The sequence below is a fragment of the Mycobacteriales bacterium genome (assembly GCA_036497565.1).
In the GTDB taxonomy this organism is placed as follows: Bacteria; Actinomycetota; Actinomycetes; order Mycobacteriales; family QHCD01; genus DASXJE01.
On sequence record DASXJE010000106.1, the window covers coordinates 1 to 45964 of the forward strand.

The window sequence follows — 45964 nt, forward strand, 5'->3', positions numbered from 1 at the left end:
TGGCGGCTGCAGGTAGTCGTCGAGCTCCGGCACGATCGCGACGAGCGGCTTGCCCGAGGTCGCCCACTGCGCGAGGTCGTCGGCCGTCGAGTAGCGCAGCGGTGGCGAGATGAGCACGGCACCGACAACGCTCGGGTCACAGCCATATCGCAGCGCGAGGTCGGTGCCGAAGGACCAGCCGACCAGCCACGGCGACGGCAGGTCGCGCGACTCGACGACGTCCAGCGCCGCCGCCACATCGAGCCGCTCGGTCTCGCCGTTGCCGAACTCGCCCTCGCTGGTGCCGGCCTCGCTCGTCGTACCGCGGGTGTTGAACCGAAGCACCGCAAGCCCTGCCAGGGCCGGCAGCCGGTACGCCGCCTTGCGGAACAGGTGGCTGTCCATCATCCCGCCCTGCGTCGGCAGCGGGTGCAGACATACGACGGTGGCGACCGGCGGACGACCTTCAGGCAGGGCCAGCTCGCCGACCAGCTCCAGGCCGTCGGAAGTGTGCAGGGTGACCGCACGACGATCGGCGGGCAGCACCGTGTTGCCGCGGATGTCCGGCATCGTCGTCACGCACGCCGGCGGACCGGAGCGATACGTTCCCGCGCCCGCCAACAAGCGGTGTGCCAGTGCCTTCGGTGATCGGCGTCGATGTCGGCGACCGCCCAGACCACCACGTGGGGGGTCGCGGGGCGGATCTCGTGGTCACAACCCGGGCACCGGTAGAGCCGGGTGCTCGCGCTCCCGGTCAGCGGGCGGACGACGTAGTCCTCGTCGCTCCAGGTCTCCTGCCGATCGGAACCGAACACCGGCCGGTGCCTGTCGGGGCGGGGCGGTCGGCGTCGGCTCACCCCGTCACTGTAGTCAGCGGCACCGATTCCCGGCTCCGGGCCGAGGACGGAAGCGGCCCATCGGCTGAAATCGTGGCATCGCGACCCGCAACCGTTCATGATGAAGGTCGGTCCGAGGAGCCGCTGATGGATCCAGACACACCGGTGGGGGCTTCACGCCGATCGGTTGTCGATGTCGGCGGCCTCGTGCTCGGCGCCGCCTCCCTGACGGTCGGCCTCCTCCGGCAGGCCCGCCCGGGCGACCCGGCGGACACCGGCGGATCCGTCCAGCCGGCACCGCGGATCGTCGACGCGGCGATCGGTCTCGGTATCGAGACGACGGAACTCGCCTGGCGCGGCGTCGGTGCCATGGGCCGGGCGGCCCGGCCACTCGTCTCGCACATGCCACACCCGACCCTGCCCGCGGCCGCGGGGCTCCCCCTGGCCGGGCTGAGCCGGGCGGCGGACCGGGGCCGGCGGGCCCGGATCGCGGCCGAGCAGAACACCGCCCGGCTGGCCGGGGCGCTCATCCCCCGGGTCGTGACGGCGGTGCTCGACCAGCTCGACCTGACCGGGATCGTGCTCGACCACGTCGACCTCGACGGCGTGGTCGAGGAGGTCGACATCGATGCCGCCGTGGCCAGGGTCGACATCGATCGCATCGTGCGTCGGGTGGACATCGACGCCATCGCCGCGTCGATCGACGTCGATCGCATCGTGCGTCGGGTGGACATCGACGCGATCATCGACCGGGTCGACATCGACGCGATCGTCAGCCGGGTCGACATCGACGCCGTGGCGGCCCGGATCAGCATCGATGCGATCGTCGACCGGGTGGATATCGACGCGATCGTCGATCGGGTGGACGTCGACGCCGTGGCGGCCAAGCTCGACATGGACGCGGTCATCGACCGGATCGACATCGTCGGCATCGCCCGTTACGTCGTCGACGCCCTCGATCTCCCGGAGATCATCCGGCAGTCCACCGGCGTCATGACCTCCGATGCGGTGCGTGAGGTGCGGCTGCAGGGCATCCAGGCCGACGAGATGGTGGGCCGCGCCGTCGACCGGCTGCTGCTGCGGCGGCGGGCCCGGCGTACCGATGTCGCGGGCTTCACGATCGAGGACCAGAACGGCGACGGCGCGCACCCGCCCGAGGATCTGCTGGCGACGAGGGTGGATGACCCCGATGACGACCGGTAGCGCGCGGCGGCGGGTCCCTAAGCAGGTGTCGGTGCTGCCCTCGGCGGCGGTGCCCTACCAGGGCCTGCGGGCCGGTGTGGTCAGCCGGGTCCTGGCCAACACCGTCGACTTCCTCGTTCTGCTCGCCGCGCTGGGCATCATCTATCTCGCCGCCTGCGCTGTCTTCCTGCTGTTCAACCCGACGTCGTTCCACTTCCCCACCGTGTCCTGGGGTGTGGTGGTCGTCATCTCCGGTGGACTGTCGATCGGTTATCTGACCGTGTGCTGGGCGACCGCCGAGCGCACCTACGGCGACCACGTCCTCGGGTTACGGGTCGTGAGCTTCCGCGGGCACCGGATGCGGTGGGCCGGCGCGGCGTTGCGGGCGCTCCTGTGCGTCGTCTTCCCGATCGGCGTGCTGTGGTGCGCGGTCAACTCCAGGAACCGGTCGGTGCAGGACATCATCGTGCGCAGCTCGGTCGTCTACGACTGGGGATCCGGCGGCGGTCACCGACCGTAGATCCGCTGCACCGTGTTCACCAGCCGCGACACCGCCCGCTCGCTCCGGCGGAAGGTCATCACCGCGAGCGGCGACGGGAACCGCGCGCGGGATACCGACCGGACCCGGCTGAACTCCCGCAGGCCGTCGGCACCGTGGATCCGGCCGAACCCCGAACTCCCGACCCCGCCGAAGGGCAGCGCGGGGACGGCCGCGAACGTCACGACCGAGTTGACCGAGACCATTCCGGTGCGCAGCCGGTGGGCCAGTTCCTCCCCGCGCTCGCGGGAGTAGACGGTCGCGCCGAGGCCGTAACCGGTGCCGTTGGCGCGGGTCACCGCGGCGTCGAGGCTGCCCACCCGGCTCACGGTCAGCACCGGCCCGAACGTCTCCTCCTGCTCCGCAGCGGCATCGGGCGGTACGTCGACCAGGATCACCGGGTCCACGTAGGGCGGGCGCACCGACTCCGGGCCGCCGACGACCGCGCGGGCACCGCGGGCGAGCGCGTCGTCGATGTGCCGGCGGATCACGTCGACCTGGTCGGGGACGGTGATCGGCCCGTAGCTCGCCCACCGGTCCGAGCCCGGGCGGAGCGCCTGCGCACGACTCGCCAGCCGCGCGACGAAGTCGTCGTAGACCGGGTCGACGGCGTAGACCCGCTCGACTCCGACGCAGGTCTGCCCGCCGTTGGTGAAGCCGCCCCACAGCGCCCCGTCCACGGCGGCGTCCAGGTCGGCGTCCTCGGCCACGATCAGCGGGTCCTTCCCGCCACACTCGATGACGACCGGCGTCAGCGACTCGGCCGCCGCCGCCATCACCTGCTTGGCCGTCCGGGTCGAGCCGGTGAAGGCGATCTTGTCGACCCGGGCGGCGCTCAACGCGGCGCCGGTGTCGCGCAGTCCGGTGACGACCTGGAACACCGGCCGCTCCGGGACCACCTCGGCGAACGCCTCCGCGAGCCACCGGCCGACCATCGGGGTGTGCTCGCTGGGCTTGAACACCACGGCGTTGCCGGCGGCGAGGGCGTATCCGATCGAGCCCATCGGGGTGAAGACGGGGTAGTTCCAGGGCCCGATCACGCCGACCACGCCATAAGGCAGGTATTCGACCGACGCGGCGACGTTGGGCATGAGCAGACCCGGCGGCACCTGCCGTCGGCGCAGCACCCGTTCGGCGTGCCCGGCCGCCCACCGCAGATGGTCGACCGTGAGGACCAGTTCGAGCAGGGCGTCGTCGACCGGCTTGCCGCCCTCCCGGTGGATCAGCTCCGCCAGCTCGCGCATCCGCCGGGCGAGGACGGCGGCGTAGGCGCGCAGCCGCTCACCCCGCCCCGAGAAGCCGATGCCGGCCCACCACGCCGCGGCGTCCCGGGCCCGGTCGACGGCGGCGTCGACCGCGGCCCGGTCATAGACCGGGAATGATCCGACGACGTCGCCGGTGGCCGGGTCGGACGAGGTGAAGGTGCCTGCGGGAGCAGCGCCGCCGGCGCAGTCGGTCATGGCGCCAACGGTACTGATCGAGGGTCAGGTGCTGTGCTGGTCCGGGCTGTCCCAGTAGAAGCTCTCGGGGTCGTAGATCGCCGGGCACGGGACCTGCCACGGGTTGGTGATGCCCCCGGTGGCGAGGTTTTCGTGAGTGGGGACGTTGCGCAGAGCCGTCTTCGTGATCACGACGTTGGGGAAGTCGGCGACACACCCCATGAAGAACGGGCCGTCCTTGACGTGGATCTTCATCATTTCCCACACCAGCTGGGTGCGCTTCATGACGTCCGGCTCGCGCTTCGTCTTCGCGTAGAGCTTCCACAGCGCGGCGATCGGACCGCCGGCCTCGGGCTCCAACCGCGGAGGATGGCGCTTCCACGGGTTGACGTTCTTCTCGGTGTGCTCCTCCGGCGTACCGATCACCGAGTAGTAGGAGCCCTCCAGCGGGGCCCACCGCGAGCTCTCGATCGGCACCAGCCACATCGGCGAGATCAGACAGGTCGCGCCGTTGCTCACCTCCCAGTTGGTGTGGGACATGAGCTGTCCGGCCGACCACTGGTCGCTGTAGGACTCCGGCGGGATCGGGCGTCGGACCATCTTGACGCCGATCTCCTTGGCGTTCTGCACCAGCTGGTCGTCCTTCGCCCCTTCGTTCTGGGCGATGTCGGCCGAGTAGTCGATGTCGATGCTCAGCTTGCTGCCGTCGGGAAACTCGACGTAACCGTCGTTGTCGGTGTCCTTGAGGCCGAGCTCGGCGAGCAGCGCCTTCGCCTTGCTCACGTCGTGCTTGATGTAGGAGTTCGCCCAGGTCTTGAAGGCCTGCTGACCGTCCGCGCCCTGGAATTCGAGCGACTTCACGCCGAGCGTGCCGGTCGTCTTCTGGCCCTGCTGGAAGTAGAGGGTCTTGCGGGCCCAGTCCCGGTCGAAGGCGTAGGAGAGCGCCCGCCGGAAACGCGCGTCGCGGAATAGCTTTCGCAGCTTCGCGTCGGGATAGTCATAGTTGAGGAAGAACATCGAACCGGTGCCGGATCCGCTGTCCCACAGGTTGATCTCGATGCCGGCCTTCTCCTTCGCCTGGCTCAAAGCAGACACGTCGGAGAGGTCGATCTGGTTGAACGGGCCGTGGCAGTAGTCGATCTTGCCCTGCTGCACCTGCAGTTTGCCCACCTGGGCGTCCTGCACGTTGTTGATGACGATCTCGTCAATGTAGGGCAGCTGGTCGCCGTCCTTGCTGACGACATAGTAGTAAGGGTTGCGCTCGAGTACGACGCCCTTGTTGTTGTCGAACGACTTGCACTTGTAGCCGATCATCGTGGGGCACTCGGGGTTGCGCATCCAGTCGGTCTTCTGCTCCCAGAGGCCACCGACGGAGTCCCAGTTCTTCGGGACACTCTTGTTGTACTTGGGGTGGAACTGCTTCGCGTAGTGCTTGGGCAGCACCCAGATCGCCCCGTTGAGGCCGATGGCGCCCTTCGCGTAGGACGCGAGGTGGCCGTCGACGATCGGCTGGGGTGCGTCGTAGCTCAGCTTCAGGGTCAGGTTGTCGACCTTCGACATCTTGCACAGCGTGCCGTTGGCCGACCGGCATGCGTCCGGGGGTGTCTGCGCGTAGTGGCCGGGGATGATGATGTCCTCCCACCAGAACAGCACATCGTCGACGCTGAAGAGCGTGCCGTCCGACCACTTCAGGCCCTTACGGAAGTGCAGGGTCCACTCGGAGGCGTCGGCGTTGGACGACCAGGACTGCACGAGTCCCGGCGCGACATCGAGGCCGTCGTTGAGCCATCTCAGCGGGGAATGGCCGTAGAAGAACTCGCGGTTGGAGTCGGCCTTCGCGGTGCCCTGGCTCGAGAACACCATCATGTTGAGCGTGCCGCCGTACTTGCCCTGCTGGACCCAGTTGTGCGGGACGACAAGCGGAGTCTCCGGTAGCCGCTTCGCGACGGCCGGCATCTTGCCGGCCTTCGTCTGGCTGGCGAGCGTGGGTGCCTCATTGAAGCTCTTCGGAACGGAGAGCGGCTTCTTCGCCGAGCCTTTGGCGGTGCTCTCGGCGGAGTTGCTTCCCCCGCTCGAACTCGGGCTGGAGCTGCTGGTGCACGCGGTCAACATGGCGGAACCCGCCACCGCCGCCGATCCATACAAGAACCTTCGCCGGGAAAGGCCTGCACCGATACTCACTGAATTCATCCCTTCTCTGCCTACCTCTGGCACGACGGCATTAGCCGCGGCCGCTACATACCCGCTGGAGGTGGCGGGAAAACGCTTGCCGACGACCCTCGCACCGCGGGCCGGGCATGTCAAGGCGGCAGATCCGGGCCTGCAGGGCCTGCTTAAAGGTGGCGTTCGGGCCCGTTATCTCGACGAATCTCATCTTCAGGTCAATCAGAACAATCGTTGAGTTGGGTCGTCGACGCCGCGCAGCGCGTCGTAGTCGAGCGTCAGACATCCGATGGCTCGGTCGGCGGCGAGGACCCGCGCCTGCGGCTTGATCTCCTGTGCCGCGAACACCCCGCGCACCGGAGCCAGAAGCGGGTCGCGGTTGAGCAGATCCAGATAACGGGTGAGCTGCTCGACCCCGTCGATCTCGCCGCGCCGCTTGATCTCGATTGCGACCGCGCCACCGTCCGGATCGCGGGCGAGAATGTCGACCGGGCCGATCGCGGTGGGGTACTCCCGTCGTACCAGCCGGTAGCCGGCGCCGAGCGTCTCGATGTGCTCGGCCAGCAATTCCTGCAGATGCGCCTCGACGCCGTCCTTGACCAGTCCCGGGTCGACGCCGAGCTCGTGGCTCGAGTCGTGCAGCACCTCGTCGACCGTGATCACCAGCTGGTCGCCGGTGCGGTTGGCCACCGTCCAGACGCCATCGGCCTCGTGCAGCGTGCAGGGCGGACTCATCCAGTTCAACGGCTTGTAGGCCCGATCGTCGGCATGGATGGCGACCGAACCGTCCGCCTTGACCAGGATCAGCCGCGCCGCCATGGGCAGATGAGCGGTCAGTCGCCCGACGTAGTCGACCGAACACCGCGCAATGACGAGCCGCACACCGGCGGAGGCTACTGGATCCGCAGCAGCCCGCCAGCCGAGCACCCCACCCGGCTCCGCCCGTGGCACCGGTCGCCCCTGCCCAAAACCCACTACTAGTGGGTTTTGGACATCCGGTACGGCGTGTCGTGGACCAAAACCCACTACTAGTGGGTTTTGTCCACCCGGCAGCGGTTCGTGTCGCCGTACCGCGCGCCGGCCCCTGCCCAAAACGCACTCCTAGTGCGTTTTGGTCTGCGACACGCCGTACGGCGCCCCCATAACGCACTAGGAGTGCGTTTTGGGCAGAGGGCATAGCGCAGGGGGCGTTTTCGGGGCGCGGGGGCGGTCAGGCGGGCCAGGTGGGGGGACGTTTGGCCAGGAAGGCGGCCATGCCCTCCCGGGCCTCCGGTGTCTGGCTCGCGGCGGCCATGACCTCGACGGCGTAGGTGTAGGCATCCCGCTCGGGCCGGTCCAGCTGGGCGTAGAGCGCATGCTTGCCCAGACCCTTCGACCGGGCGCTCCCCCGGGTCGCCCGGTCGAGCAGGTCGAGGGTCGCCTTCTCCAGCTCGGCGTCGGCCACGACGCGGTTGACCAGGCCCCAGTCGTACGCCGTCCGCGCGTCGATGACATCTCCGGTGAGCGCCATCTCGAATGCTCTTTTTCGTCCGACGTTTCGCGCGATCGGCACCATCGGGGTATGGCAGAACCAGCCACCCTTGCCCCCGGGCGCGGCGAACCCTGCGGACTCCCCGGCGACGGCGAGGTCGCACGAGGCGACCAGCTGGCAACCCGCGGCGGTGGCCAGCGCGTGCACCCGGGCCACGACGACCTGCGGGATGGTCTGAATGGTCTGCATCAGATCGGTGCACACGGCCAGCAGCCGCCGTACGTCGGCCAGGTCGGCCTCGGCGACGTCGGCGAAGTCGTGCCCGGCCGAGAAGACCCGACCGGAACCGGCGAGGACCACGCCCCTCGCATCGCTCTCCCCGACCGCGGCGAAGGCGGACTGCAGCTCGCGCAGGTGCTCCAGCGACAGCGCGTTGCGCCGCTCGGGACGGTTCATGGTTACGGTGACGAACTCGCCCTCACGCTCCACCAGCACATGCCGGAAAGTCACCATGCCCGCACGCTACGCCGAACCCCGACCTGAGGGAGACATGTGATGACCGGAGCGCTGATCATCGGCGCCGGCCCCGGGCTCGGCGGGGCGATCGCCCACCGGTTCGCCCGCGCGGGCCTGCCGATCACCCTCATCGCCCGCAGCCGCACCACGGTGGAGGCCGTCGCCCGCACGCTCGAACCGCTCGACGTGCGGGTGCTGGCGCTCACTGCGGACACCGCCGACGAGGCTGGACTGCGGTCGGCGCTCGACACCGCCCGGAGCGAGTACGGCGCCCCCGACGCACTCATCTACAACGCCGGCCTGATCCGACGGGACGCTCCCGGCGAGCTCTCCACGCCGGATCACCTGCACGCATGGAGCGTGAACGTTCTCGGTGCCCTGACCGCCGCCACGCATCTCGCGCCGGCGATGGCCGAGAGCGGCGGCGGAAGCATCCTCATCACCGGCGGAATGCCCGCGCCCGACGCGCGCTACACCAGCCTCTCCCTCGGCAAGGCCGGCGTCCGCGCACTCACCGAAATCCTTCACCAGCAATACGAACCGAGCGGCGTCCACGCGGCGACCGTGACGGTGTACGGCGACATCGCGCCGGGCACCGCCTTCGATCCGGATGAGATCGCCGAGCATTATTGGCGGCTGCACGCGCAACCGCGCGACGAGTGGCAGGTCGAGGTCGCCTACCGGGGCTGAGCCGCTACGGGCTGGTCTCGTCCGCCGCGAGCGCCTCGAGGATGGGAAGAGCGGTCACCAGTTGGGCGCGCTCGCTCTCGGTCAACGTCGCGACCCGGTTGGCGAGGTAGGCGGTCCGGTCGCGGCGCAGGGTCTCGAGCAGATCCCGTCCGGCGGCACTGATGCCGACCTGCGAGGACCGGCGGTCGTCGGGATCCGCCTTGCGCTCGAGGTAACCGAGTTGGTCGAGCGCCGCGACGACGCGAGTCATCGTCGGCGCGGCAACGCCCTCGCGGTAGGCGAGATCACCGATGCGGAGCGGACCGTACTTTTCGACCGTGGCGAGCGCGGACACCTGACTGGAGGTCGGTCCCACTCCCCCGTGCACCCGCATCCGGCGGCCGATCCGGCTGATCGCCAGTCTCAGCCGGGCGATCGTCTCGAGATCGAGACCTTGCTCATACGAGGAACGGACCGTCGAACTCGGCACGGGTCTGTCCTCCTGCTGGCTGGTGTCTACGGCGACACGGTGATCAAACGATAGCAAGCAGACTAGTGTCGGCGAGCCTCAATGGAGTCGTCGTCACCCAAGCCGCACCTACGGTCACCGAGCGGAGACTGCGGTGCGCTCGAGCACGAGAATCCGGTCGAGCCGGGTGAGCATCAGAATCCGCGCCACGCGGGCCGGCGGATCGCGCAGCACCAGTCGGCGGCCGATCAGCCCGGCCCGTCTGTGGCTGCCGACGAGCACACCGAGTCCGGTCGCATCGATGAGCTCGAGATCGCGCAGGTCGATGACCAGTTCGTCCTCGCCGTCGGCCAGAGCACGATGCAGCGCATCGCGGGCGGTCGCGGCTCCGGTCCCATCCAGCCGACCGGCCAACTCGACCAGTCGACCCGGACGTACGGTCGTGGCTCGCATTCGGACTCCCACCTCATCCGTCCCGCAGTGCGCTCCTTCTTCTCGGAGAGACGTATGAGACGCCTGATACGTTGCGTCGTGCGCAAAATAGGGCGCAGTGCGACACTCCCCCTGTGCTGATTGCGGTGACCGGCAGCCCGGCTGCGCTCGATCCGGTCATTGCGCTCGTGGCGGTGGGACTACTCGCGATCCTGCTCCGGTGGACCTTCCGGCCCCGGCGGACCAGCTGGGTCGGCCGGGCGCGCGGTGACACCGGGTTGCTCCGGCCGGTGGCAGTGGTGGACACGAGGGCGGACGCGAACGCGCTCCGCGCCCTGCTCTCCGACGCGAACGTCCGGTCGACGATCGACGCCGGGCCGGACGGCCGGATCCGGCTGCTCGTCTTCGCCGAGGACACCGAGCGGGCTCAGGCGGTCGTCCCGCCCACGACCTGATCCGCGAGCCGCATCAGAGTTGGTCGTCGCGCAGGTCGATCCGCTCGACGTCGGCGCCGAGCGCACACAGGTGGCCGGCGAAGCCGGCGTAACCGCGGTCGATGTGCTTGGCCTCGGCCACGGTGGTCACGCCGTCGGCGACCAGACCGGCCAGCACCAGCGCGGCGCCGGCCCGGATGTCGGTGGCCCGTACCGGCGCGCCGGAAAGCCGCGGACGACCGCGGATCACGGCATGGTGCCCGTCGGTGCGCACGTCCGCCCCGAGCCGGGAGAGTTCGTCGACGAACATGAACCGACCCTCGAAGATGTTCTCGGTGACCATCGCCGCGCCCTCCGACACCGCTGCCAGGGCGATGATGGCCGGCTGCAGGTCGGTGGGGAAACCCGGGTAGGGCAGCGTGACGACGTCGATCGCCGTCGGCCGACGGTCCATGCGGACGCGGAATCCGTCCGGGACGACGTCGATGGACGCGCCCGCCGTCGTCAGCTTGTCCAGCGTGATCTCGAGGTGCTCGGCCACGGCCCGGCGGACGAGCACGTCGCCCTGGGTCATGACGGCCGCGATCGCCCAGGTTCCGGCGACGATGCGGTCCGGCACGGTGTGATGCACCACCGGACTGAGCGAGTCGACCCCGTCGATGACCAGGGTCGACGTACCCGCGCCGGAGATCTGCGCGCCCATCGCCTGCAGCATGATCGCGATGTCGACGATCTCGGGTTCCCGGGCGGCGTTGTCGATCACCGTCGTGCCCTTGGCCAGTACGGCGGCCATCAGCAGGTTTTCGGTGGCGCCGACGCTCGGGAAGTCCAGCCAGATGGTGGCGCCGGTGAGCTGGCCCGCCGACGCAACCAGGAAGCCGTGCTCGTTGGTGACGACCGCGCCGAGCCGTTCCAGGCCGGCGATGTGCATGTCGAGCCCGCGGGAACCGATGTTGTCACCGCCGGGCAGTGCCACCTTCGCCTCGCCGCAACGGGCGACCAGCGGACCGAGCACGCAGATCGAGGCCCGCAGCCGGCGCACCAGGTCGTAGTCGGCCTCGCTGTTCGGCCGGGCCGGCACGGTGATCGCGAGCTGGTCGGTCTTCGGCTCGATGTCGGTGATGTCGCATCCGAGCCGCCGCAGCACCTGCTTCATGATCGCGACGTCGACGATGTCCGGTACGGCGGTCAGGGTGGTGGTGCCCTCGGCGAGCAGCGCGGCAGCCATCAGCTTCAGCACGCTGTTCTTCGCGCCGGTCACCGGCACCTCGCCGGCCAGCCGCGCTCCACCGGACACTCGGAACTGGGGCACCGAGACATCGTACGGACCGGCCGGGCCGGGCTCGGCACGGCCACGCCGCGGACGGCCCGATCGGGCCGTAGGGTGGCGCCATGGCCGTCCATCTGACCCGTATCTACACCAAGACCGGCGACGACGGCACCACGGCGCTGGGCGACTTCAGCCGGGTCGCCAAGACCGACCCCCGCCTGGTCGCCTACGCCGACGTCGACGAGGCCAACGCCGCGCTGGGTGTGGCCATCGCGCTCGGCGACCTGACCCACGAGGTCGCGACCGTGCTGCAGCGGGTCCAGAACGACCTCTTCGACGTCGGGGCCGACCTGTGCGCCCCGCTCGACCCGGAGTCGACGCAGGCCCGATTGCGGATCACGTCGGGCTACGTCGAGCGCCTGGAGGCGGCCTGCGACGACTTCAACGCCCGGTTGGAGCCGCTGAACAGCTTCATCCTGCCCGGCGGCACCCCCGGCGCGGCCCTCCTGCACGTGGCCAGGACCGTCGCCCGGCGGGCCGAGCGCAGCGCGTGGGCGTTGGTGGAGGCCGACCCGGAGCACACCAACCCGCTGACCGCCCGCTACCTCAACCGGCTGTCGGACCTGCTGTTCGTGCTGGGCCGGGTCGCCAACCCCGACGGCGACGTGCTCTGGGCGCCGGGCGGCGACCACTGACCGTCGGGCCGCCGGAGCGTCAGCCCCGTTGATCAGCGCAGCGCGAACCCGGGCAGCGTGAAGCCCGGCGGAGAGGACTCCAGCCAGGACAGAAACCCCGTCACGGCCTCCTCGCTCATCGCGAGCTGGACCGGGTCGGGGCCGGTATGGCACTCGATGATCACCGCCCCGGACTGCACCGCCCACGACTCGGCTCCGGCCGGGATCCGCTGCCGGGAAACCTGCAGGGCCGAGCGGGAGAGCACCCGCGCGGGGCGTGGCGAGAAGGTGAAGACCCGGAACCATTGCAGCTCGTCGCCGGCGTAGCGGCCCACGCCCAGCGCCCAGCCGCGACCGACCGTTCCGGTGCGCAGGCGCAGGCTCATGTCGACCGCGCCGCCACCCCGCAGCAGGAATCTGCGGCGCAGCACGATGCCGGCGAGCGTGCAGGCGGCGAGGGCGAGCACGAGGGCGACGATCTCGATCAGCTCCACGCCGCTCTCGCCCCTCCGTTCCTCGCTGGGGAGTGCGTCTTAGACGTCTTGTCCCGCAGCGCGCAGGCGGGAGAGCGCGCGCTCCTCGGCGTCCTTCGCGTCCCTGTCGTCCTCGGAGTGGTCTCCGGACCGGGCACGCTCCAGCGCCGCCTCGGCCCGCGATACGTCGATCTCGTCGGCGAGCTCGGCCATCTCGGCGAGGATCGACACCCCGTCGGCGGTCACGGAGAGGAACCCGCCGTGCGCGGCGACGACCAGCTCCTGGTCGTCCTCCTGCCGGATCCGCACCACGCCTCCGGCGGCCAGCTCGCCGAGCAGCGGGATGTGGCCGGGCAGTACTCCGAGTTCACCCTCGGTGGTGCGGGCCAGCACCATCGTGGCCTCGCCCGACCAGACCGGCCGTTCGACGGCGACAAGCTCGACGTGCAGTGTGGCCACCAACGCTCCTTCGACATGCAAGTGGTTTCCGCAGTGTATCCATCCGGCGGCGTGCTACTGATCCGGCCTCGCCGGGGCTGCCGGGCTACCCGTGGTGGGCGGCCCAGATCGCCAGTACGACGATCGCGGCGACCGTACCGACGAAGCCGACCACGACCAGCCAGCCCTGCCCGCTCTGCCCCGGGCGCTGCGGATCGATCGGCACCCACCGAGCGTACGTCGGGCCCCGCGCCGCTCAGCGCCCGCGGTAGCCGATCCCGAAGCCGCGCGGGAAGAGCGTGCCGGAGCCGTCCGCGCGCGGCACCGTGACCGGGAGCCGACCGGTCGGGCCGACCCCCACCAGGGTGTCGACCAGCGCGGTCAGCGACGGCGGCTGGTAGTCGTAGGCGGCGAGGGAGGTCGACACACCCGGGAGATAGGCGACGTCGTACGGGCCCCCGAGTGCGGCGACCACGACCGGCGTACCGGAGCCGAGCAGCGCGGCGACAAGACGTTGCTGGCCGACGTCACCCCAGGCGTTGTCGGTGGTCACCACCACGACGTCGTTCTGCTTCGCGGCCGCCACCGCCGCGTCGATGGCCGCCTGACTGGGGTTCGCACCGAGGTACGCCGAGTTGTAGTAGGCCTGGGCGGTCAACCCCTTCGCGGTCAGGTCGGCGGCGACGGTTTGGGTCGACGTCGCCCCCCAACCGGTGACGAGCACGTGCTTGCCCGACGCCGGAGCGATCGGGACGACCCGGTCGGCGTTGTCGAGCAGGGTGACCGAGCGCCGGGCGATCCCGGCCATCGTCTTCAGGTGGGCCGGCGTTCCGACGGTGGAGTCGACCGCCGCCGACGTCGTGTAGGGGTTGTCGAAGAGACCGAGCTGGAACTTCATCCGCAGGATCCGGTGCACCGACCGGTCGATCCGGGCGGTGCTGATCGTGCCGTCCCGCACGGCGCCGATGACCGCCTGCACCGCGCTGGGCAACTTCGGCGGCATGAGCAGTTCGTCGTCGCCGGCGTTGACCGCGTCGAGGGCGACCTCCTCCGGCGGGATGTCCGCGAGCGCGCCGGCGCCGAGCGAGTCGGTCACCACCACGCCGTCGTAGCCGAGGGTGTTGCGGAGCAGGCCGGTGACGATCGGCTCGGACAGGCTGGCGGGCATGCCGGACGGGTCGAGCGTCGGGGCCACGATGTGCGCGGCCATGATCGACTTCACGCCGGCCTTGATCGCCGCGCGGAACGGCGGGATGTCGGTCGCCATGATCTGCGCCCGGGTCTCGTTGGTGATCGCGACGCCGTTGTCGGTGTTGACGGTGGTGTCACCGAGACCGGGGAAGTGCTTGGCCTGCGCCGCCACTCCCGCGTGCTGATATCCGTCGACCGCGGCGGCGGCGAAGCGGGACACCGTTGCAGGGTCGTCGCCGAAGGAGCGCGGCCCGTCGGCGGCGTTCTGCGGGTTGGTGTTGACGTCGACGACCGGGGCGTCGTCGACGGAGATGCCCTGCGCCCGCAACTCGGCGCCGGTGACCGACGCCGCAGCCCGGGCGTTGTCCGGGTCGAACGTCGCCCCGATCGCCATGTTTCCGGGCGACACCGCGCCGGGCGAGCCGATGCGCGTGACGATGCCGCCTTCCTGGTCGGTGCTGATCTGCAGCGGGATCGCCGGCGACCCCGACGTTGCGGCGCTCTGCAGACCGTTGGACAGTGCAGCGGTCTGCTGCGGGCTCTTCAGGCTGTCGGTCCAGGCGAAGTAGATGACGCCGCCGAGGTGGTACTTGGCGATCAGGTCGGCGCCGTTGTCGACGTCGTCGCCGTAGAGCGCGTGATTGGCCGCGACGTAGGACGGCGCCTCGGTCGTCGCGGTGTCGCCGTAGACGTTGGAGACGAACATCTGGCCGACCTTCTCGGCCAGCGTCATCCGGCTCATCACCGCCTGGATCTTCGCCTCGATGCCTGCCGGTCCGGCCGAGCCGCCCGCCGCCGGCGCGGCACCGGCCGGGGGTCATTCCCGCGACGGCGCAGGCCGTCGCGGCGGCGGTGACGAGCAGAGCGGACCGGGACGGACGACGAGCGGGCACGGGCACTCCCAGCGCTGGTGTGGGTAAGTAACCGATCCGAGCCGAAGATCGGAAAGGATTCCACCCCAGCGCCGGCGTCCTGTCAACGCCCGAGCTGCCCGCCTAGCGGCGCAGTTTCTCCGCGTTGGCCTTCACGTCGTCGATACCGCCGCAGTTGAGGAACGCCTGCTCGGGCAGGTCGTCGTACTCGCCGTCGCAGAGCGCCTTGAACGACGACACGGTCTCCTCGCGCGAGGTGAACACGCCGGGGATGCCGGTGAACTGCTCGGCGACGTAGAACGGCTGGGACAGGTAGCGCTGGATGCGCCGGGCCCGGCCGACGACGATCTTGTCCTCCTCGGAAAGCTCGTCGATACCCAGGATCGCGATGATCTGCTGGAGCTCCTGGTTGCGTTGCAGGATCTGCTTGACCCGCTGGGCGACGTCGTAGTGCTCCTGGCCGACGTACTGCGCGTCGAGGATCCGCGAGCTCGACGTCAGCGGGTCGACCGCCGGGAAGATGCCCAGCTGGAAGATCTGCCGGGACAGCGTCGTGGTCGCGTCGAGGTGGGCGAAGGTCGTAGCCGGCGCGGGGTCGGTGTAGTCGTCGGCGGGGACGAACACCGCCTGCATCGATGTGATCGAGTGGCCTCGGGTCGAGGTGATCCGCTCCTGCAGCTGGCCCATCTCGTCGGCGAGGGTCGGCTGGTATCCCACCGCGGACGGCATCCGGCCGAGCAGCGTGGAGACCTCCGAGCCGGCCTGGGTGAACCGGAAGATGTTGTCGATGAACAGCAGCACGTCCTGGTTCATGACGTCGCGGAAGTACTCGGCCATGGTCAGGGCCGAGAGCCCCACCCGCAGCCGGGTGCCCGGCGGCTCGTCCATCTGCCCGAAGACGAGCGCGGCGTCGTTGATGACGCCGTCCTCGGACATCTCCAGGAAGAGGTCGTTGCCCTCACGGGTGCGCTCACCGACGCCACCGAAGACCGAGGTGCCGCCGAAGTTGCGCGCGACCCGGGTGATCATCTCCTTGATCAGCACGGTCTTGCCCACACCGGCGCCGCCGAACAGGCCGATCTTGCCGCCCTGCACGTAGGGGGTGAGCAGGTCGATGACCTTGATGCCGGTCTCCAGCATCTCGGTCTTGCCCTCGATCTGGTCGAACGGCGGCGGCTGGCGGTGGATGCTCCAGCGCTCGCCGTCCAGCTTGAGGTCGGGCTCGTCGAGGCAGCGACCCAGCGCGTTGAAGACGTGGCCCTTGACCTGGTCGCCGACCGGCACGGTGATCGGGCCGCCGGTGTCGCTGACGGCGGCGCCGCGCACGAGGCCGTCGGTGGGCTGCATGGAGATCGCCCGGACCATGTTGTCGCCGATGTGCTGGGCGACCTCGAGGTTGATGGTGTGGGTCTCCCCTTCGAGCTCGAGGTCGACCAGCAGCTCGTTGTTGAGCATCGGCATCGAGTCGCGGGGGAACTCCACGTCGACGACCGGGCCGGTCACCCGCACTGCCCGGCCGGTCGCGGCGCCCTGCGAAGTCTCGGCGTGCTCGGCGGTTGCCGTCATGCTGCTCTCTCTCCCTCGGCCGGTGGGCCGCTTATCGGTGACGCGTCAGCCGGATGCGGCGAGCGCGTCGGCGCCGCCCACGATCTCGCTGATCTCTTGGGTGATCTGGGACTGGCGGGCCTGGTTGGCCTCACGGGTCAGGTTTTCGACCAGCTCGTCGGCGTTGTCGCTGGCCGACTTCATCGCCCGCTGCCGGGCGGCCGACTCCGACGCCGCGGACTCGAGCAGGGCCGAGTAGAGCCGGGTGGTGATGTACTTCGGCAGCATCGCGTCGAGCAGCGCCTCGGGCTCCGGCTCGAACTCGTACTGCGGCAGTGCCCCTTCCGGCGGCGGCTCGTCGGATTCCTCGACCACCATCGGCGCGATCCGCTTGGCCACCGGCTCCTGGGTCACCATGGAACGGAACTCGGTGTAGACGATGTGGACCTCGTCGACGCCCTCGATCTGGTCGTCGCCGGGGCCTTCGGCAGTGTCGTCCCCGCCGGCCTCGAAGGCCCGGATCAGGGTCTGGCCGGCCTCACGCGCGTCGGAATAGCCCGGCTGCTCGGAGAACCCGGTCCAGTCCGCCACGATCGGACGGTCGCGGAACCGGTAGTAGCCGACGCCCTTGCGGCCGATCACGTAGAGGCGGGGCTCCTTGCCCTCCTCCCTGAGCAGGGCCTGCAACTCCTCCGCCCGCCGGATCGCGTTGGCGCTGTAGCCACCGGCCAGACCGCGGTCGCTGGTGACCAGCAGCACCGCCGCGCGCTTGGGCTCGGGCCGCTCCGCGAGCAGCGGATGATCCACCGACGCGTTGCTGGCCAGCGCGGTGAGCGCGCGGGTGATCTCGTCGGCGTAGGGCCGGCTGTCCTCGACGCGCGCACGTGCCTTGGCGATCCGCGACGCGGCGATGAGCTCCATCGCCTTGGTGATCTTCTTGGTCGACTCGATCGACCGGATCTGCTGGCGGTAGACGCGAAGGCTGGTCGCCATCGGTCAGTCCTTCTTCTCAGGCTTCGGCGGGCTGTAGCGGGTGACCTTCTCCTGGCCCACCTCGCTCTCGTCGAGCGCGTCGGCCTCGGCCTCTTTCCCAAGGGTCGAGCCGTCCGAGGTCTCGAAGCCGTCCCGGAAACTGGAGATCGCCTCCTTGAGGAGGGCCTCGTTCTCGTCGTCGAGCGAGCCGGTGTCCTTGATCGAGCGGTAGACGTCCTCGTGCTGGCGACCGACGTAGTCCAGGAAGTCGGCCTCGAACTTGCGGACGTCGGCGACCGGTACGTCGTCGAGCTGGCCGGTGGTCCCGGCCCAGATCGCGACGACCTGCCGCTCGACCGGCATCGGAGAGAACTGCGGCTGCTTGAGCAGCTCGTAGATCCGCTCGCCGCGGGCCAGCTGGGCCTTGGATGCGGCGTCGAGGTCCGAGCCGAAGGACGCGAAGGCCTCCAGGTCGCCGTACTGCGCGAGGTCGATCCGCATCGTTCCGGAGATGCTCTTCATCGCCCGGATCTGCGCGCTTCCGCCGACCCGGGAGACCGAGTTGCCGACGTCGATCGCCGGTCGCTGCCCGGAGTTGAAGAGATCGGGGTCGAAGTAGATCTGACCGTCGGTGATCGAGATGACGTTGGTCGGGATGTAGGCCGAGATGTCATTGGCCTTGGTCTCGATGATCGGCAACCCGGTCAGCGACCCGCCGCCCAGCTCGTCGGACAGCTTCGCGCAGCGCTCGAGCAGCCGGGAGTGCAGGTAGAAAACGTCACCGGGGTAGGCCTCGCGGCCGGGCGGACGGCGCAGCAGCAGGGACACCGCGCGGTAGGCCTCGGCCTGCTTGGTCAGGTCGTCGAAGATCACCAGGGCGTGCTGCCCCTGGTACATCCAGTGCTGGCCGAGCGCCGAGCCGGTGTAGGGGGCCATGTACTTGAAACCCGGCGGGTCGGAGGCGGGCGCCGCGACGATGGTCGTGTATTCCATCGCGCCGTGCTCCTCCAGCGCGGACCGGACCGTGGCGATGGTCGACGCCTTCTGCCCGATGGCGACGTAGATGCACTTGACCTGACGCTTGGGGTCGCCGGACTCCCAGTTCTCGCGCTGGTTGATGATCGTGTCGACCGCGATCGCCGTCTTGCCGGTCTGCCGGTCGCCGATGATCAGCTGCCGCTGGCCGCGCCCGATGGGGGTCATCGCGTCGATGGCCTTGAGGCCGGTCTGCATCGGCTCCTTCACCGGCTGCCGCTCGACGACGGAGGGTGCCTGCGTCTCCAGCGGCCGCCGTTCGGTGGTCTTGACCTCACCCTGGCCGTCCAGCGGATGACCGAGCGGGTCGACGACCCGGCCGAGGTAGGCGTCGCCGACCGGCACCGAGAGCACCTCGCCGGTCCGCTTGACCGGCTGTCCCTCCTCGATCTTGCTGCCGTCACCCAGGAGGATCACGCCGATGTCGCGGACGTCGAGGTTGAGCGCGAGGCCGAGGACGCCGCCCTCGAACTCCAGCAGCTCGTTGGCCATCGCCGAGGGCAGGCCTTCGACGTGGGCGATCCCGTCGCCGGTGTCGGTCACCGTCCCGACCTCTTCGCGGGAGATCTCCGGCGAATAGGAGGACACGTAGTTCTCGATCGCGCTCCGAATCTCTTCGGAGGAGATCGTCAGCTCCGCCATGGGGGTCTCGTCTCTGCTCTCGTGGTGGGTGCGGTGGTCGTCATCGGGCCCTGGGTCTCAGTACTGGGGTCGGGGCGATCGCGGGTCAGCCGGTGAGATCACGGCGCACCTCGTCGATCCGGTGCAGGATGGTCCCGTCGATCACGTCGTCGCCGACCCGCACGAGCAGCCCGCCGAGCACCGACGGGTCGACATCGATCTGCAGGACCACATCTCGACGGTAGATCCGCGCGAGGGCCGCGATGAGCCTTTCCTGCTCGTCGTCGCTGAGCGGTACGGCGGAGCGCACCCGGGCGACCGAGCGGTCCCGGCGGGCCGCGGCCTGGTCACAGAGGTCTTCGATGGTCCGCTCGAGGCTGCGTCCCCGCGGTGCGCCGACGGCCCGGTCGAGCAGCCGTCTGGTGGCCGGCCGCACCCGGTCGGCGACCAGCGTGTCGAGCAGCTCCTGCCGGCGTTCGGCCGACGCCGACCGGTCGCCCAGGACGGTCTGCAACTCGGGCTCGGAGTCCAGGATCCGGCCGAAGCGGAACAGCTCGTCCTCGACCTCGTCGAGCGCGCCATCGCGATCCGCGCCGGTGAAGGTCGCCTGCCGGGCGAGGATCTCGATCGCGTCGACAAGGTCGGCCGGCTGGGACCAGTGCGCGCGGACTGCACCTCGCAGGACCTCGAGGGTGCCCTCCCCGACGCGGTCGCCGAACAGGGATTCCAGCAGGCCGACCCGGGACGCCTCGGGCGTCGACGCATCGGCCAGCATCCGGCGCAGCACCGGCTCGTCGTCGAGCACACTCAGGACGGCGTAGAGCTCGTCGCCGACCTGCAGCGCGCCGGCGCCGTCGACATCGCGCAGCTGCTCGTCCAGCGTCTGGTCGACGCTGGACAACGACTCCCTACTGACGCCGTGCATCAGCGCGGCACCGTGACGTCCGGGCTGTCACCGCCGGCGGACAGCTCGTCGAGCTCCCCGATGAAGCGGTCGACGGTGCCGTGCCGGCGTGCGTCGTCGTCGAGCGACTCACCGACGATGCGGCTCGCGAGCTGCACCGACATCTGCCCGATCTCGGTCCGCAGCTCCGCTATGACCTGGCGCCGCTGCGCCGCGAGCTGTTCCTCGCCGCGGACCCTGATCCGGTCGGCCTCGGTCTGAGCCTGGGTGCGCATCTCCTCGACGATGGCCTGCGCCTCGGCCCGCGCGTTCTCCCGGATCTCCGCCGCCTTGGCACGTGCCTCGTGCAGCGACTCCTCGTACTCCGAGCGGGCGGACTCGAGCTTCTCCTTCGCCTCCCGACTCTCCTCGAGCTGGGTCCTGATCAGCTCCTGCCGCTCGCGCATTGCCTTCTGGATGGGCGGCACGACCCAGCGCCACAACACCGCGAGGATGACCAGAAACGCGACCAGCTCAGCGATGAAGGTCGCATTCGGGATCAGGAAGATGCTCGCTGCTTCGGTATGCATGAGAACCTCGGTTACTTCGCCAACACGAAGACGAACAGAGCCATGAACGCCAGGTTGATGAAGTACATGGCCTCAACGAGGCCGACGGTCAGGAAGAAGATCGAGAACAGTCGACCCTGGGCCTCGGGCTGGCGGGCCACGCCGGCGATCGTCTGGCTACCCGCGAGTCCGTCACCGACCGCCGCCCCGATGGCACCGCCACCGAGTGCCAAGCCGCCGCCGACGAACGCACCCGCCAGCTGCACCGCGTGATTGGAAACAGCCATGTCTCTCCTTTGTCGTTCCTACTGTCACTTGCCGCGCAGGAAGCTGCCTGCGCTATCAGGGGAGGTAGATCCGGGAAGAATACGGTGGCGTCAGTGATCCTCCTGATTGGAGGCTGCGGCGAAGCTGAAGTAGAGGATGGTCAGCAGCGCGAAGATGAACGCCTGAATGACGCCGATCGCCATGTCGAACAACTTGTAGACGGCATTCGGCAGCCACAGCAGGAACGCCGGGAACAGCGCGATCAACGACAACATGATCGCCGAGGAGAAGATGTTGCCGAAGAGCCGCAGCGCGAGGGTGATCGGCTTGGCGATCTCCTCGATGATGTTGATCGGAGCGAGGTACCACGGCTTGAAGAAGTGACCGAAGTATTCCTTCGCCCCGCGGCGCTTCACCCCGAACCAGTGCACCCACACGATGACGACGAGGGCCAAGGCGAACGTCAGGTTGACGTCTGCCGTAGGTGACGGCAGGGCTCCGTGCGTCGGGATGATCTCCAGCCAGTTGCACACCAGGACGAAGACGAAGATCGTCACGGCGATCGGCACGGCGAACGGCGCGACCCGCATGCCGATCGACTGTTCGACCTGCTCCTGAACCTGCGCGACGACCGATTCCCAGAAGAGCTGCAGGCCGGACGGCACGCCGGGCGTCGCCCGGCGGGCCACCAACAGACCCAGGATGATCACGACGGCGCCGGCGACGAGCGTCGCCCACACCGTGTCGACGTTGATGCCCCCGAAGACGACGTGGTTGTTGATCTCGATCTCGATGGCCTGCACCGAGTGCGTGCTGCTCATGGTGTCAACTCCGGCCCCGGTGGCGTCGTCGTTGTCCTCATGCCTTGCGCAGCTCCTTGATCAGGGGCATTGACGCGTTGCCCACCATCAGCAATTGGAAGATCGCGAGCCCCCCCAGTACCCCGAGCCCGTCGGGTCGGACGGTCAACACCAGAGCGAGGGCGACCAACGTGATCGCGCCGAGCCGGACGAAGACCCCGCCGACGAACCGCTGCTTGCGATGGGTCGCACTGCTGCCGGCGTAACCGACGACCGAGCGCTGGACCAGAGCACTGTTGACCGCGCCCAGACCGAGTCCGACGATGACGAAGAGGCCGGCGAGCGGATGGCCGAACAACCAGAGGATGACCACCGCAAGGACGGCGACCGGAAGTGCCAGCAGCATCGACTTCCGGAGGTTCGCGGCTGCGTGCACGGGTACGGCCGGCAGCGCCGGTCCTTCGTTCACCACCACCGTCGTCCTCTCAACTCTTGAGGTATTTGCGAACTCGAACGTATGTGATCAGTGCGGCGGCCACGATGCCCACCCCCAAGCCGACCAGGGTGTAGACGGGGACGGTGTGCAGGTGCTGGTCCACCAGCAGGCCCACGACGAGCCCACCCACCAGGCAGGCGACCGTTGTCGTGCCCAGGGTGACCAGATCCCACACCGTCGGCTGGCGCTGGGGCACAATCGGTCACCGCTATGACCGCGGCAGAGGCTTTCGCATGTCGGGCTCCCTCACGGACGGCTGCGGAGTGGGATCAGGCAGCATCTGCCTAAGGACTACATCGACCGGTCGGCCGCACACGCGCGAGGCCAAAACCGGTCGATCCCCACACTTCGGTCGGGACGTCGCGACGTTATCACATGGTCATGAGGCCTTTACCTGTCGGGGTATCGGGCGACGGACGGGCTCTGGAACCGCCAGAACGTAGGGCTCAGCGGGTGGGTCGGCGGAGCGCGCGAAGCCGCGGAATGCTCGACAGAACCAGGGCGACGACGGCGAGCGCGCCGACCATCGAGAGCACCAGCGCGGGGCTGGACGTGATCGATATCGACACCCCGCCGAAGGCCAGCAACGCCGCCCAGAAGTAGATCAGGAGCACCGCGCGACGTTGGGAGTGACCGATCTCGAGCAGCCGGTGATGCAGGTGGAGTTTGTCGGCGGTGAACGGCGATCGCCCCGCTTTGACCCGGCGGACTACGGCGAGGACCAGGTCGACGAACGGCACGGCCAGCACGATGAGTGGGATCAGCAGTGGAAGCAGCAGCGGCAGGGCGCCGGCGAGGCTGCCGAAGGACTGCGGGTCGGCGGTGGTCGCCGTGGTGGCCGCGGAGGCGAGCAGCAGGCCGATCAGCATCGCCCCCGAATCCCCCATGAACGTGCGGGCCGGTTGGAAGTTGTGCGGCAGGAACCCGATGCACGACCCGGCCAGCACGGCGCTGATCAGCGTCGGCGTATAGGCGACGTCGCCGTAACCGACCTTTCCGAGGTGGTAGGCGTAGAGGAAGAACGCCAGACCGGCGATCGCCGCCACCCCGGCGGCGAGCCCGTCGAGCCCGTCGATGAAGTTCAACGCGTTGACGACGAGTACGCAGAGCAGGACCGTCAGCGGCACCGCTTCGTCCCGGCCGAGCAGCACGGTCCCGACCCCGAACGGCAGGTAGAACAGCAGCAGCTGCACACCGAGCAGCACCATGACGCCGGCCGCGACGATCTGACCGGCGAGTTTGGTGAGCGCGTCCAGTCCCCAGCGGTCGTCGATCACGCCGACCGCGCAGATCAGGCCGCCGGCGATGAGGATCGCCGAGGTCTCGGAGGAGTTGGCGAACGTCCGCTGCAACGTGGGCATCCGGTGGGCGACCAGCAGCGCCGCGGCCACCCCGCCGTACATCGCGACACCGCCGAGCTTCGGTGTCGGGATGGTGTGCACGTCACGGTCGCGCGGTTGTTGCATCGCCCCCCACTTGACCGCCACCAGCCGGACTATCGGGGTCAGCAGAAACGTGACCGCCGCGGCGACGCAGAGGACGAGGGCATATTCGCGCATCGGCCCGGGTCAGCCCCCGGCCGTCGCCGCGATCTCCGGGCGCGGGTACGCCGGATATCGGCTGACCAGCGCCTCGACGGTCGCCGAGACGTCGGCAAGCGTCGCCCGGCCGGCGTCGGTCTCCGGGTCGGCCCGGACCGCGCGGCCGATGAGGGAGGCGATCTCCTTCATGTCGCTCTCCCCCATGCCCTGGGTGGTGACCGACGGGGTCCCGACCCGGATCCCGGACGCGATCATCGGTTTGGCCGGGTCGTAGGGGATGGCGTTCTTGTTCAGCGTGATCCGGGCGGCGTCGCAGCGCGCCTCCGCCGCGCGCCCGGTGACGCCGAGCTGCTGGAGGTCGATCAACGCCAGATGGGTGTCGGTGCCGCCGGAGACCGGGCGCATCCCGTCGGCGGCCAGTCCCTCGGCCAGCGCCTGGGCATTGGAGATCACCTGACGGGCGTAGTCCTGGAAGGACGGCTGGAGCGCCTCCTTCAGCGCGACCGCCTTGGCCGCGACCGCGTGCATGAGCGGCCCGCCCTGCGAGAACGGGAAGACGGCCTTGTCGATTCGCTTGGCCATGTCCTCGGTGCACACGATCATCCCGCCGCGCGGACCGCGCAGAACCTTGTGCGTGGTGAAGGTGACCACGTCGGCGAAGGGCACCGGGCTCGGGATCGCCTTACCGGCGACCAGTCCGATGAAGTGGGCGGCGTCGACCATGAGGGCGGCGCCGACCTCGTCGGCGATGGCGCGGAAGGCGGCGAAGTCGATCAACCGCGGGTACGCCGTGGCCCCGCAGATGATCATCTTCGGCCGGTGCTCACGGGCCAGGTCGCGCACCTCGTCGTAGTCGATGAGCTCGGTGTCGCGTTTCACCGAATAGCCGATGGTGTGGAACCACTTGCCGGAGAAGTTGACCGGACTGCCGTGGGTCAGGTGTCCGCCGTGCGGCAGCGACATGGCCAGCACCGTGTCACCGGGCTGCAGGAGCGCGGCATAGGCGGCGAGGTTGGCGCTCGCCCCCGAATGCGGCTGCAGGTTGGCGTGCTCGGCGCCGAAGAGCTCCTTGGCGCGGGCGATGCCGATCTCCTCGGCCTTGTCGACCTCTGAGCAGCCGCCGTAGTAGCGGCGGCCGGGGTAGCCCTCGGCGTACTTGTTGGACAGTGTGCTGCCGAGCGCGGCCAGGACCGCCGGGCTGGTGAGGTTTTCGCTGGCGATCAACTGCAACCCGCCGCGCAGGCGCTCCAGCTCGCCGAGCACCACCCCCGCGATCTCCGGATCCTCGGCAGCCAGTGCATCGAAATCCGGGCCCCAGAACGGTGTGCTCATCGTGATGCTCCTCGACCGTGGGTGCGTATCAACTCTACGGCGGTCACCGCGCCACATATGCGGGTTGTGACGCTAGCGCCCCGGGGTGTCGTCCGGTACGACGAGGTCGGAAACGACTTCGCGCAGGGCTTCCGCGCTGATCGCCCCGACCCGGCGCAGGACCGGGTCGGAACCGGTCAGATCGACGATGCTGGACGGCACCGGGTCGCTGCACGGGCCGCCGTCGAGGTAGACGGTGACCGATTCGCCCAGCTGATCCCGCGCCTCCTCCATGGTCGTGGCCGCCGGCGAGCCGGTGCGGTTGGCGCTGGAAACGGCCATGGGGCCGGTCCGGGTCAGCAGATCGAGCGCGACCGGGTGGGCGGGCATCCGTACGGCGACCGTCCCCCGGGTGTCCCCTAGGTCCCAGGCCAGCGACGACGCGTGTTCGACGATGATCGTCAGGCCGCCCGGCCAGAAGGCCTCGATGAGATCCCGGGCGTCGGGGTGCACGGCGACGACGAGGCCGTCCAGGCCGGACCAGGAGCCGACCAGCACCGGGGGCGGCATGTCGCGGCCGCGGCCCTTGGCCGTGAGGAGAGCATCGACGGCGCCGGGGCTGAACGCCTCCGCGCCCAGGCCGTAGACGGTGTCGGTCGGGAGCACGATGAGCTCGTCCCGTTTCACCGCGGCCTCGGCCGCCGTGAGGCCGTCCGCCCGGTCCTGCGGGTCGGAGCAGTCGTAGAGGAGGCTCACCGGGCACCGTTCCTTCCTGCGTCGCGGCCACGGACATCGGGTGCCCGCACGGCCGCGGCGAACCTCGGCCTGCCGGCGAGGTCCCGGTGGTCGGTCACCTGCTCCCAGCTTCCCATTTCTTTCAGGAGGGCCGGTACGCGCTCCCCCTGCCGGTCGGCGTGCTCGACCCCGAACCATCCGCCGGGCCGCAGCAGCCGGGCCGCGGTGGCCACGACGATCCGGACGACCGCGAGCCCGTCCGGCCCGCCCCACAGGGCGGCCGCGGGATCGTGGTGAGCCACCTCGGGCTCGACGGACGCCCCGTCCGGGATGTACGGCGGGTTGGCGAGCACGAGGTCGACCTGTCCGGAGAGCTCCGGGAGCGCGCCGTCGACGTCGGCCTCGTGCACCTCGATCCGGCCGTCGGCGTTGTTGCGCTCGGCCCAGGCCACGGCGAATCGCTCCCGCTCGACCGCGTGTACCCGGGCCTGCGGTGCCTCGTCGGCGACGCTGAGCGCGATCGCGCCGCTGCCGGCGCACAGGTCGACCACCAGCGGCGCGGGGAGTCCGCGGATCCGGTCGAGGCCCCAGTCGACGAGCACCTCGGTCTCCGGGCGGGGCACGAATACCCCGGGACCCACGGCGAGGTCGAGCCGGCGGAAGCCCGCGATCCCGGTCAGGTGCTGCAGCGGGACCCGCTCGGCACGCTGCTCGATCAGCGCGAGGTAGGTGGTGCAGGCCTCGGCCGGAACGGGGTCGACGACGGCCAGCTGCCCGGCGCGGATGCCGAGGGTATGGGCAAGCAGCGCCCGCGCGTCGTACTCAGGACTGGCGACGCCGGCCTCCCGCAGCCGCGCATCGCCCTGGCGCACCAGCTCCGCCACTGCCGTACTTCCGCCCGGGCAGTCATCGGGGCCGGGCGGTCGGGCTGTCATGGTCGTGCCGTCATGGTCGGGCGCGCGATCAGCGGGAGGGTGGTGCGGCGTCGGTGTCGGCGAGCATCGCCTCGGCGTCGGCGCGGGTCAGCGCGTCGATGACGGCGTCGAGGTCACCGTCGAGCACCTGGTCGAGGTTGTAGGCCTTGTAGCCGACGCGGTGGTCGGAGATGCGGCTCTCCGGGTAGTTGTAGGTACGGATCCGCTCACTCCGGTCGACGGTGCGCACCTGGCTGTGGCGGGCGTCGGCGGCTTCCTGGTCGGCCCGCTCCTGCGCGATCGCGAGCAGCCTGGCGCGCATCACCCGCAGCGCCGCCTCCCGATTCTGCAGCTGGCTCTTCTCGTTCTGCATGGACACGACGGTGCCGGTCGGGACATGGGTGAGCCGCACGGCCGAGTCGGTGGTGTTGACGCTCTGCCCGCCCGGCCCGGACGAGCGGAACACGTCGACCCGCAGGTCGTTCGGGTCGAGTGCGACCTCGACGTCCTCGGCCTCCGGCAGCACCAGTACGCCGGCCGCCGAGGTGTGGATGCGGCCCTGCGACTCGGTGACCGGGACGCGCTGCACGCGGTGTACGCCGCCTTCGTACTTCAGCCGACTCCACACCCCGCCTCGGCCGCGTGCCTTCACACCGACGCTGACGTCGCGGTAGCCGCCGAGCTCGGTCGGTTCCGCGTCGAGCACCTCGGTCTGCCAGCCCCGCCGCTCGGCGTACCGCAGGTACATCCGCAGCAGGTCGCCGGCGAAGAGGGCCGACTCCTCGCCGCCCTCGCCGGCCTTGACCTGCAGGATCACGTCCTTGGCGTCGTTCGGGTCCTTGGGCAGCAGCTGTTCGCGCAGCTTCGCGTGGAGTTCGTCGATCCGTACGTCGAGCTCTGCCGCCTCGCGGGCGAACGACGGGTCCTCGTGGGCGAGCTCGCGGGCGGCGTCCCGATCGTTGCGGGCCGCCTCGAGCTGGCGGGCGGTCTCCACGACCGGACCCAGCTCGGCGTAACGGCGGCTCAGGGTGCGGGCCCGGGCCTGGTCAGCGTGGACCGCCGGGTCGGCGAGGGTGCGCTCGAGCTCGGCGTGCTCCGCGAGCAGCCCGGGCAGCGCCTCGGGTGTCACGTCGCTCATCGCTGCCTCCCTCTCGAGCGGACCGTCCGGTTCGTCGGCGTACCCGGTCCGGACAGCGCACGACGCCCGACCCAGATCGGGTCGGGCGTCGTGTCGGTGCTATTTGGCGTCGTTGCGGGCGCGCTTGCCGAACCGCTTCTCGAAGCGAGCCACCCGGCCACCGGTGTCGAGGATCTTCTGCTTGCCGGTGTAGAAGGGGTGGCAGGCCGAGCACATCTCGGCGTGCATGGTCCCGGACTTCGCGGTGCTCCGGGTGGTGAAGGTGTTACCACAGGAACAGGTGACCTGGGTGGTCACGTACTCCGGGTGAATGCCTGTCTTCAACGGATGTCCTTTCGTCGTGGTCGCCGGGTCGCCCGAATCGTGCTGGACGTGAACCGGAACCGATCTCCGTCACCAGTGTGCCAGACGGGTCCATTTGGGCGGACCCGCCGGCACTGGCAGGTGAACGCCGGAGCGTCCCCGATTAGTCCTGCGCTAGTCCTGGGGCGACATCGTCGTCGTCTTCTGCACCTGCATGAGGAATTCGACGTTGGTCGCCGTCTTCCGCAGCCGGTCCAGGACCAGTTCCAGCGCCTGCTGGGACTCCAGGGCGTGGAGCACCCGGCGGAGCTTGATCACGATCGCCAGCTCGTCCGGCGGGAGGAGGATCTCCTCCTTCCGGGTGCCGGACGGATCGATGTCGATCGCCGGGAACACCCGCTTGTCGGCCAGCCTGCGGTCGAGGTAGAGCTCGGCGTTGCCGGTGCCCTTGTACTCCTCGTAGATCACCGTGTCGCCGGTGGAGCCGGTCTGCACCAGCGCCGTGGCGAGGATGGTCAGGGACCCGCCGTTCTCGATGTTGCGGGCCGCGCCGAGGAAACGCTTCGGCGGGTAGAGGGCGGTCGAGTCGATACCACCGGAGAGGATCCGGCCGCTGGCCGGCGACGCGTTGTTGTAGGCGCGCCCGAGCCGCGTGATCGAGTCGAGCAGGACGACCACGTCGTGGCCACTCTCGACCAGTCGCTTGGCCCGCTCGATCGCCAGCTCCGAGACCGTGGTGTGGTCCGACGGCGGCCGGTCGAAGGTCGAGGCGATGACCTCACCCTTCACCGACCGCTGCATGTCGGTGACTTCCTCAGGACGCTCGTCCACCAGGACGACCATGAGGTGGCACTCGGGGTTGTTGGTGGTGATGGCGTTGGCGATCGCCTGCAGCACCATCGTCTTGCCGGCCTTCGGCGGGCTGACGATGAGGGCACGCTGACCCTTGCCGATCGGCATCACCAGGTCGATCACCCGGGTGGTGAGCAGGTGAGGCTCGGTCTCGAGGCGCAACCGCTCCTGCGGGTAGAGCGGAGTCAGCTTGTGGAACTCCGGGCGCTTGCGCGCCTCGTCCGGCTCCAGCCCGTTGACCGTGTCGAGGCGGACGAGGGCGTTGTACTTGTCCCGCCGCTCCCCTTCGCGGGGCTGGCGGACCGCGCCGGTGATCGCGTCGCCGCGGCGCAGACCGTTTTTGCGGACCTGCGACAGCGAGACGTAGACGTCGTTCGGGCCGGTCAGGTAGCCCTGGGTCCGGACGAACGCGTAGTTGTCGAGGATGTCGAGGATCCCGGCGACCGGGAGCAGGACGTCGTCCTCGGCGATGACGGGCTCGGGCTCGCCGCCGAAGCGGTCCCGTTGGCCACCACCGCCACCACCGCTGCGCCGCTGCCGATCGCGGAACCGGCCACGCCGCCGGCGACCGCCGCCACCGCCGTCGAAGTCGTCGTCGCGCTGCTGGTTGTCCGAACGCTGGTTATCGCGCTGGTTGTCCGAGCGCTGGTTGTCCGAGCGCTGGTTGTCCGAACGCTGGTTGTCCGAACGCTGGTTGTCCGAGCGCTGGTTGTCGCGCTGCTGGTTGTCCCGCTGGCGGTTGTCCGACCGGCGCTGGTTGTCCGAGCGCTGGTTGTCCCGCTGCTGGTTGTCCGAGCGCTGGCTCTCGCCGCCGGCGCCCTCGCCTTGCGCGGCCGGCCGGTCGCCGGAGCTCGCGGCAGCGGGCTCGGGACGGTCGGCGGCCTCCGGGCTGTCGGTCCGGTTGGACTGGTCGGCGGTCTCGGCGGGCGCGTCCGCTGCCGGTGACCCGGCCGGACGACGCGCGCTGCGGCGGCTCCGGCTGGGTGCCTCCCCAGCGGTCGCCGGCTGCGCCGAGGCGGCCGGAGCATCGGAGGATCCGCCCTGCTTGGCCTTGATGGCCGCGATCAGGTCGCTCTTTCGCATGCGACCGGTGTCCGCAATCCCGATGCTGCGTGCGAGCTCCTGGAGCTCGGCTAGCACCATTCCGGACAATCCGGCGCGGCGGCGGGGGCGGGACGCCCCGTCTACGGGGGCGGATTCCTCCCGTGCCGCAGAAGTTGATCGACCGGCGGAGCCGGTCGGTTGTGAAACGCCGCCCTGTGCCGCGGAGTCGGGCACATCGGTACGGACGTCGGTGATGTCGCTCAAGTGAGGGGTCCTTCCCTACGACGGTCCCATCGGAATGCGGGGCCGGTGCGGAGCGACCGGCGAATGCCGGGTGGGTCACCCACCGTGTAGTGGACGACGATCAGGGCAGCCGGGGCGCGTCCGGTCTCGGTCATGATGCGCTGCAGGATCCCTGAACCATCTGACCGAAATCACGGAGAATGCGGATTGTCGACGTACGCCGGAAACAACGACTTCGGCAATTCCGCCTCGAGCACGCCCACTGGCGGCTGATGCAGCAACACTAGACGGTCCGCTCACCCTGGGCAACACTGACCCGCGAACCCGCATTCCCGGAGGCCCGGTCAGGTACCCTGCGTCGCCCGGGCGCCGGCATGGTCGATCGCCGGTCGGGCGACCGTCCAGCGCGGCGGGGCCCAATCCTCGATCCGGTCGCCGGCGGCTTCCCCGGCTGGCAGGAAGACCAGCACGCTCGGTCCCGCCCCGGAGATCACCGCCGGCAGTCCGGCCTCGCGCAGCCGGGTCACCAGCTTCGCCGACTCCGGCATCGCGGGTGCCCGGTAGGGCTGGTGGAGCCGGTCGTCGGTCGCCGCCATCAGCAGGGCGGGCGCCGTGGTGAGCGCATGGACCAGCAGGGCGGCCCGGCCGGCCGTGTGGGCGGCATCTGCGTGCGGCACCGTGGCCGGGAGCAGCCCACGGGTCTGCGCGGTCGACGACGTGTAGGGCGGCACGAAGACAACCGGGGCGACCCCGGCGTTGGGCTCGAGCCGGACCGCGTGATCGTGCCCGTCGGCCCGCCACGCCAGGGTCAATCCTCCCCACAGACACGCGGCGACGTTGTCGGGATGGCCGTCGAGGCGGGCGGCCAGGGCGAGGGTCGCGTCGTCGTCCAGCAGCCGTACGCCGTCCTCGATCAGCCCCCGCGCGGCCAGCACGCCGGCGACGATGGCCGCCGCCGAGGAACCGAGCCCCCGGGCCTGCGGAATCCGATTCGTGCACCGCAGCCGGAGCCCCGGCAGCCGCGCATTCATCGCCTCGGTCGCCGCCCGGGCGGCGACCGCCACGAGATGCCGCCCGTCGCGGGGCAGGTCGGCGGCTCCCTCCCCCTCCACGGTGACCTCGACGCCGTCAGCGGCGACCTCCGCCTCGACCTCGTCGTAGAGCCCCAGCGCCAGACCGAAGGCGTCGAAGCCGGGGCCGAGGTTGGCGCTGGTCGCCGGGACCCGCACCCGCACCCGCACCCGCCCGGGCGTGCTGGAACTCACACCAATCCGAGCGCCGCGGCCGCGGCCGCGGCGTCGATCGGCACGGTCACCGGCGTCGGCGCCCCGGAGATCGCCCAGTCGGGATCCTTCAGCCCGTTGCCGGTCACTGTGCAGACCACCCGACTCCCCGTCGGCAGCCGGCCGTCGGCGGCGGTGGCGAGCAGGCCGGCGACGCTGGCGGCCGACGCGGGTTCGACGAACACTCCCTCGCTGCGGGCCAGGAGCCGGTAGGCCTCGAGGATCTGCCGGTCGGTCACCGCGTCGATCAGGCCCTTCGACTCGTCCCGCGCCGTGATCGCCGACCCCCACGAGGCCGGGTTGCCGATCCGGATCGCGGTGGCGATGGTGATCGGCCGCTCGACGGGGGCGCCGGTGACGATCGGCGCCGCTCCGGAGGCCTGGAAACCGAACATCCGCGGCCGCTCCGGGACGATTCCGTCGCGATGGTATTCGCCGTAGCCCCGCCAGTACGCCGTGATGTTGCCGGCATTGCCGACCGGCAGGCAGTGCACGTCCGGGGCGCCGCCGAGGGCGTCGCAGATCTCGAACGCGGCCGTCTTCTGGCCCTCGATCCGGTCCGGGTTGACCGAGTTGACCAGCGTCACCGGATAGTGGTCGGCGAGGTCGCGGGCCAGCGTCAGGCAGTCGTCGAACGACCCGTCGACCTGCAGCAGCCGCGCGCCGTGCACCAGGGCCTGCGCGAGCTTGCCCAGGGCGATCTTGCCCTGCGGGACCAGGACGGCACAGGTCAGGCCGGCGCGCACGGCGTAGGCCGACGCACTCGCGCTGGTGTTGCCGGTGCTCGCGCAGATCACCGCCTGACTCCCGGCGGCCACGGCCTTGGTGATCGCCACCGTCATGCCCCGGTCCTTGAAGGAACCGGTCGGGTTGGCTCCCTCGACCTTCAGCAGCACCTCGCAGTCGGTACGCCGGGACAGCTCCGGCGCGGCGAGCAGCGGCGTCCCACCCTCGTAGAGGGTGACCACCCGGTCGTCCCGGGAGACGGGAAGCCGGTCGGCGTATTCCGCAATGACCCCGTGCCACGTCATGTGACCGCCTCCCCCTCCACCCGCATCACGCTGGTGACCTCGCGGACCACGTCGAGCCCACGCAGATCCTGCACCGTCTGCGACAACGCCGCATCGGGGGCGACATGGCTGACCAGCACGAGGGTCGCGTCGTCCCCGCGGCCCTCCTGCCGCACCGTCGAGATGCTCACGTCGTGTTCGGCGAAGGCCTGCGCGACGGCGGCCAGCACACCGGCGCGGTCCCGGACGTCGAGGCTGACGTGGTAGCGGGTCAACGTCTCGCCGATCGGGCGCACCGGCAGGTCGGCGTAGGCAGACTCCCCCGCCCCGCGCCGGCCGGCCACCCGGTTGCGGGCGACGGCCACCAGGTCTCCGAGCACGGCGCTCGCGGTGGGTGGGCCGCCCGCGCCCCGGCCGTAGAACATCAGCTGTCCGGCGGCGTCGCCCTCGACGAAGACGGCGTTGAAGGCGTCACCCACACCGGCCAACGGGTGCGTGCGCGGGATCATCGCCGGGTGCACCCGCACGGCCACCGATTCCCCGCCCGGATCGGTGAGCCGCTCGCAGATCGCCAGCGCCTTGATCGTGCACCCCATGCTCTGCGCGCTCACGACGTCCGCCGAGGTGACGCCGGAGATGCCCTCGCGGTGTACGTCGCCCGCGGTCACCCGGGTGTGGAAGGCGAGCTCGGCGAGGATCGCGGCCTTCGCCGCCGCATCGAAGCCGTCGATGTCGGAGGTGGGATCGGCCTCGGCGTAGCCGAGCGCCGTCGCCTCCTCCAGCGCTTCCCCGAAGCCGGTCCCCGTCTCGTCCATCCGGGACAGCACGAAGTTGGTGGTGCCGTTGACGATGCCCATCACGCGGGTGATCCGGTCGCCGGCGAGCGACTCGCGCAACGGGCGTAGCAACGGGATCGCGCCGCCGACCGACGCCTCGAAGTAGAGGTCGACGTCACTCGCGCGGGCCGCGGCGTGCAGTGCCGCGCCGTCCTCGGCGAGCAGCGCCTTGTTGGCGGTCACCACCGACTTGCCCGCCTTCATGGCGGTGAGCAGCAGCGACCGGGCCGGCTCGATACCGCCGATCACCTCCACGACGACGTCGACGTCGGACCGGGTCACCAACTCCTGGGCGTCGGCGGTGAGCAGCCCGTCCGGCACGTCATGGTGTCGCTGCGGGCGGCGTACGGCGATCCCGGCCAGCTGCACCGACGCGCCGACCCGGGCGGCAAGATCGTCCGCCTGTTCTTCGATCAGCCGGACGACCTGGCTGCCGACGACGCCGCAGCCGAGGAGAGCGACCCGGATCGGCGCGGTCATCGCGCCTCCTGGGTCACGACGTCGAGGCGGAGCAGGTCGTCCTCGGTCTCGCGCCGGACGATCAGCCGGGCGACCCCGTCGCGCACCGCCACCACCGGCGGTCGCGGCACGTGGTTGTAGTTGCTCGCCATGCTCCGGCAATAGGCCCCGGTCGCGGCGACGGCGAGTAGGTCGCCGGGGACCACGTCGGCCGGCAGCCAGGCATCGCGCACGACGATATCCCCGCTCTCACAGTGCTTTCCGGCCACGCGAGCCAGCATCGGCGGCGCCGACGAGACGCGGGAGGCGAGCGTGCAGGTGTAGGTGGCGTCGTAGAGCGCGGTCCGGATGTTGTCGCTCATTCCCCCGTCGACCGCGACGTAGGTACGCAGGTCGTCGACGTTCTTGACGGTGCCGACCTCGTAGAGGGTGACGGTGCCCGGGCCGGCGATCGCCCGGCCGGGTTCGACGGCGAGCTTGGGCAACGGGTAACCGATCGCCGCGCATTCCCGCCGGACTATTCCGACGAGCTGCGCGGCGACGTTCTCCACCGAGATCGGGTCGTCGGCGGCGGTGTAGGCGATGCCGAGCCCGCCACCGAGGTCGAGCAGCGGCACCGTCACCCCGAGTTGGTCGCGCATCTGCGCGAGCAGCTCCACAGCGCGGTGCGCGGAGACCTCGAAGGCCGCGGTGTCGAAGATCTGCGAGCCGATGTGGCTGTGGATCCCGACGAGGTCGAGGGAACGGTGACCCTCGACCCGGCGTACCGCCTCCAACGCCGCACCGGAGGCGAGTGAGAAGCCGAACTTCTGGTCTTCGTGTGCGGTCGCGATGAACTCGTGGGTGTGCGCCTCGACCCCGACGGTCGCGCGGACCAGGACCGGCTGCCGGATGCCGCGCCGGTCGGCGATCGCCGCCAGCCGCGCGATCTCGACGAAGGAGTCGACCACGATCCGCCCGACGCCGGCATCGACGGCACGTTCGAGCTCGGAGACCGATTTGTTGTTGCCGTGTACGGCGATCCGCTCGACGGGGAACCCGGCGCGCAAGGCGGCCGTGAGTTCACCGCCGGTGCAGACGTCGAGTCCCAGGCCCTCCTGATCGACCCAGCGGAGCACCTCGAGGCAGCAGAACGCCTTCGTCGCGTAGTGCACGTCGGCGCCGTCGAACGCGGCGAGGAAGTCGGCGCACCGGTGCCGGAAGTCGGCCTCGTCGACGACGTAGGCCGGTGTCCCGAACTCCGCGGCCAGATCGCGGACGTCGACGCCGGCGGCGAGCAGCGCGCCGTCGGCGCCGCGGTGCAGCCCCTTCGGCCACACCGTCGGAGCGAGCTCGGAGAGGTCGTCGGCCGGCCGCGGTAGGCCGGCCGGTGCCTGGGTCACGTCGGCGTGCAGCGCTCCGGCTTCATGCGTTCTCACGGCCGGTTCACATCCGCTCGGGCGCGCTCACACCCAGCAGACCGAGACCGTTGGCGAGCACCACCCGCGTCGCCTCGCAGAGCCACAGCCGGGCACCGGTCAGAGGGGTCGCCTCGTCGTCGCCCTGCGGCAGGACCCGGCAGGCGTCGTAGAAGCGGTGATAGGTGCCGGCGAGCGACTCGAGGTAGCGGGCGACCCGGTGCGGCTCGCGCAACTCCGCGGCCGAGGCGACCACCCGCGGATATTCGCCGAGTGCGGCGAGCAGGTCGGTCTCCTGCGGGTGGCCGAGCAGTGCCGGGTCGAAATCATCACCCCGCTCGATCCCGAGCTCGGCCGCATTGCGCTGCAACGAGGCGAGCCGGGCGTGCGCGTATTGCACGTAGAACACGGGGTTGTCGCTGGTGGCGCTCGCCCACAGATCGAGGTCGAGGTCGATCGTCGAGTCCATCGACCAGCGCACCAGTGCATAACGCGCGGCGTCGACCCCGATCGCGGCGACCAGGTCGTCGAGGGTCAGCAGGTTGCCGGCCCGCTTGGACATCTTGCCGCCGTGCAGCGTGACCATCTGGCCGATCAGGATCTCCAGCGTCCGGTCGGGGTCCTCGCCGAGGCCGGCGACCAGCGCACGCATCCGCCCGACGTAGCCGTGGTGGTCGGCGCCGAGAATGATCACTGCCCGGTCGAAGCCGCGTTCGCGCTTGTCGACGTAGTAGGCCAGGTCGGCGTTGAAGTAGGTCGGACGGCCGTTGCTGCGCACGATGACGCGGTCCTTGTCATCGCCGAAGTCGGTCGTACGCAGCCACACCGCGCCATCAGCCTCGTAGACGTGGCCGGAGTCGCGCAGTCGCTGCACCGTGTCGTCGATCGCCCCGGAGGTGTGCAACTCGTTCTCGTTGAAGTAGACGTCGAAGACGACGCCGAAGCTGGCGAGCGACTGCTTGATCTCGGTGAACATCATCTGGACGCCGTCGCGGCGGAACACCTCGACGGCCTTGTCCTCCGGCGCATCGAGCACCCCGGGGTTGGCCGCGACCACGCGGTCGGCGATCTCGGCGATGTAGTCGCCCCGGTAGCCGTTCTCCGGAATCGGCCGCCCGGTCGCGGCGGCGTAGAGCGACGCGGCGAATCGGTCGATCTGGCCACCGGCGTCGTTGAAGTAGTACTCCCGGGTGACCTCAGCACCTCCGGCGGCGAGCAGCCGGGCGACGGCGTCGCCCACGGCCGCCCAGCGCACCGCCCCGATGTGCACCGGCCCCACCGGGTTGGCCGAGACGAACTCGAGGTTGATCTTCTGGCCGGCGAGCTCGTCGGTCCGCCCGTACGCCTGGCCGGCCGTGACGACGGTGCGGGCCAGCTCGCCGAGCGCCGCCTGGGCGAGGGTGATGTTGAGGAATCCGGGTCCGGCGACTTCGACCTCGGTGATCCCGTCATGGGTGAGGAGACGACTGGCGAGCATTTCGGCGACCTCGCGCGGTGGCCGGCCGGCGGGCTTCGCCAGCCGCATCGCGACGTTGGTGGCGTAGTCCCCGTGGTCCCGGTTACGGGGCCGCTCCACGACCACCTCATCGGGCACCGGAACGTGCAACGCGCCATCGTCGACGGCCTTCTGGAGCGCGTCGCGGATGGCCTCGGCAAGGTCGGCGGGAGTCACTCCTGCAAGGCTACCGGGGAGAGGGCACCAGGCTGCACTGCGTTCCAGCCGGCCGGGCGCGACCGGCGCACCGCCGCGGCGGGACACGCCCTCCAGGCTGATAGCCTCTCGACGTCCCTGGCCCCCGTAGCTCAGGGGATAGAGCACCGCCCTCCGGAGGCGGGTGCGCAGGTTCGAATCCTGCCGGGGGCACCCTCAGTCGCTGCCGTCAACCGGCCCGCTCGTGCGGGATCTTGTCGCCCGCCTCGACGGCGACCGGCAGCCGGTTCTCGGCCGGCGGAAGCGGGCACGTCGCGAGATCGGTGTATGCGCAGGGCAGATTAGCGGCCCGGTTGAAGTCCAGCGTCACCAGTCCGTCGTCGTCGGGCGCGTCGATCTGCAGGGACCGATTGGCGGCGTACGTCGTCACACCGGACGTGGCGTCGGTGAAGAGCACCGACAGGGTGCCGGGCTTCTTTCCGTTGAAAGCCGTGAGGGTCAGGTCCGCACCCTCCAGCGTGAACTCGATCCGGCCGGGCGAGTCGTAGACGTGCTGCAGACCCTCGACCACGGCGCCGACCGTGACCGGGCGCGGCGAGTCGAACGGCCGGAAGCGACCCGTGACCACCCAGCGCGGGTCCGGTGCGTAAGCCGGCGTCCCGGCGAAGGCGACCCGCAGCGGGTTGTCCGGATGGCGGGGTCGCACGATGTCATTGCCCCCGCGCTTGGCGACCTCGATCACCGCGTCGCCGAAGACCACATTGATGCCGCCACGTTCCGGGATGACGCCGAAGTGGTGGGTGCCGTGCACGGGCACGTCGTCGACGACCAGCTCCTCGCCGTCGTCCAAGGCCACCGTCACACCGTCGACGCCGGTGCTCCAGACACCGGGCGCGTCCGCGAGCCTGGTCGGCTCGCCGGAGAGGTAGTGCAGCTGGGTGATGGCGAGAAACCCGTGTGGGTCGCCGAGCGCTGCGTCGTGCTCGCCGTGCCAGCCCTCCCAGGTGGCTACGAAGGTGTCGATGTCCTGAACGGTCATGTCGCTCCCTGTCGTCGCAGTTAGGGGGTCAACCGCCATCCTCCACCCGGCATTCCCGGCCTTATCGGTAGGGATTACCGATCCCGGCGAGCCGCATTCAGAAGCGCCGCGTGGTCCTGCGCATCGAGTTTTCGTGCTGGGCGTGACCTACGCGCGGTGGGTTCCGGCGTCGTCCCGCGGGCGCTCGACGGCGTCGCGGTCATCGTTCACGTCGCGTCGTTCGGCCACCGTGCGGCGATCCTCGGGCTCGCTGTCATCGACCGCGGGCGGGTTCTCGACGGAGTGGCGACCCGCGCCCACGGTCTGGTCGTCGTCGACACGTGCGTCACGACCCTCGGCCGGGACGTCCGGGTCGACCTCGTCGGCGGCGCGCAGCCGCTCCTGCTGATCGGCCTGGCGGCGCGAGGCGTGCTCGCCACGCTCCTCGGCCTGCACCTGAAGCTTCTCCGCGGTGGCGGCCTGGCGGTCGGACTCTGCGCGGGCCTGCTGCGCGAGCGCTTCCTTCTCGGCCGCCTCGGCCTCGTGCCTGCGTGCCGCCCTTTCGTCGGAGACTGCGCGAGTCCGGATCTCCTCCGCTTGCTCTCGGTTCCGGTTGTCTCGCTTGGTCTGCGTGCTCTTCCTGGCGGCCACAAGCACCACAGCCAGCACGATCAGGACCACGAGAACGACGATCAGCACAACGGTGCCACTACTCACGACTTCCTCCTGGATGGGACGTCTCGAACGTGGGCAACAGATGCCGGACCCCAGCCGGCGTGCACCGTCACCTACCCGCTGAACCAGCCCGTAATCACCGCGGCCGCCCTGCGCCCCCAGCTCGCCGTTACCGGCCGCGGACCATCCGTAACTCCCAGAGGCCGGTGTCGGCGTCCACATCCCGCTCGCCATCGGGCGCGAAACCGTGCTTGCGGTAGAACTGGTGTGCCCTCGGGTTGTCCTCGAAGACCCAGAGGTGCGCGGCCTTGGTCCCGACGGCGCGGTCGAGGAGGTCTGCGGCGATCCCTGAGCCGCGGTACGCCGCCGCGACGTACAGGCTCTTCAGCTCGAGCGGTGGCGCCGACCCGGCGTCGCGGCTCCGCGCCCAGCTGACGACGCCCACGATCTGTCCGCCCACCTCGGCGACGACGGCCCGGCGGCCGCCGTTGACCAGCCGGTCGCGCCACCGGACCGCCCGGTCGTCGACGTCGACACGGTCCAGGTAGTCCTGCGGAACCAGCCCCCGGTAGGCCTCCCGCCAGCACCGGGTGTGGAACTGCGCGATCGACCGGCTGTCCGACACCTGCGCGGCCCGAAGGGTCGCGCGCACGTCCTCGTCGTCCGCCCGTTGCTCAGTCGTCACGCCGGTCAGTTTCGCACCTGTCGCCGACCATCCATTCCGCTTGAACGTCACGTTCAAGCGGTCTAGCCGCATCAACGTCACGTTGGCGCGGAATAGGAGATGGCCGACGTCGGCGTACACGCGGGTGCGACGAGTCGCATCGTTAACAGTGGGGCAATTGTCGGACACGTCCCTGCAATACCGAAAGACCACCATGGGCCGCTCAGTCGGGGTACGGCGCACAACCCACGGAGGACCCACATGCCGCAGCCATCAGCACCTGGGCTCAGTCGACGAAAGTTCCTGCAGGCCGTCGGAGTCACCGGCGGCGCCGGGACGATGCTGTCGGCCATGGGGACGCTGGGACTCGCCCCGACGGCCGCCGACGCGGCGACGCCCGCGTTCACCCCTCCGCAGGCCTCGGACTTCCATCTCTCCGGGCGCAACGCCGGCAGCGTCATCATCCTCGGCGGCGGAGTCGCTGGGCTCGTCTCGGCGTACGAGCTGGGCAAGGCGGGCTACCGGTGCTCGATCCTCGAACCGCGCAGCCGGACCGGAGGGCGCAACTTCACCGCGCGGGCGGGTACCGAGCAGACCGACCTCTTCGGGCAGCGTCAGGTGGCGAAGTTCAGTGCGGGCCAGTACGTGAACTGCGGCCCCGCGCGACTGGCCCAATGGATGGTCACCCTCGACTACTGCCGCGAACTCGGGGTGCCGATCGAGGTCTTCACCAACTCCAACGCCGACGCTTACATCTACAACGAGAACTCCGGGATGACGCCGGGCAACCCCATGCGCTACCGCACCGCCAAGGCCGACGTCTACGGATACGTCGCCGAGCTTCTCGCCAAGGCGAGCTCGCAGGGTGCCCTGGACCAGGAGCTCACCGCGGTGGACCAGGAACGCCTGCTGTCCTTCCTCGAGGGATGGGGAGACATCGGCGCCAAGTCGGACGGTTACGCCTACACCGGGAGCACCCGCCGGGGCTACGACCCGTATCCGGGCGCCGCCGGAGCACCCGGCTCACCGCTGTCCCCGACACCCGACGTCTCCGCCGTCTTCGCTTCGGCGGTCGGCCGGTACTTCGCGTTCGAATTCGAGTTCGACCAGGCGATGCTGATGTTCCAGCCGGTCGGCGGAATGGACCAGATTCCCCAGGCGCTGACCCGCGCGATCGGGCCGGAGAAGGTCAAGCTGGGTGCTCAGGCGACGGGGATCACCCAGGCCGACGACGGGGTACGGGTCACCTACCGGGACGACGGCGGGCGCGAGCACGAAATCCGCGCGGACTACTGCATATCCGCAATGCCGCCGCATCTTCTCGCTCGGCTCCCGCACAACCTCGGCGACGACGTGCAGACGGCTCTGACCTCGATCACGCCGTCGTCGTCGAGCAAGATCGGTCTGGAGTACAAGAGCCGCTGGTGGGAAACCGACCACCGGATCTACGGCGGCATCACCGAGACCGACATGGATCTGGCCCACGTCTGGCACCCGTCGTACGGCTACCACGGTGAGCGCGGCGTCATCGTCGGCTACTACAACACCGGCTCGGACGCCGACACCTACGGAAAGATGACGCCCAAGCAGCGTGCGGACCGGGCGGTGATGCTCGGCGAGCGGATCTACGGACCGAAGTACCGCACCGAGTTGGCGTCATCCTTCTCCCAGTCCTGGCGCTACATCCCGCACCTGGAAGGCGCCTGGCACAGCCTGCCGGACAACACGCCGGATGCGCCGGTCCTCAAGCCGTTGGCAAAGCCGGCTGGACGGGTTCTCTTCGCCGGCGACTGGCTCTCCTACATGGACGCCTGGCAGCACGGCGCGATCCTGTCCGCACGAGAGGCCGTGACGGCGCTGCACGCACGCGCGCTCACGCACTGACGGCTGGCCGCCGCCCCTTCATTCGGCTTGAACGTCACGTTCAAGGCATCTAGCGGCATCAACGTCACGTTGATGCCGAATGGGAGCGGCGGAATGGGGGGCGGCGTCAGAGCAGCTGCTCGGCGGTGGTCAGATGCGGCCGGCCGAGTTCTTCGCCACCGACCTGCAGCGCGTACAGCCCGGTCGACACCCGTTCCAGGAAGCCCCACTCCCAGATCGCCGTCTCGTCCATTCCGGTACGGGTCGCCATCAGCCGGCTGTAGCGGCGGGCCAGGATCTGTGGCTCGGCCGCCGCCTGCAACTCCGGGCACCAGTCGCGCAGCGCCACGCCGAGGTCATACGTCGGGTCGCCGACGAACCCGTCCGGGTCGACGAAGACGAAGCCGGACTCCGCACCCGGGCGGGGCAGGTTCGTGCGCAGCGCGTTGGCCGGCGCCGCATCCCCGTGTACGACGACGCACCGACCGGCGTCGAAGGCGGCCGCACGGCGCGCCGCGAACTCCAGTGCCCGCGAGACCACCTGTTCAGGACAGGGCCGGTCGAGCTCCTCCCACAGCCCGGCGACCGACGAGGCGAGTGCACTCGCCTTGTCCATTGCCGGATCGGCCGACGGGTCGGTGTCCCGCGGGACCTCCCATGCCCGGCGCAGCAGGTCGCAGAGGATCTCGATCTGAGACTCGGGTGAGAGGCCGCTCCGATTCAGCGTCGGTCCGAGCGCCTCGAGCAGCATGGCCCGGCGGTCCGGGTCGTGGGCGTAGAGCTCGACGTAGCCGCGCCCGCGGGCCGCCGCGATCGTGCGCACCTCGCGGGCGAAGAGCGGGTCGGGGAGACACACCTTGACGACCGCGTCCGTCCCGTCGGGCTTACGGGCCATCGCGACGTAGCCGGTGAACCCTCCCCCGAGCGGCTCCCCGACCTGGATCGACCACGCCTTCTCGAGCTCGGCGATCAGGTCGGTCAACCCGGCGAGCCAGTCCTCGCCAGCCGCGCCGAGGTGCAGCGCCTTCTGCCGGACGACCGGCGACACGGTCCGCTCCCGATCGGTCATCGCACGATCCTCCCCCACTGCGGTGGCGGCCGGTCGGGTACGTCGTGGATCATGCGGGCGTGCTGATCGTCGTCTGTGGCCTGCCCGGAACCGGAAAGAGCACCGTCGCCGACGCCGTCGGCGAGACGTTGGGGGTACCCGTCTTCTCGGTCGATCCGATCGAGGCGGCGATCTGGCGTGCGGGTGTACCGGCGAGCCACGAGACCGGAGTGGCGGCCTATGAGGTGGCCGCGACGTTGGCAGCGCATCAGCTCGCCCTGGGGCTCACCGCGATCGTCGATGCTGTGAGCGAGATCGAGATCGCGCGGAACATGTGGCGCGAGGCGGCCCGCCGTACCGGCACGCAGATGCGGGTCATCGAGGTCGTCTGCACCGATGAGGATCTGCACCGCCGCCGGCTCGAGGGCCGGCGCCGGGACATCGAAGGCTTCTACGAACCGACCTGGGAGTCGGTGCAGGAGCGCCGGAAGGAATACGAGCAGTGGCAGGACGAACGGCTCGTGCTGGACTCCACGGAAGATCGGCGGGACAACCTCGACCGGGCGCTCGACTATTTGCAGACCGGGGTCACGGCGCCGCGGACATGAATATCTCGTGAGAGGTCTGCACGCGAAGGTCCTCCAGCGTCTCGATCTGGTCGTGCGCCCGCTCGAGCAGGAGGTCGAGCCGTTGGGCGTCGAACCGGCCGTCGCGCTCCGCCAAGGAACGCAGCGAGCGCCAGCACGCGGCCTTGCCCTCGACACCCAACCGCAGCGTCTCCAGTTCGATGAGGGAGCTCAGCGGTGACCGGCCCAACAGCTCGCCGTTGAGCTTGAGGCGGGTGACCTTCTCGGCGGCCCAGGCCGACCAGACCTTGTAGTGCCGGACCGGTACGCCGAGCTTGGTCATGATGTCGAGCAGGGCGCCACGATCCTCGGTGATGTCATCGACGAACGGCGCCAGCGTGCCGCCCATAGGCGTCCCGCGGTGGGCCGCGGCCACCCGGCGGGCCAGTTCGAGGCCGCTGGTCGATCCGGCCAGATGATCGTTGAGGTAGATGCCGAGCAGGTCGGACCCGGATCGGCCGGACTCCGGGTGTCGACGGACCCTCGCCATGACGCCTCCTGCCTCTGCGGCCTCTGCGTATGGGCCTCGGTGGATGGGCCTCGGTGTGTGGCTGGTCGGGCCCATGCTGCCTCGCCAAGACCATACCGGGGCGGCCTCGGGTGCCTCGGCCGCCGACCGTCCTGGGCCGAGCGGCTACATTTCCGAGGATGAGCACAGCAGCGACCTGGGCCGTCGTCGGACTCGACAACGGCGGGACCAACAACAACGCGACCGCACTCGACTCGACCGGCCGGTTCCTCGTGGACCATCTGGTCGAGACACCCAGCTTCGTCCAGGAAGGGCCGGAGATCGCGGTCGAGGCCCTCGTGCAGGCCCTGGAGAACGTCCTCAAGGTGACCGGGATGGCCAGGTCATCGGTGCGGGCGGTCGGCCTGGACACCCCGGGGCCGGCCAGCGCCGACGGCGTGATCTCGTCGAAGGGCGCCACGAACTTCTCCCAACTCGCGTGGCGCGGATTCGACTTCCGCGGCGCCCTGCAGGAGCGGATCGGACTGCCGGTCATCTACAACAACGACGGGAACGCCGCGGCACTTTACGCACATCACTCGCATTTCGGTGCCCAGTCGGCGGCCCGGTCGTCCATCTCGGCGATCGTGGGAACCGGCCTCGGGGGCGGGGTGATCGAATCCGGGCAGGTCGTCCGGGGCGCCGCGGGGATGGCCGGCGAACTGGGCCACGTCCACATTCCGATGCACGGTCTGCTCGAAGAGGGCCAGCCGATTCCGGCCTGCAACTGTGGCTCGGTCGGGGATGTGGAGAGCATCGCGTCGCTGTGCGGCATCGAGAACAACCTGCTCCCCTACTGGCTGACGCGCTTCGAGGGCCACGAGCTCGGCGCGGTCGAATCCACGGCCAAGGCGGCGCGGAATGTCCGGGGGTTGGGGGAAAGCGGCGACGCGCTGGCCCGCAAGATCTTCGAGCAGCAGGCCATGGCTCTCGGCCGGCTGTTCAGCATCGCCGCCAACTACAGCGACCCGCATGCCTACTTCCTGGGCGGCGGAGTCGTGGAGACCGCCCCGGCGTTCCGGGAGTGGTTCCTCGCCAAGGTGCGGGAGCACACCGCACTGCGGGAGGAGCAGGAACGGGTCGCCACCTTCGCGCTGGTCCCGGATCTGGACATGGCCGGCGCCCGGGGTTCCGCCGTCGCCGCCTACGAGTCCCTGGCCGACCGCTGAGATACCAACCCTGGGAGGGCAGTGCGCTGCGTAGTGTCGGGGGTATGACAGGCGTCGCAGAGAAGGGCTACCTCAGCGTCGAGGTACCCGCCGAGAAAGTGCGTGATGTGCTCGGTGAGCACCTATTGGTCGAGGCGTTCCGGCTGGTCCTGGACACCAAACGCAGCCGCGGAGCATGGCTGGTGGACGCGATCACCGGAGACCGGTATCTGGACTTCTACACCTTTTTCGCCTCGGCTCCGCTGGGCGTCAACCCGCCCGGCATCGTCGACGATCCGGAGTTCATGGCGACCCTCGCCGAGATCGCCGCGAACAAGCCGGCGAACTCCGACATCTACTCGAGCCACCTCGCCGAGTTCAGCGAGACGTTCTACCGGGTGCTCGGTGACCCGGCGCTGCCGCACCTCTTCTTCGTCGAAGGCGGTGCGCTGGCCGTCGAGAACGCGCTCAAGACGGCGTTCGACTGGAAGAGCCGCCGCAACGAGGCGGCCGGCCGGTCGCGCGATCTGGGCACCCAGGTCATGCACCTCACCAAGGCCTTCCACGGGCGCAGCGGCTACACCTTGTCGCTGACCAACACCGACCCGGTCAAGGTCGACCGTTACCCCCGCTTCAGCTGGCCACGCATCGACGTACCAGTGATCACCTTCCCGCTCGAACGCCACCTCGCCGAGGTAGCGGCCGCCGAGCAGCACGCCCTCGCGCAGGCCCGGGCGGCGTTCGAGGCCAACCCGCACGACATCGCCTGCTTCCTCGCCGAACCGATCCAGGGCGAGGGCGGCGACAACCACATGCGGCCGGAGTTCCTGCTGGCGATGCAACAGCTGTGCCACGAGTACGACGCCCTGTTCGTCCTCGACGAGGTGCAGACCGGTGTCGGGGTGACCGGCACCACCTGGGCCTACCAGCAACTGGGACTCGAGCCGGACGTCGTGGCGTTCGCCAAGAAGGTCCAGGTCGGCGGTGTGATGGCCGGCCGCCGGGTCGACGAGGTTCCTGACAACGTCTTCCGGGTCCAGAGCCGCATCGGGTCGACCTGGGGTGGCGGGCTGGTCGACATGGTCCGGTCCCGGCGGATCCTGGAGATCATCGAGCGCGACGGTCTCTTCGAGCACGCCGCCCGGACCGGGAAGTGGTTCCTCACCCAGCTGCAGAACCTCGGCGACCGGCATCCCGCGACGGTGTCCAACGTGCGCGGGCGCGGGCTGATGTGCGCCTTCGACCTGCCGGACTCGGCCTCCCGCGACGCCGCGATCGCCCGGTTGCACGAGGAGCACGTCCTCGTCCTCCCATGCGGCGGGCGGTCGATCCGCTTCCGCCCACCGCTGCAGATCACCGAAGATGAGCTCGAGGTCGGGCTCAAAGCCCTCGACCGAGTCCTGGCCACACCGTCCGAAAGGTGATCCCGTTGGCTCGCCACATCTCTTCCGTGGTCTCCGGCC

48 protein-coding genes and 1 tRNA gene are annotated in these 45964 nt (G+C 69.9%); 11 read left to right on the top strand and 38 right to left on the bottom strand.

The window, feature by feature from the left end; translation table 11 throughout:
* Nucleotides 1-558, bottom strand: a 558-nt coding sequence (locus VGH85_09230; protein HEY2173975.1) for a hypothetical protein, incomplete at its 3' end; no start/stop codon positions are given.
* Entirely contained in the window at nt 555-836 is a 282-nt protein-coding gene (locus tag VGH85_09235) for a hypothetical protein (GenBank protein HEY2173976.1), read from the bottom strand. The genes VGH85_09235 and VGH85_09230, both read right to left, overlap by 4 nt.
* Nucleotides 837-962: 126 nt before the next feature.
* Here VGH85_09235 and VGH85_09240 point away from each other — a divergent pair, with 126 nt between their 5' ends.
* Both VGH85_09240 and VGH85_09245 read left to right on the top strand, forming a co-directional pair.
* Complete coding sequence (locus tag VGH85_09240; GenBank protein HEY2173977.1) at nt 963-2018, top strand: hypothetical protein; 1056 nt, start codon at nt 963-965, stop codon at nt 2016-2018.
* Nucleotides 2005-2517: an RDD family protein gene (locus VGH85_09245; protein HEY2173978.1), complete on the top strand. Its 513-nt coding sequence runs from the start codon at nt 2005-2007 to the stop codon at nt 2515-2517. The genes VGH85_09240 and VGH85_09245 overlap by 14 nt, the downstream gene beginning before the upstream one ends.
* Here the strand turns inward: VGH85_09245 and VGH85_09250 are convergent.
* Nucleotides 2505-3995 (bottom strand): aldehyde dehydrogenase family protein, encoded by a 1491-nt coding sequence (locus VGH85_09250; protein ID HEY2173979.1) that lies wholly within the window; start codon nt 3993-3995, stop codon nt 2505-2507. The two genes, VGH85_09245 and VGH85_09250, sit on opposite strands and share 13 nt — an antisense overlap.
* Nucleotides 3996-4019: 24 nt before the next feature.
* Nucleotides 4020-5930 carry an ABC transporter substrate-binding protein gene (locus VGH85_09255; GenBank protein HEY2173980.1) on the bottom strand — a complete coding sequence of 637 codons (1911 nt, stop codon included), beginning with the start codon at nt 5928-5930 and terminating at the stop codon, nt 4020-4022.
* Nucleotide 5931: 1 nt separating this feature from the next.
* Here VGH85_09255 and VGH85_09260 point away from each other — a divergent pair, with 1 nt between their 5' ends.
* The gene (locus tag VGH85_09260) at nt 5932-6375 is read left to right on the top strand and encodes a hypothetical protein (GenBank protein ID HEY2173981.1); all 444 of its coding nucleotides are present in this window, start codon (nt 5932-5934) and stop codon (nt 6373-6375) included.
* Here VGH85_09260 and nucS read toward each other — a convergent pair.
* Nucleotides 6360-7019 (bottom strand): endonuclease NucS, encoded by a 660-nt coding sequence (gene nucS / locus VGH85_09265; GenBank protein HEY2173982.1) that lies wholly within the window; start codon nt 7017-7019, stop codon nt 6360-6362. The genes VGH85_09260 and nucS overlap by 16 nt on opposite strands.
* A 328-nt stretch (nt 7020-7347) precedes the next feature.
* Nucleotides 7348-8121, bottom strand: coding sequence for an enoyl-CoA hydratase-related protein (locus tag VGH85_09270; GenBank protein ID HEY2173983.1), 774 nt, complete (start codon nt 8119-8121; stop codon nt 7348-7350).
* A 42-nt stretch (nt 8122-8163) separates the two neighbouring features.
* On the opposite strand from VGH85_09270, the gene VGH85_09275 reads away from it, so the two are divergent.
* Nucleotides 8164-8814: an SDR family NAD(P)-dependent oxidoreductase gene (locus VGH85_09275; GenBank protein ID HEY2173984.1), complete on the top strand. Its 651-nt coding sequence runs from the start codon at nt 8164-8166 to the stop codon at nt 8812-8814.
* A 4-nt stretch (nt 8815-8818) separates the two neighbouring features.
* Here the strand turns inward: VGH85_09275 and VGH85_09280 are convergent, their stop codons facing one another.
* On the bottom strand, nt 8819-9283 hold the full coding sequence (locus VGH85_09280; protein HEY2173985.1) for a MarR family transcriptional regulator: 465 nt from the start codon (nt 9281-9283) through the stop codon (nt 8819-8821).
* A 114-nt stretch (nt 9284-9397) separates the two neighbouring features.
* Nucleotides 9398-9715, bottom strand: coding sequence for an STAS domain-containing protein (locus VGH85_09285; protein HEY2173986.1), 318 nt, complete (start codon nt 9713-9715; stop codon nt 9398-9400).
* Nucleotides 9716-9828: 113 nt separating this feature from the next.
* On the opposite strand from VGH85_09285, the gene VGH85_09290 reads away from it, so the two are divergent.
* Entirely contained in the window at nt 9829-10149 is a 321-nt protein-coding gene (locus VGH85_09290; protein HEY2173987.1) for a hypothetical protein, read from the top strand.
* A 13-nt stretch (nt 10150-10162) separates the two neighbouring features.
* On the opposite strand, the gene murA is transcribed toward VGH85_09290, so the two are convergent.
* A complete protein-coding gene (murA, locus tag VGH85_09295) occupies nt 10163-11440 on the bottom strand; it encodes a UDP-N-acetylglucosamine 1-carboxyvinyltransferase (GenBank protein ID HEY2173988.1) in 1278 nt (425 codons plus the stop codon).
* An 80-nt stretch (nt 11441-11520) separates the two neighbouring features.
* On the opposite strand from murA, the gene VGH85_09300 reads away from it, so the two are divergent.
* Nucleotides 11521-12093, top strand: a complete 573-nt coding sequence (locus VGH85_09300; protein ID HEY2173989.1) for a cob(I)yrinic acid a,c-diamide adenosyltransferase — start codon at nt 11521-11523, stop codon at nt 12091-12093.
* Between the two features lie 32 nt (nt 12094-12125).
* Here VGH85_09300 and VGH85_09305 read toward each other — a convergent pair whose 3' ends face one another.
* The 24 genes from VGH85_09305 to argS form a co-directional block, all read right to left on the bottom strand.
* Nucleotides 12126-12566, bottom strand: a complete 441-nt coding sequence (locus VGH85_09305; protein HEY2173990.1) for a DUF2550 domain-containing protein — start codon at nt 12564-12566, stop codon at nt 12126-12128.
* 39 nt (nt 12567-12605) lie between these two features.
* Nucleotides 12606-13004 (bottom strand): F0F1 ATP synthase subunit epsilon, encoded by a 399-nt coding sequence (locus VGH85_09310; GenBank protein HEY2173991.1) that lies wholly within the window; start codon nt 13002-13004, stop codon nt 12606-12608.
* A 235-nt stretch (nt 13005-13239) separates the two neighbouring features.
* The gene (locus VGH85_09315) at nt 13240-14916 is read right to left on the bottom strand and encodes a glycoside hydrolase family 3 N-terminal domain-containing protein (GenBank protein ID HEY2173992.1); all 1677 of its coding nucleotides are present in this window, start codon (nt 14914-14916) and stop codon (nt 13240-13242) included.
* A 253-nt stretch (nt 14917-15169) separates the two neighbouring features.
* On the bottom strand, nt 15170-16612 hold the full coding sequence (gene atpD / locus VGH85_09320) for a F0F1 ATP synthase subunit beta (GenBank protein ID HEY2173993.1): 1443 nt from the start codon (nt 16610-16612) through the stop codon (nt 15170-15172).
* Between the two features lie 45 nt (nt 16613-16657).
* Nucleotides 16658-17584 carry a F0F1 ATP synthase subunit gamma gene (locus VGH85_09325; protein ID HEY2173994.1) on the bottom strand — a complete coding sequence of 309 codons (927 nt, stop codon included), beginning with the start codon at nt 17582-17584 and terminating at the stop codon, nt 16658-16660.
* Nucleotides 17585-17587: 3 nt separating this feature from the next.
* Nucleotides 17588-19240, bottom strand: a complete 1653-nt coding sequence (gene atpA / locus VGH85_09330; protein HEY2173995.1) for a F0F1 ATP synthase subunit alpha — start codon at nt 19238-19240, stop codon at nt 17588-17590.
* A gap of 85 nt (nt 19241-19325) precedes the next feature.
* Complete coding sequence (locus VGH85_09335) at nt 19326-20144, bottom strand: F0F1 ATP synthase subunit delta (GenBank protein ID HEY2173996.1); 819 nt, start codon at nt 20142-20144, stop codon at nt 19326-19328.
* Entirely contained in the window at nt 20144-20692 is a 549-nt protein-coding gene (locus VGH85_09340; protein HEY2173997.1) for a F0F1 ATP synthase subunit B, read from the bottom strand. The genes VGH85_09335 and VGH85_09340 overlap by 1 nt, the downstream gene beginning before the upstream one ends.
* A gap of 11 nt (nt 20693-20703) precedes the next feature.
* Nucleotides 20704-20958, bottom strand: coding sequence for a F0F1 ATP synthase subunit C (locus tag VGH85_09345; GenBank protein HEY2173998.1), 255 nt, complete (start codon nt 20956-20958; stop codon nt 20704-20706).
* A 90-nt stretch (nt 20959-21048) separates the two neighbouring features.
* Nucleotides 21049-21759, bottom strand: coding sequence for a F0F1 ATP synthase subunit A (atpB, locus tag VGH85_09350; protein ID HEY2173999.1), 711 nt, complete (start codon nt 21757-21759; stop codon nt 21049-21051).
* 37 nt (nt 21760-21796) lie between these two features.
* Nucleotides 21797-22207 (bottom strand): ATP synthase subunit I, encoded by a 411-nt coding sequence (locus tag VGH85_09355; GenBank protein ID HEY2174000.1) that lies wholly within the window; start codon nt 22205-22207, stop codon nt 21797-21799.
* 16 nt (nt 22208-22223) lie between these two features.
* A complete protein-coding gene (locus tag VGH85_09360) occupies nt 22224-22430 on the bottom strand; it encodes an AtpZ/AtpI family protein (protein ID HEY2174001.1) in 207 nt (68 codons plus the stop codon).
* Nucleotides 22431-22680: 250 nt separating this feature from the next.
* Complete coding sequence (locus VGH85_09365; GenBank protein HEY2174002.1) at nt 22681-23793, bottom strand: MraY family glycosyltransferase; 1113 nt, start codon at nt 23791-23793, stop codon at nt 22681-22683.
* Nucleotides 23794-23802: 9 nt separating this feature from the next.
* Nucleotides 23803-25107: a serine hydroxymethyltransferase gene (gene glyA, locus VGH85_09370; GenBank protein HEY2174003.1), complete on the bottom strand. Its 1305-nt coding sequence runs from the start codon at nt 25105-25107 to the stop codon at nt 23803-23805.
* 72 nt (nt 25108-25179) lie between these two features.
* Nucleotides 25180-25842: an L-threonylcarbamoyladenylate synthase gene (locus VGH85_09375; GenBank protein HEY2174004.1), complete on the bottom strand. Its 663-nt coding sequence runs from the start codon at nt 25840-25842 to the stop codon at nt 25180-25182.
* Nucleotides 25839-26705, bottom strand: coding sequence for a peptide chain release factor N(5)-glutamine methyltransferase (gene prmC, locus VGH85_09380; GenBank protein HEY2174005.1), 867 nt, complete (start codon nt 26703-26705; stop codon nt 25839-25841). The genes VGH85_09375 and prmC overlap by 4 nt, the downstream gene beginning before the upstream one ends.
* 79 nt (nt 26706-26784) lie before the next feature.
* Nucleotides 26785-27873: a peptide chain release factor 1 gene (gene prfA / locus VGH85_09385; GenBank protein HEY2174006.1), complete on the bottom strand. Its 1089-nt coding sequence runs from the start codon at nt 27871-27873 to the stop codon at nt 26785-26787.
* Nucleotides 27874-27972: 99 nt separating this feature from the next.
* Entirely contained in the window at nt 27973-28197 is a 225-nt protein-coding gene (gene rpmE, locus VGH85_09390; protein ID HEY2174007.1) for a 50S ribosomal protein L31, read from the bottom strand.
* 153 nt (nt 28198-28350) lie between these two features.
* A complete protein-coding gene (gene rho / locus VGH85_09395; GenBank protein ID HEY2174008.1) occupies nt 28351-30171 on the bottom strand; it encodes a transcription termination factor Rho in 1821 nt (606 codons plus the stop codon).
* 488 nt (nt 30172-30659) lie between these two features.
* A complete protein-coding gene (thrB, locus tag VGH85_09400) occupies nt 30660-31580 on the bottom strand; it encodes a homoserine kinase (protein HEY2174009.1) in 921 nt (306 codons plus the stop codon).
* A complete protein-coding gene (thrC, locus tag VGH85_09405; protein ID HEY2174010.1) occupies nt 31577-32629 on the bottom strand; it encodes a threonine synthase in 1053 nt (350 codons plus the stop codon). Before thrC ends, thrB begins: the two co-directional genes overlap by 4 nt.
* Nucleotides 32626-33924, bottom strand: coding sequence for a homoserine dehydrogenase (locus VGH85_09410; protein ID HEY2174011.1), 1299 nt, complete (start codon nt 33922-33924; stop codon nt 32626-32628). Before VGH85_09410 ends, thrC begins: the two co-directional genes overlap by 4 nt.
* Entirely contained in the window at nt 33921-35321 is a 1401-nt protein-coding gene (lysA, locus tag VGH85_09415; GenBank protein HEY2174012.1) for a diaminopimelate decarboxylase, read from the bottom strand. Before lysA ends, VGH85_09410 begins: the two co-directional genes overlap by 4 nt.
* Nucleotides 35322-35328: 7 nt before the next feature.
* Entirely contained in the window at nt 35329-36972 is a 1644-nt protein-coding gene (gene argS, locus VGH85_09420; protein ID HEY2174013.1) for an arginine--tRNA ligase, read from the bottom strand.
* A 120-nt stretch (nt 36973-37092) separates the two neighbouring features.
* Between argS and VGH85_09425 the strand changes: the two genes are divergently transcribed.
* Nucleotides 37093-37164 (top strand) — tRNA-Arg (locus VGH85_09425).
* A gap of 16 nt (nt 37165-37180) precedes the next feature.
* On the opposite strand, the gene VGH85_09430 is transcribed toward VGH85_09425, so the two are convergent.
* The 3 genes from VGH85_09430 to VGH85_09440 all read right to left on the bottom strand — a co-directional run bounded on the left by VGH85_09430 (nt 37181) and on the right by VGH85_09440 (nt 39329).
* On the bottom strand, nt 37181-37990 hold the full coding sequence (locus VGH85_09430; protein HEY2174014.1) for a DUF1684 domain-containing protein: 810 nt from the start codon (nt 37988-37990) through the stop codon (nt 37181-37183).
* A 147-nt stretch (nt 37991-38137) separates the two neighbouring features.
* Nucleotides 38138-38668: a hypothetical protein gene (locus VGH85_09435; protein ID HEY2174015.1), complete on the bottom strand. Its 531-nt coding sequence runs from the start codon at nt 38666-38668 to the stop codon at nt 38138-38140.
* 145 nt (nt 38669-38813) lie between these two features.
* Nucleotides 38814-39329 (bottom strand): GNAT family N-acetyltransferase, encoded by a 516-nt coding sequence (locus tag VGH85_09440; protein ID HEY2174016.1) that lies wholly within the window; start codon nt 39327-39329, stop codon nt 38814-38816.
* A gap of 240 nt (nt 39330-39569) precedes the next feature.
* On the opposite strand from VGH85_09440, the gene VGH85_09445 reads away from it, so the two are divergent.
* On the top strand, nt 39570-41192 hold the full coding sequence (locus tag VGH85_09445; GenBank protein HEY2174017.1) for a flavin monoamine oxidase family protein: 1623 nt from the start codon (nt 39570-39572) through the stop codon (nt 41190-41192).
* Between the two features lie 106 nt (nt 41193-41298).
* On the opposite strand, the gene VGH85_09450 is transcribed toward VGH85_09445, so the two are convergent.
* On the bottom strand, nt 41299-42240 hold the full coding sequence (locus tag VGH85_09450) for an aminoglycoside phosphotransferase family protein (protein HEY2174018.1): 942 nt from the start codon (nt 42238-42240) through the stop codon (nt 41299-41301).
* Nucleotides 42241-42299: 59 nt separating this feature from the next.
* On the opposite strand from VGH85_09450, the gene VGH85_09455 reads away from it, so the two are divergent.
* On the top strand, nt 42300-42827 hold the full coding sequence (locus tag VGH85_09455) for an AAA family ATPase (GenBank protein ID HEY2174019.1): 528 nt from the start codon (nt 42300-42302) through the stop codon (nt 42825-42827).
* Here VGH85_09455 and VGH85_09460 read toward each other — a convergent pair.
* Nucleotides 42808-43335, bottom strand: a complete 528-nt coding sequence (locus tag VGH85_09460) for a hypothetical protein (GenBank protein HEY2174020.1) — start codon at nt 43333-43335, stop codon at nt 42808-42810. The genes VGH85_09455 and VGH85_09460 overlap by 20 nt on opposite strands.
* Nucleotides 43336-43493: 158 nt before the next feature.
* Between VGH85_09460 and VGH85_09465 the strand changes: the two genes are divergently transcribed.
* Both VGH85_09465 and lat read left to right on the top strand, forming a co-directional pair.
* Complete coding sequence (locus VGH85_09465) at nt 43494-44522, top strand: ROK family protein (protein HEY2174021.1); 1029 nt, start codon at nt 43494-43496, stop codon at nt 44520-44522.
* Between the two features lie 44 nt (nt 44523-44566).
* Nucleotides 44567-45925, top strand: coding sequence for an L-lysine 6-transaminase (gene lat, locus VGH85_09470; GenBank protein ID HEY2174022.1), 1359 nt, complete (start codon nt 44567-44569; stop codon nt 45923-45925).
* Nucleotides 45926-45964: the final 39 nt, after the last annotated feature.

What these genes read in the sequence shown, in the direction of transcription:
- VGH85_09240 (HEY2173977.1), top strand. Translation starts at nt 963, where the DNA reads ATGGATCCAGACACACCGGTGGGGGCTTCACGCCGATCGGTTGTCGAT.
- VGH85_09245 (HEY2173978.1), top strand. Translation starts at nt 2,005, where the DNA reads ATGACGACCGGTAGCGCGCGGCGGCGGGTCCCTAAGCAGGTGTCGGTG.
- VGH85_09250 (HEY2173979.1), bottom strand. Translation starts at nt 3,995, where the DNA reads ATGACCGACTGCGCCGGCGGCGCTGCTCCCGCAGGCACCTTCACCTCG.
- VGH85_09255 (HEY2173980.1), bottom strand. Translation starts at nt 5,930, where the DNA reads ATGCCGGCCGTCGCGAAGCGGCTACCGGAGACTCCGCTTGTCGTCCCG.
- VGH85_09270 (HEY2173983.1), bottom strand. Translation starts at nt 8,121, where the DNA reads ATGGTGACTTTCCGGCATGTGCTGGTGGAGCGTGAGGGCGAGTTCGTC.
- VGH85_09275 (HEY2173984.1), top strand. Translation starts at nt 8,164, where the DNA reads ATGACCGGAGCGCTGATCATCGGCGCCGGCCCCGGGCTCGGCGGGGCG.
- VGH85_09285 (HEY2173986.1), bottom strand. Translation starts at nt 9,715, where the DNA reads ATGCGAGCCACGACCGTACGTCCGGGTCGACTGGTCGAGTTGGCCGGT.
- VGH85_09300 (HEY2173989.1), top strand. Translation starts at nt 11,521, where the DNA reads ATGGCCGTCCATCTGACCCGTATCTACACCAAGACCGGCGACGACGGC.
- VGH85_09315 (HEY2173992.1), bottom strand. Translation starts at nt 14,916, where the DNA reads ATGAGCCGGATGACGCTGGCCGAGAAGGTCGGCCAGATGTTCGTCTCC.
- atpD (HEY2173993.1), bottom strand. Translation starts at nt 16,612, where the DNA reads ATGACGGCAACCGCCGAGCACGCCGAGACTTCGCAGGGCGCCGCGACC.
- VGH85_09325 (HEY2173994.1), bottom strand. Translation starts at nt 17,584, where the DNA reads ATGGCGACCAGCCTTCGCGTCTACCGCCAGCAGATCCGGTCGATCGAG.
- atpA (HEY2173995.1), bottom strand. Translation starts at nt 19,240, where the DNA reads ATGGCGGAGCTGACGATCTCCTCCGAAGAGATTCGGAGCGCGATCGAG.
- VGH85_09335 (HEY2173996.1), bottom strand. Translation starts at nt 20,144, where the DNA reads ATGCACGGCGTCAGTAGGGAGTCGTTGTCCAGCGTCGACCAGACGCTG.
- VGH85_09340 (HEY2173997.1), bottom strand. Translation starts at nt 20,692, where the DNA reads ATGCATACCGAAGCAGCGAGCATCTTCCTGATCCCGAATGCGACCTTC.
- VGH85_09345 (HEY2173998.1), bottom strand. Translation starts at nt 20,958, where the DNA reads ATGGCTGTTTCCAATCACGCGGTGCAGCTGGCGGGTGCGTTCGTCGGC.
- atpB (HEY2173999.1), bottom strand. Translation starts at nt 21,759, where the DNA reads ATGAGCAGCACGCACTCGGTGCAGGCCATCGAGATCGAGATCAACAAC.
- VGH85_09365 (HEY2174002.1), bottom strand. Translation starts at nt 23,793, where the DNA reads ATGCGCGAATATGCCCTCGTCCTCTGCGTCGCCGCGGCGGTCACGTTT.
- glyA (HEY2174003.1), bottom strand. Translation starts at nt 25,107, where the DNA reads ATGAGCACACCGTTCTGGGGCCCGGATTTCGATGCACTGGCTGCCGAG.
- prfA (HEY2174006.1), bottom strand. Translation starts at nt 27,873, where the DNA reads ATGAGCGACGTGACACCCGAGGCGCTGCCCGGGCTGCTCGCGGAGCAC.
- rho (HEY2174008.1), bottom strand. Translation starts at nt 30,171, where the DNA reads ATGGTGCTAGCCGAGCTCCAGGAGCTCGCACGCAGCATCGGGATTGCG.
- thrC (HEY2174010.1), bottom strand. Translation starts at nt 32,629, where the DNA reads ATGACGTGGCACGGGGTCATTGCGGAATACGCCGACCGGCTTCCCGTC.
- VGH85_09410 (HEY2174011.1), bottom strand. Translation starts at nt 33,924, where the DNA reads ATGACCGCGCCGATCCGGGTCGCTCTCCTCGGCTGCGGCGTCGTCGGC.
- VGH85_09430 (HEY2174014.1), bottom strand. Translation starts at nt 37,990, where the DNA reads ATGACCGTTCAGGACATCGACACCTTCGTAGCCACCTGGGAGGGCTGG.
- VGH85_09445 (HEY2174017.1), top strand. Translation starts at nt 39,570, where the DNA reads ATGCCGCAGCCATCAGCACCTGGGCTCAGTCGACGAAAGTTCCTGCAG.
- VGH85_09450 (HEY2174018.1), bottom strand. Translation starts at nt 42,240, where the DNA reads ATGACCGATCGGGAGCGGACCGTGTCGCCGGTCGTCCGGCAGAAGGCG.
- VGH85_09460 (HEY2174020.1), bottom strand. Translation starts at nt 43,335, where the DNA reads ATGGCGAGGGTCCGTCGACACCCGGAGTCCGGCCGATCCGGGTCCGAC.
- VGH85_09465 (HEY2174021.1), top strand. Translation starts at nt 43,494, where the DNA reads ATGAGCACAGCAGCGACCTGGGCCGTCGTCGGACTCGACAACGGCGGG.
- lat (HEY2174022.1), top strand. Translation starts at nt 44,567, where the DNA reads ATGACAGGCGTCGCAGAGAAGGGCTACCTCAGCGTCGAGGTACCCGCC.